The following is a 56,617-nucleotide window of genomic DNA, read 5'->3' on the forward strand; positions in this document are numbered from 1 at the left end:
CGTCATCAACCGGGAGCGGGCCGACATCGCCGCCGACCCGCAGAGCAAAAAGTCCCAGATGGCGGGGCGCAGCAACCCCCGCAGTGTCACGGGCGGCCCGGGAGAAGCGCTGCTCGGCGCCGACGTGTTCATCGGGGTTTCCTCCTCGAAGCTGGACGAGGCGCACCTGAAGCTGATGAACGCCGATTCCATCGTGTTCGCCCTCTCCAACCCGGACCCCGAAGTCCTCCCCGAGGTCGCCGCCAAGTACGCCGCAGTGGTGGCCACCGGCCGGAGTGACTTCCCCAACCAGATCAACAACGTGCTGGCCTTCCCCGGAATCTTCCGCGGCGCGCTGGACGCCGGCGCCCGGCGGATCACGCCTGCCATGAAGCTGGCAGCAGCCCGGGCCATCGCGGAACTCGCCGAGGCTGACCTGTCGGTGGACTACATCGTGCCCAGCCCGCTGGATCCGCGCGTTGCCCCGGCAGTGACGGCCGCCGTAGCCGCCGCCGTGGACGCCGAGTAACCTCCGCAGCCACGACCTGACACAACGTCCGACGGCGGTGCCTCCCCGCGCAGGGGAGGCACCGCCGTCGGGCGTTAAGCTGCCGGGCTAACCGCCGCGCCACCCTAAACTGGGGCTCATGAACTCCGAAACCGTGGTGAGCATCCTGTGCGGCCTGGCGATCCTGGTGGGGGTGGCGGGCACCATCATCCCCATCCTGCCCGGCAGCTTCCTGATCGGGCTCAGCCTGCTGGCGTGGGCCATCTGGGGCGGTGCCGGAACCACGGGCTGGGTGGTCTTCGCCGTGGGAATCGTGTTTGTGCTGGCCGGCATGGCCGCCAGCGCCGTGCTGACCGGACGGAAACTCAGGGAGCACAGCATTCCCAACCGCAGCGTGGTGATCGGCCTGGCGGCGGGCGTGGCCGGCATGTTCGTCATCCCTGTGATGGGGCTTTTTGTGGGCTTTGCCGCGGGCCTGCTTCTCAGCGAATTCCTCCGCACCCGGAACCTCGGCACGGCAACGACCACCAGCTGGGCCGCTCTGAAGGCCACCGGCCTCGGCATGCTGGTGGAGTTTGGGCTGGCGTGCCTGGCGGCCAGCACCTGGGTGATCGGGCTCTGGGTCGCGGCGGCCACGTAGGGCGTGCATATAGGTCCGCCACGTAGCATGGAGAGATGACCGCGGGGGATGCCAGAGGACCGATCTACCGGGACACCCGTGACCTGACGCCGTTCGGGAACGTCCACCTGCAGAGCCCCGTCCGGGAGCTCGCCGGCAGTGTGGGCGGGCTGGTCCGCGGAGTGCTGGGCGGCCGGGATGCCGCGCTGATTGCCGTGGACGGCGAGGTCCCCAGGCTCAAGCGGATGCCTGGAAAAGCGGTCAAAGCCGTGCATGATGCCATCTTCACCAGCAGGGAACCGGAGCGGCTCATCGCCGTGGGGCGCGCTTATTCGGGCTGGGCGGGGCTCTGCTCCGTTATGGCCGGGCTCCTGGCCTACCAGCACGGCGGCTACCTGCGCGCGTCCGAACTCCTCCAGCGCGGCCTGTCCATCAGGAACGACGACGACGCCAACCAGTATGCGGCCACCTATCTCACGCGCGTGGTCACCCGGGTGGAGGTTGCCGAGCGCATCGAGGTCCCCGTGCTGTTCAGCCAGGAATCGGTCTTCCTGGCCCTGTCGCACTCCCTGCGGGAGACGGGCCAGCTGGAAGCCGCGCTGCAGACGGTGGCCGGGCTGCCGCCGTCGTTGCCGTCAGCCTTGGCCCGCTGCGCACTGGCGTTCGCGCTGGGACGCGACAAGGAAGTGGTGATCTGGACCGATGGGCTGCTGAACTCCGACGACCTCTCGGCGGCCCTGCTGCTGCTCCGCGGGCGTGCGCTCCGGCGGCTCGGCGCCCACGCAAAGGCGCACGAGGCCCTGAAGGAGGTGCTCCGCCGTCGGAAAACAGACGTGGTGCTCCGCAGCGACGCCCTCACGGACCGTGCCCTGCTGGTGCTCGACAACGGCCGCAAATCCCTCAACCCGCGGGACTGGCTCCGCGGCCGGCCGGCGGAGTTGGAAACGTTCGAAGTCATCCGCAAGGACATCGACGAGCGCCGGCTGTGGGAGCAGGAGTGGGAAAACCTGGACGGGAAATAGGCTCCGGGTGCGGGCGGCCTTAGGGACTTGCCTTGTGGACTTGCCTTGTGGACTTGCCTTGTGAACCAGGCCGCCCCCGAGTCCAACGGAGGCATGAGCGACGCAGTGCGGTCCTGGATGGAAAAGTACATCGCGGCGTGGACCTCCAACGAACCGGAGGACATCAGGGCGCTGTTCACCGAGGAAGCCGTCTACGCCACCCGGCCGCATGATGCCGACGCATGGCGGGGCCGCGAGCAGATCGTGGACCGCTGGCTGGAGGCGCAGGACGACCCCGGGAACTGGACCTTCGACTGGACGCTGTTGGGGGTGGATAGCAGGCTGGGGACCGACGGCGGGCTGGCCTTTGTGCAGGGTTTCACGGACTACCTTGGCGATAGTCCCAGCTACGACAACCTGTGGGTCATCCGCCTTGAACCGGACGGTCGGGCGTCAGAGTTCACGGAATGGTTCATGGAGCGCAAGGCCTAGGTTTGCTGCGTGAGCCCGGCAACCAGCGGAACCAGCTGCTCTGAGAGGAGCCCCACGCCAAGGGCAACCATGATGATGCCGCTGGCCAGGGTGACTGTCCGCGCGGCGCCGGGCCGGGACTGCAGGAGTTTGCGGGCCAGCAGCGCCACGCAGGTGTAGACGGCCCCGGCCAGCAGGACAAACGTCAGGCCCAGCAGGCCGGACTGGACGGGGACCGGGAGGGAGGCCTCCGGGCTGACGAACTGCGGCACCAGCGCCACGTAGAACAGCAGCCCCTTGGGATTGATGCCGCTGGTGCCCATGCCCTGAAAGAAGGTGCGGAGCTGGTTGGCGGGCTTCCCGACGGCGTCTGCCGTACTGAAGGACGCCCCGCGCCAGGAGCGGAGGGTGCTGATGCCCAGCCACAACAGGTAGCCCGCGCCGGCTACCGTAAGCCAGCCCAGGACACCCGGCAGGCCGGTCAGCAGGGCCGCGAGACCCGCCACCATCAGCAGCGTATGCAGGATGTAGCCGCCGCACAGTCCGGCCACGGCCGGGACGAAGCTGCGCTGCCGCAGACCGGCAGTGATGGAGTACGCCCAGTCCACGCCGGGGGTGCAGGCGAGGGCGACGGCCACCAGCACAAAGGCGAAAAATAACTGGGGATTCATGGCGGGCTCCTGTCCGATTAGGTACAGGACAAACCTATGAAGTTTCGGGCCATAAGTGCTTACCCTTTTCGCTCGAACCGAGCCAGAATTGGTAAGATATTTGCGTGATTGACCACATTGATAGGAATATTTTGCGCCACCTCAAGGAGGATGGCCGAATGACTGCCACCGCGCTGGCCGCGAAGGTCGGGCTCACGGTGGCGCCATGCCACCGGAGGCTCCGGGACCTGGAGACGTCGGGGGTGATCCGCGGCTACAAGGCGGACATCGATCCGGCCGCCGTCGGGCTGGGTTTCGAGGCCATTGTGTTTGTCACTTTGCGCCAGGTGGACCGTTCCACCATGGAGATCTTCGAGAACCGGGTGGCGGACAATCCGAACATCGTGGAGGCGCAGCGGCTCTTCGGATCCCCCGACTACCTGCTGAAGGTCATCGCCGAGGACCTGCCCGGCTACCAGCGCTTCTACGACGCCGAGCTCACGTCACTGCCCGGGGTTGAGCGGCTGACGTCCACGCTGGTGATGAAGAACCTGAAGTCCAATGCCGGTCCGCCGGTGTAGCGCGTGTGCCCTTGAGGTGCGTCCGTCCTGCGTTGCCTCAGTCCGTGGGGCGGACGTGGACGATGATCACCTGGGTGTCCTTGCCGCCGTCGTACCGAAGGTCGTAGTTCACGTCCAGTCCCGTTGACGTACCCGACGTGATGGAGAAGTCGGTCTTTCGTTCCGGGTCCCGCTGGGCACCGGCGATCCAGCGTTCGGCGGAGTCGGCGTCGATCCCGTACCGCGCCACACCGTCCCGGATGAGCTCAAAATACTCGTCAGGAGAGCCAGCGGTGAGGAAGTAGGTGACCTCGCTGAAGTCCGGCCGCTTGTTCGTGGTGTTCAATCGGATGCGGTCCGTTTCCCCAGTGATCTCGCCGCTCGGAGCAACGATGGTGAGCTTGATCTTTCCCGAGTCCCTGGTGTTGATCTCGGGCCCATAGCTGTCTTCCGTGACCCGTACAGCAGCCTTTTCCAGCTTTCCCGAGCTCATGTCCAGCCGTGCGGTCTTGGATTCGCGGATCTGGTCCACGCCGGCAGCGTCGAGGGTGGAAAATTCCGAGGTGCTCATGGTGCTCCCTTGAGAGGTCGGTTCGTGCGTGGTGCCACTGATCTGGCAGCCCGTCAGGGCGAGGCAAGCGGACAGGGCGAGGAGTACGACGGCGGGCCGCCGCCTCTGGCGCCGAGGTGCGGTTGGGCATGTGCTCGTCACTGGTGGACCTCCGCGCCGAAGCCATCCACAAAGCGGTCCATGATGCCGGGGATGTTGTTGGTGGGGCGGTGCTGCTCCACGCGGTCGTTGAAGTCCGAACCGATAATCTGCTCTGCACGTCCCGGATCCGTCGCCAGGAGGTTCTGGTATGCCGGGAGGGTGTCCTGCCGGATGAGCTCCCACCGCTGGTCCGCGTTGGAGATGTTCCCATCCGGGAAGCCGGTGGTGAAGTCGGTGCGGAACTGGGTGGGGTTGTCCCAGTTGGTGAAGGGCACGTTTTCCGGGCCGGGGCTCTCCACGCTGAAGGTGTACGGAAAGACTTCCGGGTAGCTCTTTGCGCCCGGTATGGACGGCTCGCCAGCCAACGTGACCATGTACGTTACGGCCTCTCCGCCAGGATGGATCCGCATGTCGTCGTAATCGTCCGCGATGATTTCGTTCTGCTCGCGGTACAGGAGGGCGGTGTTGCCTTCCTGGATCAGGTCCGGGTCGCCGGAATCGATCTTGGCCCATTCCTCGGCGGTACCGGTATCGATGGCACCCGAGTCCCGCAATCTGTTGATTTCCTCGATGCCGCCGTTCATATAGGCCTCATGCTGGCGGGCCTGGTCCAGGAAGATCTCCTTGTTCATATCCAGCATGCTGGTCTCGTAATAACGGATCTCCTGGTCGGTCATGCCAGCGAGCTGTTCGATCTGGTCGAGGATGGGGAGCGGGATGTCCGAAGCCGGATTGTCCGCGATCTGCTGGGCGAGGTCCCGCAGCATGGCCATGTCCTTGAAACCGCCCGCAAAGGACGGGCCGATCATGTTGGCCATGCCGGCCCACTGCAGGTCCGGGTTGGAGAGGTACGCCTGGCCGTAGAAGTCGTAGACCTTCTTGATTGTCTCCCAGTTGTGTTCGGTGCCTTTGGAGGTGTCCCAGCTCGCGGGGTCGATGCCCATGTCCAGCATTGCCTGGTTGTTCCAGTAGTCGCTGAGGAAATCCGCATATTCCTCGGAGCGTTTGTCGATCAGCCCGGAATCGGCGGCAGCATCCATGGCGGCCTTTGCGGCCTCGGGGTTTTCGAGCGCCCACTGCCTGAATTCCTCGCTGACGAGGTAGTCCTGGCGTTCTTCAGGGGTCATGCCGTTCAGCCGGTCCGTCAGGTCCTGGGCAGCGCCGTTCGCGGAACCGCTGCCACCACTCCCGGAGCCACCGCCTGAGCCGGCACCGTCGCTGGCCTTCTCCTGCTCGTCGGCGTTGGCGAGCACCGACCTGGAGGCCGACTCCAGCCCGGCCGTTGCGGACTTCAGCAGCAACATAAACGATGACGTCCAGTCGCTGCGGAAGCGCTCGCCGTCGGGCCCTTTCCAGGCGCCGGTGCTGATGACACTGCTGAGCTGCTGGCCGAGCAGGCTCAACCTGGTGGCGCCGCCTGCAAGGTCCTTGGCGAGCTGCCGCAGCTGGGCCACGTCGCCGCCGTAAAAGTTCCCCGCCATGTTTCCCCCTGAATGGATTCCCGTGCCAGCCTAGCTGCGATGCGTCCGCGAGGGCGATGGGGAGAGCTCCCCGTGCGGGGTTGTGCGCGTGCCCGGAAAGGCGGAACTCAGTCCAGCAACAGCCCGGTGGTGCGGTACGGGATGACTTCACGCAGGAACATGCTGGTGGACGTCCGGACAATGCCGGGGCAGAGCCGGATCTCCTCGGACACGCGGTAGAGGTCGTCCGGGCTGGTGGCCACCACGCGGATCAGCAGGTCGGTGTCGCCGGCAGGGGCATGGCATTCCAGGACCTCGGGGATTTCTCGCAGGGCCGCGATGGCTTCGTTGAGGTGGCTCTGGTCCAGTTCGGCGCTGACGGCCGCCGCCACACCCCTGCCCAGGGCGGAGGGGAGCACGCGGCTGCTGTTGGGACGGAGGGCGCCCGACGCCGTCATCCGCTCCAGGCGCGACTGGACCGTCCCGCGCGCCAGGCCCAGCCGCTGGGCCAGCACCATGATGGGCACGCGGGGGTCCTCGTCCAGGGCGTTGAGGATGCGTTTGTCCGTGGCGTCCAATTGCTGCAATCTGATCAGTTCCTGTCGGATTTTGTGGCTGTTATTAGTCAGACTGACCAATAAAATGCATGTCGGTTGTGCCAACTGTATGGCGTCTGCTCAAATTGTGGCAACAAGGACTAAGGCTACCGCCGAATCCCGCAGGCTACAGGAGCACCGGCACACCACCCGGCAACTGGACACCGCCTCCCGCAAGGAGGACGCCGCTGATTGACACTTGTTCACAGCACGGTCATTCTGCACACACGGCAAGAGCCCCTGAGCCACCGACGTCGGACCCCCGAAGTCATCGGTAGCTGAGGGGCTCTTGTGCTGTCCGGACTAGGGTTGGTCCATGACCCCTGCCGGCCGCTTTGCCCCCAGCCCCTCCGGCGAACTGCATGTAGGAAACCTCCGCACCGCGATGCTCGCCTGGCTGTTCGCCCGGTCCACGGGACGCGACTTCCTGCTGCGCGTCGAGGACCTTGACCGGGCGCGGGCCGGCGCGGAGGCGGAGCAGCTCCGCGATCTGGAGGCCGTGGGCCTGACGTGGGACGGCGCCGTCGTGCGCCAGACGGACCGCGGCGCCGTCTACGCCGAAGCGATCGGCCGGATGGCTGCTGCGGGCCTTACCTACGAATGCTTCTGCACGCGCCGCGAAATCCAGGACGCGCCGTCCGCGCCGCACGCGCCGCAGGGTGCGTATCCGGGCACCTGCCGGGACCTCGATCCTGCCGAGCTGGAGTTCAAACGCTCCACCCGGCCTGCCGCCATCCGGCTTCGCGCCGAGGCAACGGAATACACCGTAAAGGACCTTCTGCACGGTGATTTCACCGGCGTGGTGGACGATTTTGTCCTTCGCCGCAACGACGGCGTGACTGCCTACAACCTTGCCGTGGTGGTGGATGATGCCGCGCAGGGCGTCGACCAGGTGGTGCGGGGCGATGACCTGCTGCCGTCCACGCCGAGGCAGGCATATCTTGCGTCGCTGTTGAATATTCCTGTCCCGGAATATGCGCATGTGCCGCTGGTGGTGAATTCCGACGGCGCCCGGCTGGCCAAGCGCGACGGCGCCGTGACGCTGGCCGATCTCGCCCGTACCGGCGTTTCCGCAGCTGACGTGCGGAACCTCATCCTGCAGTCCCTGGGGCTGCCGGCCGGGACGCTCGAAAACGCACTCGCAGAGTTCCGCCCGGCCGACCTCCCGCGGGAACCGTGGGTCTGGACCGGCCCGTAAGCAGCGCGCGAACGGACGCTTGCGGCCCCGCCGACGTGAGGTCACTGGCTGCCCTACGCGTAGGCTGGAGCTATGTCGGCACCCGAATTCACTGAAGCACAAATCCCTCAACCGCGATTCACTGTCGAGACGGCGCGAGTCCTGGCCGAGGTGGCCCATAACCGGCAGAAGGACAAGCTCAAGAGGCCCTACCGTGACCACGTGATTGCGGTGGGTGATGCCCTGGCAGATTTCGACGACGATATCCGGATTGCCGGTTACCTTCATGACATTGCCGAGGACACTCCCATCACGCGGCAGGCACTGCTGGACATGGGCGTTTCCGAGCGGGCAGCGGACATCATCGAGCGGGTCACCAACAGGCTGCACGATAACCCCGATGACTATCAGGCCGGGATGCACTTCATTGCCGAGGACCACGACGCGGCACTCGTGAAGATCGCGGACAATGCCCACAACTCCCTGCCCGAACGCGTCAGGGCTCTGGCCGCGAAGTGGCCGGACAAGCCGCCGGTCACCAAGTACCGGGATGCCCGTCCGGTGCTGTATGCCGCCGTCGACGTCGAGGAAGTCCGCAAGATCCTTGCGCGGGTTAATCCCTGGCTGCTGAAGGAATTGGACGACAGGCTCGACGACGAAGACGACACGGATTACGAGAACCTGACGTACGACGACGCTCCAACCGCGGAGCCTGTCCCGGCCCCGGAAACGGCGGCCAGCCGGCCAGATGGAGCCTCTTAGGCTCCTGCTTTCATCTGCTCCAGGGCCGAGTTCATTCGTTCGGTGCCGCGCTTCTCATCAATGACAATCGACACGCCCAGCGCCAGCACAACCACAAGCAGGCAGATCGGCACCGAGACCCCGGCCGTGGCAAGTCCCACGCTGCCAGCCAGCGCGGCCACGACGCCGGCCGCCACGGCAATGACGGTCCGGTCCACGCAGATCATGATGCTGAAGAGCCAGGTCAGGGAGACTTTGAACAGCGCCACGGGGACCGCGATGCTGGCCACGGCCACGGCGGCGCTGATATGGGCCTCATGGTCGACATAGTAGGCCGCCACGTGCAACCCGGCGCCAGTTGCGGCGATGGCAGCGAAGATGGGCATGTGCGCGTAGCCGAAGAAGAATGAGCGGTGGCGCTGGAAATGTAGGGCCGGGCCGGCGGGCAGGATGAAGTAGATCCACCACATGCTGAACGCGAGGGCCGTTCCGCCGAATCCCACCAGCGCCGCGTCGACGCTCCAGCCATGGTGGGCCACAATGGCGCGTAGGGTTTCGATCGCCCCGATCAGGCATTCGCCAAGGGCGATGATGGCGAGTAGTCCGTAGCGCTCGGCTATGTGGTGCGCGTGCCACGGGGTCCGCATGCTGCGCTCCGCGGCGTAGGGTGTGGCCATTTCCAGGATGAACAGGGGCGCAGCCACGAGGAACGTGGTCAGGATGTCCGCCTCAATGATGAGCACCGCGATCCAGCCGAGCTGCACCACGCCAAGGTACGTGGCGTACCGCCGGCACGTTTGCCGGCGTGCCGGATCTTGCCGTGCCGCGCGCAGCCACTGGAAGACCAGGGCCAGGCGCATGATCACGTAGCCGCCCACCATCACGGCGTTGTCCACGTGGTCGCCCTCCACGAGCGAGTGGAACATCGGCTCAATGCCCATGGCCAGGATCAGCACCCCGAGAAGCTGGACCATGGTGACCACGCGGAACACCCAGTCGTCGGTGTCGTAGGCGCTGGCGAACCAGGTGAAATTGATCCAGGCCCAGATCACGGCGAACATCGCGAAGGAGAATCCGAGCAGCCCGGCGCCGAAGTGGGCTTCCGCAATCTGGTGGGCGAACTGGCTGCCGGCAACCCCGAAGGCAATAACAAAGGTCAGGTCGAAAAAGAGTTCCAGCGGGGTCGCGGCCCGGTGCTTCTCATGGGGATCCCGGCCGCCCATGCGGGAGAATGCGTGCCGGAGGGGGTTTGAGGACATGGGTCAAAGATTACCGCCGGGTCAGTGTCCTGATCCAGAGTGCAGATGGCTCCGAGACGAAGGTTTCGGCGGTGCTGCATAAGGCGTCAGCGTGCCGCTCGACTGGGGACCGGCTGCGCTGACAACCAGAGAAAGTCAGCTACCGACAGAGGTGGCCCCGGTTCTTCGAGGGCTGTCCGCAGCTGGGCCCACGCCGGCGAGCGGTCTGCAGGGAACAGACCTTCGGGCAGAGTACTTGAAGGCAGGGTGCTTTCGGGCCGGTTGTCGTCGGACAGTGGACAGTCAGGATCCTGATAACCCAGCACCTGTCTCACCTGAGGTGGCCAGGGGGGTGGTTCCCAGTCGGGGTGTTCGCTTTGGTAGTGGCGGCCGGTGGGTGATGTCCAGCTGGGTGGTTCGTTGGGGGTGGCTGCTTTGGGTGTCCAGCCGGTGGTGTGTCTTAGTCTGTGGTGTTTGTGGCAGGGCTGGCCGAGATTGCTGATGCCGGTGCTACCGCCTTTGGCCCAGGCGAGGATGTGGTCGGCTTCGTTGTCGAGGGAGTGGTTGCTGCAGCCGGGGAACGGGCACTTTCCGTCCCGTAGGCGGAGCCAGTGGCGTTGGGCTTTCGTCACTCGGTAGCTTTTTCGCCCGATCTCCAAGGGTGCGCCGTCGCGGGGATCGATCAGGACCCGGTGGAAGGATTCGGCGCCGTCGGCGATGAGGTGGCGGGCCATGGACGGCGGGATCGGCCCGTACCCGTCCAACATTGCGGGTTCATCGGTGAGGCCCAGCAGCGACATCACCGGGACCGTGATCAGCACCTGCGCCCGCGGCGACGGAACACCGCCACCCACGCCGACTGATTCCCGGCCAGAGCTGAGATCGGTTCCGCCGGTGATGCCGCTTGTTCCGCCGCTGATGCAGTCCGCGTTTCCGCCGAGGAGCCAGGTGGCAACGGTGTCGGCGCGGAGCTGAGTGAGGGTCCGGTCCTCATGGGGGCCTTGGAGGGCGCGGGCGCCGGCGGTGGTACGGTCCCAGATCCCCGCGGCCTGATCCGCGGGCAGGTAGGCGGAGAGCCAGGCCATACCGTCCCGGTCCGGGGCATACTCCACCCGTCTGTCTGCGGCACACCTGGTATGGCGCTTTTCGATGCTGACCGGGTGGTGCCGCTCCCGCCAGGTCCGGGCTTTGTGCCGGAACCGGCCGGGGATGAGCTCACCGGCGCGGCCACGTGCCGGATTCACGACGAAGGGGTCCAGGAAATGTGCCTCCAACCCCTGCGCCCCGGTGGGGTCAAGGTTGGTGGTTTCGTCGACCATGATCCGGGCGTGCTGCCACGAAATCGTCCCGGCCTGCAATGCCGCGAACGTCAGCGGCAAGGCCGTGGTCAGTACATGGGATTCGGCGAGCAGGGCACCGGCACTGCGTTCACTCACCGTCAGGGCGCAAGCGACCTCAGCGACGACGGCCATCTCCTGACCTGTGTGGTCCTGCGGCGACTCGGCCGGACCCGCCAGGGCCTCGGCAGCGGCGCTGTAACCGGCAGCCAGCCAGACCTTCAGGGCGGCACTTTTCGCGTCCAAACGTGAGATCTCGGCCAGCCCGTCCAGGAAACCACCCGCCACCCGGCGCGACGGATCAGCCTCCCAGGGACCGGAGGCTTCGGCACCTTCACGGATCGCAGAAGCCAGCCCTGCGAAGGACGCCGAAAGGGCCTCCGCCGTCGCCACAGCTGCTCTGCTATCCATAATCAAAGCATCCCAGCAGGGTCTGACAATGACCGCGAGGATGAATGCCTATGTGCATAACTCAGCGGCCAGGAGCAACCCGCAAGGACTCGACCTCCAGGGGCGCCGCGGAAGTGTAGAGCCGTTCGTGCGCGGGGGCTTAAGTGTCCGTTCGCGCCCTGGGCCCGGGGTTTAGACCCGCCCCAGTGCGTCGATGTCCTCAAGGAACTGCTCGTGGACCTCCTGGCTCACGGTGGTCCGGGTATCGCCGATCGCGTCGAGGTAGTCCTCGGTGCAAGGCCCCTTCCGGACCGCCTCGCGGACTGAAACGCTGCCCGCGGAAGCCGCGCCGCCGTCGTCGTACACTGCCTTTTCCAGCGCGCGCTGGGAGGCGCTGCGGGCGGCGTACTCAATGTCCGCGGGCGAGAACCCCTCGGTCCGTTCCACCAGGAGCTCCACGTCGGCATCGTCCACGACTGTGGCCGGGATGAAGCGCTGCCACATGGCTTCGCGGGCCTGGCGGTCAGGGAGGCCGATGGGGATGACGTAGTCGAACCGGCCGTGGCGCAGGAAGGCGGTATCCAGCGCGCGGATGAAGTTTGTGGCGCAGACCAGCAGGCGGCCGGGCTGTTCGCGGAACGCCGGGATGATCTTCAGGAGCTCGTTGGTGACGCCCTGAAGGGGCGACGGCGGTTCGCCCGAGCGCTGGGAGGCGATCTCCTCCACCTCGTCGATGAACACCACGCAGTGCTCCAGCTCCGCGATTTCGAGGAACGTTTCGCGCAGGGCGCCGGCGAGGCCCTTGGGATCGGAGGCCAGCCGGGACGGGAAAACCTCCACAAACGGCCACTCGAGCCGGGACGCGATGGCCTTCGCAAACGTGGTCTTGCCGGTGCCGGGAGGGCCAAACAGCACCACGGCGCGGGGCGGCACGACGCCGTATTCATCGGCGAGGTCTGCCTCCGCGAGGGGCAGGACCAGCCGGCGTTCCAGGAGTTCCTTTTCCTTGCGCATCCCGGCCACGTTCTCCCACAGGTCCCTGGCGAGGATCCGGCCGCCCAACTGGCCCAGCGCCCCCAGTTCCTGGCGCTGGACGGGGATGGTCCGCTCGAAATAGCGCAGGTTCTTCTTGAGCGCGAAGCCGCGGCTGAGGAACGCCTCCACCCGGGTTTCCGCTTCCGGCATCAGCGCGGAGAGCTTGTTGAGGCCGTGCGGGGCCATGCGGTTTTCGACGGCGGCGAGCAGCGAGGTGCCGATCCCGCGCCCGCGGTATTCAGGCAGCGTGGCCAGGAAGACGATCCAGCCCTGGTCATGCGCGGCGCGTCCAACGGCGGCGCCCACCACCTGATCGCCCTGCACCGCCACCACCGCGTGGTCCTTTTCGCAGGATGCCAGCACCTCGGAGAGGGCATAGACGGGCTCCACATCAGTGGCCTTGAGCGACTCCCAGAGGTGCAGGATCCCGTCCAGGTCTGCTGAATGGAAATCCCTGATGCGCCAGTTGGTCATGCCGTGTCTCCCGGGTGGTTCGTCATTGAACGGGTCATTAAGCTTCGTCGTTGAACTGCAAAAAGCGCTGTGACGCGCTCTGCTGAGCATAGGCGATCAGCCCTCGGCGAAGGGTTGCGGGAGCGTTGCATTACGGAATGTACGACGGCGGCACCTGGGTTCCGTGTCCACGGAACTTGGGTGCCGCCGTCGGACTCTGCTGCCTGTTCAGACCTTGATTGGAACGGGGTGGACCTCGTCGGCGGGGTGGCCTGCGCGCTCATGGATACGCCGAACAGCGTCCGCAGACGGGGCCTCCGACAGGCAGTAAACCAGGCCCGACTCGGGATCGGCCCAAGCAGATTTGAAGTCAACCTTCTCGTCGCTCTGGATGGCAAGATCGGCGTTATGGGCCTCGCGAAGTGCTTCCTGGGTTATTCCGACCATGTTGCGATGAACATCCATGAATTCCGGCATGACTCTGGTGCTCCTTATCTGGGTTCGACGTTGAAACAGCAGGATGCGGCCGACGTTAGACCTGCGCCGGTCAGGCGTCAAGAGGACTGCGGAAGTGACGACGGCGGCACCTGGGTTCCGTGGAAACAGAACCCAGGTGCCGCCGTCGGACGCCACGGCCGGCTGGCCGGCAGGGCGTTACTTCTTGAAGGCCTCCGCGGGTGGGTTGGCGATGACGGGGGCGGTGCCGGTGAAGCCTTCGCGGGTTTCGGCGATTTCACGGATGCGCTGGCGGCAGGCGTACCAGCCGAACACCATCAGGACGGAGGCGATGGCGGTGACGAGCATGGTGAGCGGTGAGTCGATGAAGACCATGACCAGGACGCTGGCGAGGAAGAGCAGGGAGAGGTAGCCGGTGTAGGGGGCGCCGAACATCCGGAAGGAGGGGCGTTTGAGCCAGCCTTTGTTCGCCCAGCGTTGGAGCTGGATCTGGCAGAGGACGATGGTGGCCCAGGTCATGATGATGCCGACGGAGGCGACGTTGAGGACGATTTCGAAGGCCTGGGCGGGAACGAGGTAGTTCAGGGGGACGCCGAGGAGGGAGACTCCGGCGGTGATGGCGATGCCGCCGTAGGGGACGCCGGCCTTGTTCATGCGGCCGGCGAACTTGGGGGCGGAGCCGTTCACGGACATGGAGCGGAGGATGCGTCCGGTGGAATATAGGCCCGCATTGAGCGAGGAGAGGGCGGCGGTGAGGACGACGAGGTTCATGATGACGTCCACGCCTTGGATGCCGATGGAACCGAAGAACGTCACGAACGGGCTGACGCCCTTTTCGTAGGAGGTGTAGGGCAGCAGGAGGGCGAGGAGGATGACGGAGCCGACGTAGAACACGGCGATGCGGAAGACCACGGAGTTGATGGCCTTGGGCATGATCTTTTCGGGGTTTTCGGTTTCGCCGGCGGCGGTGCCGACGAGTTCGATGGAGGCGTAGGCGAACAGGACGCCCTGCATGAGGATGATCATGGGGAGCAGGCCGTTGGGGAAGATTCCGCCGTTGTCCGAGAGGAGGCTGAGGCCCACGGGCTGGCCGTCGACGGGGGTGCCGAAGATGACGAAGTAGGTGCCGACGATGAGGAAGACCACGAGGGCGGCGACCTTGATGATGGCGAACCAGAATTCGAGTTCGCCGAAGACCTTGACGGAGACGAGGTTCAGGGCGAGGACCACGATCAGGGCGATCAGGGCCCAGGCCCACTGCGGGACGKCYGCCATCCAGGGGATGTAGTTGCCGAAGAAGTTCATGTAGAGCGCGRCGGCGGTGATGTCCACGATGGTGGTGGTGGCCCAGTTGATCCAGTAGAACCAGCCGGAAACGAACGCGGCTTTCTCGCCGAAGAATTCGCGGGCGTAGGAANCGGCGGTGATGTCCACGATGGTGGTGGTGGCCCAGTTGATCCAGTAGAACCAGCCGGAAACGAACGCGGCTTTCTCGCCGAAGAATTCGCGGGCGTAGGAGACAAACGAGCCTGACGAGGGGCGGTGCAGCACGAGTTCGCCGAGGGCGCGGAGGATGAGGAATGCGAAGAAGCCGCAGACGGCGTAGGCGATGACCAGGGACGGGCCGGCGGCGTTCAGGCGGCCGCCGGCGCCGAGGAACAGGCCGGTGCCGATTGCGCCGCCGATCGCGATCATCTGGATCTGCCGCGGTTTGAGGTTCTTGTGATACCCCTTGTCCTCCGCGTGCAGGGCCGCCTCGGTGGCATGCGCCTGGGGCGGGACCGTGTGGTCCGTAATGGGGGAATGTGTCATGGAGTGTCCTTACGGGGCTTCGTTGACGGGTTTGGACAGGAAATCGGTGGCATGGAGAAGCCCGACTGTGCGGCCGCCGCCCAGGACAGTCGCGGTGGCGATGCCAGCGAGCGGCGCGGTGTCCACGCCGAGGGATTCAAGAACGTGGACGGTGGCGGGCATCCGGGCGCGGTCCCCGCCGTCGGAAATCTTGACGGCAATCGCGCGGCCATCCGGCAGGCCGACGAGCTGCACACCTTCAAAACCGTCCTTCGCCACAGAGCCGGGCAGCAGCCGCATCAGTTCCGTGACGTCCCGGCGATCGCCGGCCACCATGTCAGGGTGCTGCCGCATGGCGAGTCCGACGGCGGCTTCCGCAAGGAGTGGGGCGGTCCCTCCGTCGTCGGAGGTGCTGACGACGGTAATCGCGGTGGCGGCCGCCGCGATGGCGCCGAACGCGCGGGCCATGCCGCGGAGAGTGAGGGCGAAGAGGGGCGTCCCGCAGCCGTCCGTGCTGCGGGCGAAGGCCTCCTCGCCGGCCAGCTCGGTGACGGTGGCGGCGATCAGCTGCTGCAGCGGGTGGGACGGATCGAGGTAACCCTTGACCGGCCAGCCGTTGATGACGCACGTGGCGGCCATGGCGGCGTGCTTGCCGGAGCAGTTCTGGGTCAGCTGCGTGGCGCGGAAGCCGGTGCGCAGCCAGTCCTCGCGCTCGCTGGTGCCGTAGGGCAGGTCGGTGCTGTTCTCGAGGTCGCCCACAGCAAGCCCATGCAGGGCGAGGATGCGCTGGGTGCCGCCGCGGTGTTTGGCTCCGCCGGAGTGGCTGGCTGCGGTCAGGGCGAGCAGGTCGGCGGGGAGGTTCAGGCCGGCGCGGACCATGGCCACGGCCTGCAGGGGCTTGAGGGAAGAGCGCGGGTAGAACGGCGCCAGCGGGTCGCCTGCCGTCGCCAGGATCGAGCCGTCGGCTGCGGTGGCGATGGCCGAGCCGAAGTGGACGCTTTCCACGAGGCCGTCGCGGGTGGCGACCACCAGGGGTGCGTGCCGGGGGAGCGTCCCTGCTTCGGCGGTGCCGGGGGCAGCAGTCTGGGCAGCGGAAAGGGCAGGGGCTGGCATGGAGTCCTAGGGCTACTTGTTAAGGATGGAATCGAGGGCAACGCCCACAGCGCGCAGGTGTTCGGCCATAGCCTGGCTTGCCGCTTCGGCGGAGCCGGCCTCGATGGCGGCGAGGATCTGCTGGTGCTCGATGTCCGACGCGTGCTGGCGGTCGGCCACCATGTTCAGGGTTTCCGACTGGTGGGCTTGCGCGTCCCTGATCTCCGCGATGACACTTTCGAACACCTTGTTGCCGCTGGTGCGGGCGATGGCGGCGTGGAAGCTGGAGTCCAGGGCAACCCAGGATTCCGGGTCCGTTTCCGTGGTCATGGCGGCGACGATGTGCCGCAGCGCCTCGAGTTCCTCGTCCGTCCTGCGCTGGGCGGCCAGTCCTGCTGCCGGAACCTCGATGTGCGGGCGGGCCTCGGTAAGGTCCCGCGCGGAATACTGCCCGAGGGTCAGGTCATTGGCCACTTTGTTGGCGACCACAAACGTGCCCTTGCCGGTCTTGGTGACGGTCAGGCCCAGGGCGGTGCAGGAGCGGAGTGCCTCGCGGATGACCGAGCGGCTGACGCCGTACTGCTGGGCAAGGGTGGCCTCGGAGCTGAGTTTGCCGCCCACCGGTACCTGACCGGATTCGATGTCGGTACGGATGGCGTTGAACACCGCCTCGGAAGCGCTGAGCCGGGCCAGGGGCTGGGCTCCGGGGGACTGCTCGCGGATGGACTCCGCAGGCTGTCCTGCTGTCCGGCTGTCTGACAGGTTCACCCCTCAAATATGGCACGGGTCACACCGGATGTCAATCCGGCGCCGACCCGGGGCTCCCCTGACGCAACGTTGATTCCAGCCAGGCTGACTTCAGGGCAACGGCCCGCGGGAGCGATCAGCTTGTCCAGCCCTCAGGGCGCAACAGGGGCTGCCGGATATGCTGTGCGTGGGTAGGCTCATCCGGCCGCCTGGATGCGCGGCGGCGAAGGCCGCGAACCTTTTGGTGGGGGCTTAATGGAACAGGCAGTCAAGGGCAACGATCCAGCAACGGATTTTTACCAGGAGATGGTCGAAGCGGCTCCTGACGCGTTACTGAGGGTCAGCGCTGAGGGTTTCATCGTCTTCGCCAACAACCAGGCGGAAAAGCTCTTCGGTTACCGGCGCGATGAGTTGCTGGACAGGCACTACGGAATGCTCCTGCCCGAGCGGTTCGAAGCCCAAATTGCAGGCACAAGTGATGATTTCACGTCCGGGCAGCGGATGCTCCGGATCGGTACAGGCCTGGGTCTGTTTGGCCTGCGCTGCGACGGGACCGAGTTCCCCATCGAAATCAGCGCCGCCGCCCTCGGTGACCGTCCGGGCGCGGACATCGTTGCCTCCGTCCGGGACGTGAGCGAACGCCGCCGCACGGACAGCGAGCTGCGGGATGCCCTTTCGCTGCTCGGCGCTACCCTGGAATCCACCGCCGACGGCATCCTGGTGGTGACTGCGGACGGGAAGATTGCCGGTTCCAATGAACGGTTCGCCGCGTTGTGGGGCATCCCGGCAGACCTGCTGGATTCCCACGATGACAGCAAAGTAATCGGCTTCGTCTTGGATCAGCTCTCCGATCCGGGCAGCTTCATGCGCAAGGTCCAGGAGCTGTACGCCGATCCGGGAGCTGAGAGCCTGGACGTGCTGGAGTTCCGTGATGGCCGGACGTTTGAACGCTACTCCCGGCCCCAGCGGGTGGGGGATGACATCGTCGGCCGGGTCTGGAGCTTCCGTGACATCACGGCACGCCGGCGTGCAGAGGACCACGCCCGTGAAGCGATTGCACAGCTGGAGGGTCTTGGCGCCATTGTGAATTCCTCGGCCGACGCGATCATCGGCATCACCCCGGATGGTGTGATCACCAGCTGGAACCGCGGCGCCGAAAAGCTGTACGGGTACGGCGCGGACGAGGTGACAGGCCGGGACGTCCAGTTCCTGATCCCGGATCATCTCCGCCGGAGCGAGGAGGCCTTGCTCGCTGATGTCCGGGAGCGCGGGGTCGCGCGGAGTTTTGAGGCGGAGCGCGTCCGCAAAGACGGGACGACGGTCCCCGTTTCCGTGACCATCTCTCCCATCCGGGCCGAAGGCGGCGGCGTACGCGGAATGGCGAAGATCGTTCGCGACATTACCGGACAGCGGCGGGCAGCGGCAGAGCTTCTCGCCGCGCGGGAGGCAGCGCTCGAATCGAGCCGGTTGAAGTCCGAATTCCTGGCGACAATGAGCCATGAGATCCGGACACCGATGAACGGCGTTATCGGCCTGACCGCTTTGTTGCTGGAGACGCCGCTGGATGAGACGCAGCGCCGGTACGCCGAAGGGGTCAGGGGGGCGGGCGCGTTGCTGCTGGCCCTGATCAACGACATCCTGGATCTGTCCAAGCTGGAGGCCGGGAAGGTTGATTTGGACATTGCCGCCTTTGATCCCCGGCTTCTGGTGGAGGAAGTGGCGGGCCTGCTGAGCGAGTCTGCCCGCGTCAAAGGTCTGGAGCTCATCGCCTTCTGCCGCCCGGACGTGCCGGCCCTGCTGTCCGGAGACGCCGGACGCATCCGGCAGGTCCTGCTCAATCTTGCCTCCAACGCCGTAAAGTTCACGCCGGCCGGGGAGGTGTCCGTCCGCGTGCAGCCGGTTGACCAGCATCCCCGCGGGCCTGCGGTGCGGTTTGATGTCCGTGACACCGGGATCGGAATTGAGCCAGAACAACATCGGCGCCTGTTCGAGTCCTTTTCCCAGGCCGATTCCTCCACCACGCGCCGGTACGGCGGGACCGGGCTGGGGCTGGCGATCTCGCGGCGACTGACTGAGGTGATGGGTGGTGAAATCGGGCTGACCAGCGCTCCAGGGGAGGGCAGCACATTCTGGTTTGTGCTCCCGCTGCAGCCCGCCGCGGCTTCCGTGGGCAGCGAGGAGGCGGCGGTCCGCTCCCCCGATCTGCTGACCGGAGTCAGGGTCCTGATTGTGGATGACAACGCTACGAACAGGCTGGTGCTGGAAACCCAGCTCAGGGCGTGGAACATGGACGCGGACACCGTCGGGGATGCGCGTACAGCCCTGGACCGCTGCCGGCAAGCGGTCATCGCCGGACGGCCTTTCGAAGTCGTCGTACTGGATATGTGTATGCCGGAGATGGACGGACTGGAGCTGGCACGGGCCATCCGTGCCGACCGAGTTCTGGCTCCCGCCTCGCTGATCATGCTGACGTCATCGCCGCAGCTGGATCCGGCGGAGCTGGCAGCTGCGGGTGTCCGTGAATGGCTGATGAAACCGGTGCGAAGCTCTGAACTTTACGACCGTCTTCTTCGGCTGAGTGGAGGGGCGCAGACGGCCGAAGGGCTTGCGGCCCGTCGTATGCCCGAGGTGCAGAGCCTGCCTTCGCGGGGGCGCATCCTGGTGGTGGAGGACAACGAGGTGAACCAGCTTGTTGCCCGGGAAATGGTGAAGAGACTGGGCTACCTCGTCGACGTTGTGCCCGACGGCGCCGAAGCCGTTTCGGCTGTTGCGGCAGCCCCTTACGCGGCCGTACTTATGGACTGCCACATGCCTGTGATGGACGGATTTGAGGCCACCAGGACCATCCGCAAGAGCGACGGGACAAAACATCTGCCCATCATTGCCATGACTGCGAGCGCCCTGGACGAAGACCGTGAGCGATGCCTCGCTGCCGGCATGGACGATTACCTCACCAAACCGGTTGACCCCGCCGCCCTGGAGGCAGCCCTCGACCGCTGGGTTCCGCCGGCACCGGGTGGGGCGGCGTAACCGCCGGCCCTGGACCCGTCGCCGCTGGACGTTCTGCGTCGGCTGGGATCCGGCGGACGGCCAGAGTCTGCTGCCCGCAGCCTCCGCCGCCTTCCGTGACGAAGTTCCCATCGGCTTCGCTGCTGGTACCCAAAGGGCTTGCGGGCCCTGGCCCGAGGACGTTGAATCCCCGGGCCAGGGTCCACCGCCGTCAGGTTCGGAGTTGCGGAATGCGGGCGAAGCTCAGGGGACCGGTTGACGGGACCGCGCCGTCGCGGGTACGAGGGCGTAGAAGGGGGTGCAGCCGGCCCTTGTCCCGGGGGAAATGTTGGAGCGGACCAGCGAAGCGGCCTCAAGTGCCGCCAGGTGGTAGCGGACGTTTTCCCTGGAGGAATTGATGGCGCAGCTGATGTCGGACACCTTGCTCGCTCCGTTACGGGCGAGATGCTCGATGATCCTCGACCGGACGTCGCGGCGACGGTCCGCGTCTTCGGGGAACGTGAATGAATGAATCATGTTTCGCATGCCTTTCAGGGCGTGACTCGATCAGTGCATTGCTGGAGCGGGGGCCCGGGCTTCTTCTGCGTCCGCAGCCGGGAGCCCCGTGGCGTCGGGCATGGCGTCGTCGTGTTTCCTTCCGATGACGGCGGTGGCGATAGCATTTCCGAGGATGTTGGTGGCGGTGCGCCCCATGTCCAGCAGTTGGTCCACTACCAGCAGGACCGCGATACCGGCGGCCGGGACCCCGAAGCCGGGGATGACGGCGGCCACCACCACAAGCGAACCCCGTGGCACGCCGGCCATGCCTTTGCTGCTGAGCAGGAGCATTGCCGTCATGGCGATCTGCTGGCCCAGGTCCATATCGATACCGTAGGCGTTGATGAGGAAGACCGAAGCGAAGGTCATGTACATCATGGAACCGTCAACGTTGAACGAGTACCCCAGCGGCAGCACGAAGCCGGTGGTGCGCTTTTCGATGCCGAACTTGGTCAGGCCTTCGATGAGTTTGGGCAGCGCCGCTTCGCTGCTGGACGTGGCGAACGCTATGACCATGGGTTCGCGGACCATTCGCACCAGGCGGAAGGCCGCCCGGCCGAGGAACGCCATGGCGACGGCGATCATGATGACCCACAGGGCCGAGAGCGATACATAGAATCCGCCGATGAATGAGGCGTAGGTGGCGAACGCGTCGAGGCCCTTCGCGGTGAATGCCGAGGCGATTCCGGCGAAAACGCCCACCGGGGCTGCCAGCATCACATAGCCGGTGACCTTCAACATGACCTTCATCAGTTCGTCGATCGCGTCAGCGATGGAGGAGTGGCCCTTTTTCCGGAGGTTCAGCAGGGCGATGCCGAAAAGCGCGCCGAACACCAGGATCTGGAGCGGGTTGTTCGTGGTCAGGGCCGAGAAGACGCTGGTGGGGATGATGTTGGTGATAAAAGCCTGGAAGTCGAGCGGCTTGGACTCCAGCCCGGCATCACCGGTGGGCACGAGGTGAAGGCCTGAGCCCACGTTGAGCAGGTGGGCCATGATGAAGCCAAAGGCGCCCACCAGGACTGAGGCGGAGAGGAACCAGATCATCGAACGGCCGAAGAGCTTTCCCACACCCGCTGATTTCGCAGCTCCGGCGATGCCGGAGACCAGGGTGGCGAAGATCAGCGGGGCAATGATCATCTTGATCAGGTTCAGGAACATGTGTGTCACCGTGTCGAAGACGGCAACGAAGGCGTCCCGCACATCCGCGGGGAGAAGCCAGTGGAACACCAGGCCGCTGATGATTCCCATCAGGAGCGAGGCCAGGATCCATTTCGTTGATTTGTTTTTCAAAGTCAGTCCTTTGATAGATGCCGAGATTCAGCCCTCTGGAAGGGCCCTCGTCTTTGAGCCTTGAGCCCCGGCGGGATTTTGGGCACAACGATGTGCCCCGTATCAGGATGGTGATCGGAGGGACGTGCGGGTGGAACTACTTACTGAGGTTCGCCAGGCGTTCAGGACTGAGGAGTTCCTGGAGCTGGGTGGCGGTGAGCAGGCCGTGTTCGAGCACGAGTTCGGCCACACCCTTGCCGGTGGCGAGAGCCTCCTGGGCGATGGCGGTGGCGGTGGCGTAGCCAAGGTGTGGATTAAGGGCGGTGACCAGGCCGATTGACTGTTCCACGGTGAGCCGGAGGTGCTCGGTGTTGGCGGTGATGCCCCGGACGCAGCGTGCCGTGAGGGTGCGGCAGGCTGCTTCGAGGTGGGAGATGCTCTTGTGGAGGCTGTGGACAATGATGGGTTCGAAAGCGTTGAGCTGGAGTTGGCCGGCTTCGGCGGCCATGGTGATGGTGACGTCGTTGCCGATGACCTCGTAGGCCACCTGGCTGACCACTTCCGGGATGACCGGGTTGATCTTGCCGGGCATGATGGAGGAGCCGGACTGGACGGCCGGCAGGTTGATCTCGCCGAAGCCGGCGCGGGGGCCGGAGGAGAGCAGGCGGAGGTCGTTGCAGATCTTGGAGAGCTTCACGGCCACGCGCTTGAGCACTCCGGACAGGTGCACAAACGCGCCCACGTCCTGGGTGGCTTCGATGAGGTCGACGGCGGTGACCAGGGGGAGCCCGGTGACCTCGGCCAGGTGCCGGCAGGCTGCCTCGGTGTAGCCGGCGGGGGCGTTCAGGCCGGTACCGATGGCTGTGGCGCCGAGGTTGATCTCGTGGATGAGCAGTTCCGCCTCGGCCAGGCGCAGCCGGTCCTCGCCGATGGTGATGGCGTAAGTGCCGAACTCCTGGCCCAGCGTCATGGGGACGGCGTCCTGCAGCTGCGTGCGGCCCATCTTCACCACGGTACGGAATTCCAGTGCTTTGGCGGCGAAGGCCTCTTCGAGTTCGGCGAGTGCGTCCAGCAGTTCCCGGCCAGCGAAGATGGTGCCCAGCTTCACCGCGGTGGGGTACACGTCGTTGGTGGACTGGCTGAGGTTCACGTGGTCGTTGGGGTGCAGGCGGGCGTAGTCGCCTTTGGCGTGGCCGAGGATTTCGAGGGCACGGTTGGCGATGACCTCGTTCGCGTTCATGTTCGACGACGTCCCGGCGCCGCCCTGGATCACGTCCACCACAAACTGGTCGCTGAGCTGTCCGTTCATCACGTCGGTGCACGCCTGCTCGATCGCCTGGCCGCGTTCGGCGTCAAGCAGACCCAGCTCGCGGTTGGTGCGGGCAGCGGCCAGCTTCACGGCGGCCAGTCCCCGGACCAGGTGCATGTTGGAGGACAGCGGCTGCCCCGTGATGGGGAAGTTTTCGACGGCGCGGAGCGTGTGGACGCCCCAGTAGGCGTTGCCTGGGACATCGCGGTCACCCAGGAGGTCGTGCTCGGACCGGGTTTCGGGTACGGCATCAATGGCGGTCTGGCTGGTGGTCATGCTGGTCCTCACAGGGCTTCGTTGACGGGCTTGGACGGAATACGTTCAGCGTGTGCGGGAGGCACGTTTGAACTGCGCCGCAGAATAGGCGTGCGGCGAACAGTTGGGCAAGATAACCAGCACACTCAGGAGGAGGGCGGGCAGGACGGGGGACTTAGGGGCCGGTGGACTAAGGGATGATGCCGGACGGCGTCTTTCCACCGGGGACAACTGTGCTCAAGGCGCATTCCACGCCATGCAAGTGCTGGGTCATCGCTTCGCGTGCACCTTCTACCGAGCCGCTTTCGATGGCTTCGAAGATGCGGGCATGTTCTTCACCGGACTCGGCTCGCCGGTCCGCCACGAGGTTGAGCGTGTTCGACTGGTTCGCCATTGCATCGACAATGTCGGACAAAAACTGTTCAAAGACGCCGTTTCCGCTGCACCGCGCGATCGTGGCGTGGAACTCGGTGTTCAGGAGCACCCACTGCTGCAGGTCATCCGCGCGGGACATCTCCTGGAGAATTTCCCGAAGTGCCTCCACATCTTCGTTGCTGCGGCGCTCGGCGGCAAGGCCTGCTGCAGGAACTTCGATGTGCGGCCGCGCCTCTACCAGGGCGCGGGCGGAATATTTGCCGAGCTTCAGGTCGGGGGCCACCCTGTCCGAGATGACGAACGTGCCCTTGCCGGTGTGCGTGGCGGTGAGCCCGAGTGCCGTGCATGAACGCAAGGCTTCCCGGACCATGGTGCGGCTCACGCCGTACTGCTTGGCCAGGGACGTCTCCGAGTCAAGACGGGTACCGACGGGAATCTTGCCGCCTTCGATGGCGCCCCGCAGGGAGGCAAAGACGGCTTCGGCGGCGCCCACCCGCACTATGCGATCTTGTCTAGCTGTCCAGCTGTCCAACAGGTCCATATTACGACTATGGCACTTGTCACTGAGTGGTGTCAAGAACGCGGATCATGTGGCAACTGGTTCGAGCCCGTGCCGCTCGAACCTGACGCTTAACGCGGGGCGTCAATTGGGTGCGTGCTTTTAATTGTTATCGATGCCCCGATGAAAGTCTGAAGCGTTGAAGCCGACGAATAATCCGGGCCCGCATCGGGTCTAATACGCGGCGTGTCCCAAGAGCGCCTGGGACCCGCTGCCTTCCGCCTATCTCAGCAGGGGCTCCAGGCCCCCCGCCCGGTGCATAGCAGCGTGGACCCGTGTACTTGGTAGCCGGTGGTACATAAGGGGCGGGAGCAGGCGGAATGTACGGTTGGGTGCCGGCGGTATGTAGGGTGCGGGTGAAGGCAACCTTCGTAGGCGCTCGACCTCGGCCTGACGGGCCGCTTCTGCTACGGCTGCCTCGTCGGCCGCCTGCCGCCGCGCGCTCCTCTGCGGCCTTCTTTTCTGCTGCAGCCTGCGCTTCGGCGGCCAGGCGGCCCTCGTGTGCCTTCTTCTCTGCCGCGGCGAGTGTGTCCTGCAAGGCCTTCGTTTCGTCCCGCTTCTTCGCTGCCGCGGCGACCTTGTTGTCCAGTGTCGAAAGGTATGCCGCCGCGACGGTGGCCGTCAGGCCGGCCCAGTAGATTGCCCTCTGTGTATCCTTGCTGGCAGCAAGAACAGTTCTGAGGGCCTTTGCGCCAGTTGGGTGACAAGTACTGCCGCCGCTACGCCTGCAGCAGCTGAGGTGGTTGCGGGCTCAGCTGCTGTTGCGGTTTCAAGCGCCTTGGTCGTTTTCGCAACTTAGGCAGGTACAGTGCAGTCGACCTGATCGGAAAACAGGCCACTCTTGGCCGACATGGCTTCCGCGTAGGCTGCTTCGACCGGCGGCAGGAACTTACGGTTTTCGCCGTACTGTACGGGGATCCCCAGCCCTTCCCGCGCGATCTCGGCATTCACCAGGGAGCCGTCCGGAGCGAAGACTCCGGCGAGGGTCCGGCCGTATTGGTCGTGCCGTTCCTTATCGGATTCAAGCTTGACCCGGGTGCCTTTCGGCAGCAGCCCCTCGAGGTATTCCGTGGCCCTGAGGCCAAGGCATTCAACCGGCAGGTTGGGGTCCTTCGTTTCAGGCGTGTCGATGTTGAGCAGCCGGATGGTGTGGTCGCCGTTGTTGATTGAGACCACCAACGTGTCGCCATCGACGATACGGACTACCGTTCCGGCATCGGAATTGGCTGCTGCGGCCACAACTAACGAGCCTGCCACCAGGGCGGCCGCGGCGACTAAGGCAATGATTAGTTTGTCGCAGTTATGGTTTTACGCCCCTGCTCACCTAATAACTCTCCGGTACGAACGTGCCGGTATGCCCTTTACATGGGCAACCACGAAGTCTTAAGCTGGCTAGGAGCCAGTTTCGGAACGATCGTACCTATTGGAGTGCCCATGGCCGACGCATTTGGGGATCAGTTGCTTTCAGAGGTCCGCTCGCGCCGCATATCGCTGGGCCTGACCCAACAGGACCTCGCCGACCTGGCCGGGGTCTCCGAACGTTTCGTCAGGTTCGTAGAGCAGGGCAAGCCAAGTGTCCAGCTGGATTCCCTGCTGGCCGTCCTGGACGCGGTGGGCCTGGAGCTCCGGCTCGCCACAAGAACGAGCAAAAATGCACGTGCGCTCGAAGGCCACGTCAGCGGTCACGAAACACAGCCATGAAGCACCGCATCGCAGACATCTACAAGGCCGGAGTGCTCGCCGCGCGGCTTGAACGGCACGACGGCGGCACCCGGTTCAGCTACGTGCCGGCGTACCTCGCGTCCGGGGGACCCGCCGTCGCCAGTTCCCTGCCGCTCACCGGCGCACCCGTCGATTCCGCGGCGGGGGCGGCGCCGCCCTACTTCACCGGCCTCCTGCCCGAGGGCCGTCGGCTCAACGCGCTGCGGCGCTCCATCAAGACCAGCGCCGACGACGACCTGTCCCTGCTGATCGCCGCCGGCGGGAATCCGGTGGGCGACGTCCAGATCGTAGGCCACGGCGAGGCGCTGGATCCGGACGAGCACGCTGTCCAGCTGGATCCCAAGCTGCCGGTTGATTTCGACAAGTTGCTCGGCGATCCGGACCTTATTGACCCCGTGGCGCTCGCCGGTGTGCAGGACAAGCTGTCTGCCGGCATGATCTCGCTCCCTGTGGCCAGCGCCGGCAAGCGGTTCATCCTTAAGCTCAACGCCCCCGAATTCCCGCATGTGGTGGAGAACGAGCTGGTGATGTTTCGGTACGCCGCCAAGCTCCGGATCCCGGTCAGCAACGTAAGGCTGATCCGCGACGTCGCGGGCCGGCCGGGTCTGCTGGTGGAGCGTTTCGACCGGATCCCGCTTCCCGGAGACGGGCCCGATGACGTCCGGCGGCTGGCGGTGGAGGACGGGGCCCAGGTCCTGAAGCTCTACCCTGCGGACAAATACAACGTGGCTTATGGGCAGGTCTGCCATGCGCTGGCCGACTACTGCTCGGCGCCGCTCCCGGCACTCCGAAACCTGGCCATTCAGGGGGCGTTTGCGTGGCTGAGCGGCAACGGGGACCTGCACGCCAAGAACGTTTCCATGGTCCAGCAGCCGCATGGCGAGTGGACCATCGCCCCGGTCTACGACATCCCCTCCACAGTGGTCTACGGGGACAAGACCCTGGCATTGACCCTGAACGGAAAGCGCAGCGGAATCTCGCGCCGCCACTTTCTGGGCTGGGCCGCGGGCTTGGGGCTGAGTGACCGGACGGCCGCCCAGGTGCTGGAGCTTGCCCTTAAAGCGTCAGGTCCGCTGATCCCCGACCTGGAGGCAGGAACCGCGTTCGCAGGGCTCGGAGGTCCGGAGAAGCACGACGACGGCCGCTCGCCGTTCCCTGACATGGTCACCAGGGCGTGGGTGAAGGAGCTCAAGCACCGCAGGCGCCTGCTGGAAGCCTGAGGCACCCGCGGTGACTTCCGCCGTCGTACGTCCGCGACATGGCACTTGGCGGCAGTGTCCGGCTCCTGAACTGCCGCGAACTGCCATCTCGCGAGTGGCTAGAGGTGCTGGATGCCTGCCCGCTGCATGGCGTCCTTGTAGACGTCCACGCTTTTGGCGAGGAGATCCTCCTGTTTTGCTTCAGAAACAGCAAAGGCCCGCCCGCCGAGCGCGCTGGCCTTGTAGATCTTGATGCCGCTGTTCTTCAGGGAAGAATGGTAGGTCTTCTCGAAAAGGGTGAGGAACGTGGAAGCGTCCGTGCCGTGTGCGATGACTGCGGAGACACGGCGGTTGATCTTGAGGAACTGCCGGAAGGGCCGCAGACCGTCAGTCTTCTCCTGGACGTTCAGCGCCGACGGAAGCTCCGGATCCCGCACCCACGGGTACGCATTCCACGGCATCACATAGCGCGGATCAAGCTCGGCAAGTTCGTAAATCTGGGTGGCACGGCGGGCGGCTTCGTCGTCGTTGAAATGGGAGACGAAGCCCGATTCGGTGCCCTTGCCGGGACTGACGTGGAGGCTGACGATCCGGCATTCGTCCTCGTCGTGCACGGGGTCGATGTAGGGGACGACGGACCCTGGCTTCTTTTCCATCAGTTCATCGCAGAGCTGCGTTACCGCCGCGATGTTTGGTTCCTGTAGCAGGGCCTTTTTTTCGTCCCAGTCAATCGTCACGATCTCTCCCTCAGCAGCACGGCGTCCAGAAACAGGCGTCTAAGCCCACTCTACGCTTTTGGACCTATAGGTGCGCAGTGCAAAGTTAGCTCCGGACCGGTGCCGGGCCGGGTAACGTCGTCATGATGAACAGGAAAACGCTCAAGTCCGACGGCTTTGCCGGCTTCCGGAGCTTCGACAGCCTTGAGATCATCAGGGTTCCGCAGGGCACCGGGGTGTTCGCCGTCCTCCGGCCGAATGAGTTCGAGCCGCATTTCCTGAAGATCAGCACCGCCGGGACCTTTAAGAAAAAGAATCCCACCCTGCCGGCGGACGCCATATGGGCTGAATGGGTGGACGGCGCGGACATTCTCTATATTGGCAAAGCCGGGCCGGGGAGCAAGGGCAACCGGGGTCTCCGGAATCAGATCAAGGAGTTCCTGGATTTTGGGCGGGGCAGGCCGCCGGGCCATTGGGACGGCCGCCTCATCTGGCAGCTGACCCACACCGATGAACTCATCATGGCGTGGAAAGAGCTCCCTGCCGAGGAAGTGAGCCAGGCTGAGGCCGCGTACCACGCTGCCTTCCTCGCGGACCACGGCAAGCTGCCGTTCGCGAATCTCGTGCAGGCCAAAGTGCGGAACTAAGCCAGGCCGCCGTCGTACGTGAAGCGGCCGGCCACCAGCGTTGCCGCAACCGGCATGGCGGCGAATTTCGGGTCCGGCGAGGTCAGCGGATCGGCGTCGAGCACCACCAGGTCCGCCGGGTCCCCGACCCGAATCCGGCTGCGGCCCCTGGCTGAAGCGGTAAGTGCCTGCCCCCGGCTGATGCATTCCTGGGGATGCCATGGCCCGCGGGCATCCTGCCGGGACCTGGTGGTGGCCGCCGACATCGCGGCCCACGGATCCAGCGGCGCAACCGGTGCGTCAGAACCCAGCGCCAACGTGGCTCCGGCGTCGAGGAGGGATCTCAGCGGAAACGCCCGCTGCGTGCGGCCGCCCCAGTTGGACTCCGCGGCGTCCCGGTCATCCAGTGCATGCACCGGCTGCACGCTGGCCGTAACTCCCAAAGGTCCAAAGCGGGCCAGATCCTCCGTCCGGACAAACTGCGCGTGCTCAATCCGGCCGCCGATCCCGGCGCGCTCGAAGGCATCCAGTGCCGCCTGGTTGGCGCCATCCCCGATGGCATGGACCGCCGGGACAAAGCCGTATTCCCGCGCCTGCCGAAGCAGCGACACCAAGTCGTCAAAGCTGACAGTCAGCAGCCCGTAGCCGCCGTCGGGGTACGGGTCCACACAAAACGCCGTCCGTGTATTCAGCGAACCGTCGATGAGCACCTTCAGCGGACCGGCCCGCAGGAGCCCCTTGCCGCCGTCGAGCTCCATGCCTGTGCGCATGCCGTCGTTGTGGGCCCGCTCCAGGTCCTCGGGGTAGACGCCGGCCTCCACCCTCAGGCTGTTGAATCCACCGGCGATGCGGCGCAGCCAGGCGTCGCGGTTCCAGGTCATCTCGAAATCGACTATGCCCACGATGCCACGGGCGGATGCCGCCCGGGCCGCATCGCGGACCCAGCCGTCAACCACCAAATCCGGAAGTTTGCCCAGCTCACGGGTCAGCGCAAAGGCAGGTTCCTCCCGGAGCAGGCCGCCGGCATCAACCTTCACCCCGTAGCGCCGGGCGGCAGCGCTGTTCAGCCAGACACAATGCAGGTCGTGGCTGATCAGGGCGGTGGCCTGGCTGCCGGTGGCGGCGTCGAGCATTTCCAGAGTGGGGACGTCCGCCCACAGGGCGTCGCGGAAGCCCACCCCCACCGTGGTGACCGAAGGATCGGCGTCGCGAACAGAAAGTCCGACGTCGGCGGCAGCGTCGTGCGCGGATGCGGCGGCGGACAGGTCCGGCCTGTTTGAGTGCAGTGCCCACTGGGTCATGTGGACGTGCTCGTCCCAGAGCCCTGGAATAACGTAGCGCCCATCCAGGCTGAGCACGCGGGCGCCGCCAGGGATTCCCTCGCCGGCGCTGATCCGCGTCACCACGCCATCAACGATGTAAAGGTCCGAGACGGTGTCCTCGCCGGGCTGTCGGACGGAGGTCAGGACGATGTTGTTCACAGTTCCAATTCTGCTAGCTCGGTCGCGGAGCAGGACTCTGACCCGACGGGAACATTGATGAAGGGTTTCGCAGCAGTTCCCACGTACCGAGGCTGCCGGCCTCGAGGGCCTAGGTTGCGGGGCCCTTGAGCCGTTCCATCTCGCGGCGGTCCTTCTTGGTGGGACGTCCCGCGCCACGGTCGCGCTGCGGGAGGCCCAGTGCCGGCGCCACCGGCCTTGGCGGCGTGTGGTCGGTGAAGCAGTGCGAAGCCACCTCTGCGCCGACGCGTTTGGCGATCAGGCGGCGGACTTCGAGGGTGCGTTCGAAGCCGGACATCCGCACGGTGACGGTGTCGCCCGTGACCAGAGTAGCCGAGGCTTTGGCCGGGCTTCCGTTCAGCCGCACGTGCCCGGCCCGGCACGACGCGGTGGCGGCAGAGCGTGTCTTGTAGGCGCGGATCGCCCACAGCCACGCATCAATGCGGACGCTGGCGGGGGAGGACGGAAGGATGGTCATGGCTGGCACCGAGTATACGGCGTCGGTCTCCTACGGTCCCTCCCGGAAAATACACAGCCGCGAGCGGCAGGCTGCCCGGGCTGTTCTAAGTCCGCTGCCCTACGCCACAAGGTTCGCAGCAGCGGTGTCCATGTGTTCGCGGATTGTGTTCCGGGCCAGCGAGGCGTCTCCGGTCTCGATGGCGGTGACGATGTCGTAATGACGGTCCACGCTCATGTTCTTCACACCTTTGTCCCTGCCCGCGAACATGATGGACATCCGGATGGACCCTTCCAGCGACTCCCAGGAATGCAGCAGGGTTTCGTTGCCGGTCAGGCGGCACAGGGTCCGATGGAATTCCAGATCCGATTCGATGCGTTCCTGCAGGCTGGCCTTCTCTGCGGCGGCCATGGCTTCAATGGCGGCCCGCAGCGAGGTGATGACGTGCTCCCGGTCCGGGAGTTCGCACAGGGTGCGGGCCGCAAGGGATTCAAGTGCTGCCCGGACGGAGTAGATGTCGCGGATTTCCTTCTCATCCAGGTGCCGGACGGAAAGCCGGCCCCGGGGCCCGGGGGAGAGGAGGCCTTCCTGTTCGAGTTGGCGCAGCGCTTCCCGCAACGTGCCGCGGCTGATCTGGAGCATTTCCGACAGCTCGGTTTCCACCAGGTGCCGCCCCGGCTCCAGCTCGCCGCTGGTGATGGCGGCGCGCAGTGCCGAGAGGGCCTGCTCGCGAAGGCTCTTCTTTTGCAGTCCCAGCAGCGATGCTGTTGCTCCGGCCATCGTGATACTTCCTCAATGTCAGGGGTCAACTGTTTACAGTCGATGTGTTAACTGTCGATGGTACGCCAGAAGCGCGGCCCCGGCCGGGACGGCTCCGCGCTTCCGGCGAAACGCTTCTACTTCAGTTCGGCGAGGACTTTCGCGACGATTTTTTCGACGGTGAGTCCGTAGCGGTCGTGGAGGGTGGGCAGGGCGCCGGCGTCGAGGAACTCATCCGGCAGCGCCACCGGCACTACCCTCTTGCCGAGCCCCACGGTGACGACGGCGGAGGCGACGGTCTCGAAGAGGCCGCCGGTCACGCTGTGGTTTTCCAGGGTCACGGCGAGGCGATCGGTGTTGATTTCGGCCAGGACGGTGGCGGCGTCGAACGGTTTGATGGTGGGTGTGTGGACGACGGCGACGTCCACGTTGTGTGCCGCGAGGGCTTTCGCTGCCTGCAGGGCGCGCATGGTCATCAGCCCGGAGGAGATGAAGACAACGTCGTTGCCGCCGCGCAAAACCTTGGCTTTGCCGAGCTCGAAGGTGTAGTCGTATTCGTCCAGGACCGTGGGCACGTTGCCGCGGAGCAGGCGCAGGTAGGTGGGTCCGTCGCTGGCGGCGAGTTGGGGGACGGCCTGTTCGATGTCGATCGAGTCGCAGGGGTCCACGATCGTCAGGTTGGGCATGCCGCGGAAGATGGCCATGTCCTCGGTGGCCTGGTGGCTGGGTCCGTAGCCGGTGGTAAGGCCCGGGAGCCCCCCGACGATGTTGACGTTCAGGTTGGGTTCGGCGCTGTCGAGGCAGAGGAAATCGTAGGCGCGGCGTGCGGCGAACACGGAGTACGTGGACGCGAACGGGATCAGGCCCGTCTCGGCTAGGCCCGCGGCGGCACCGAAGAGCAGCTGTTCGGCCATTCCCATTTGGAAGAACCGTTCGGGGTAGGCCTGGGCGAAGATGTGCATGTCGGTGTATTTGCCGAGGTCCGCGGTAAGGCCCACAATTTTGTCGTTCTCCTGCGCGGCTTTGACGAGCGCATGCCCGAAAGGTGCGGAGGCAGTTTTCTGGCCGGGGTCGGCGAAGGACGCGATCATTGCCGACGTCTTCAGCTTGGGGGCAGCGCCTGTGGTGGCGGTGGCGGTGCTCATCGGGCGTCCTTTCCTTCGTATCCTGCAGTCAGCTGTTCGCGGCAGGTCTGCCATTCGTGTTCTTCGATGCGCATAAAGTGCGCCTTTTCGCGCTCCTCCAGCAGCGGGACGCCGCGGCCCACCTTCGTGTCACAAAGGATCACGGAGGGACGTCCGACGGCAGCGGCCTGGGCGGCTGCGTTGTCGAACGCTGCGAGCAGCGAGCCGACGTCGTTCCCGTCCACACGCTGGGTGTACCAGCCGAATGCTTCCCATTTTTCGGTCACGGGCTCGGTGCGGAGGACTGTGTCGGTTTTGCCGTCGGCCTGCAGGGCGTTGATGTCCACCATGGCGGTGAGGTTCCCGAGCTGGTGGTGGTGGGCGCCCATGGCGGCCTCCCAGGTGGAGCCTTCGTCGAGTTCGCCGTCGGAGAGGAAGTTGTAGACCCTGGCGTTGGAGTCCTGGTAGCGCAGGCCCAGGGCCATGCCGACGGCGATGGGCAGGCCGTGGCCCAGGGATCCGCCGGAGATTTCCATGCCGGGGGTGTAGGTGGACATTCCGGACATCGGCAGCCGGGAGTCGTCCGAGCCGTATGTTTCGAGTTCGGCTACGGGGATGGTGCCGGCTTCGGCCAATGCCGCGTAGTGCCCGATCGCATAATGCCCGGTGGAGAGCAGGAACCGGTCCCGGGCGTCCCATTCCGGGTCATCGGCGCGGAAGCGGAGCTGGTCGGAGTACGCGGTGGCCAGCATGTCTGCCGCGCCGAGGGCCTGGCCCACATAGCCCTGGCCCTGCACCTCGCCCATGTTCAAAGCGTGATGCCGGATCCGGTACGCAGCGGCGCCGACGCGCTCAAGGCGTTCCGCAGCCGTTTCCTGGATCATGCGTTCCTTCTGGGGGAGTTCGTGTGAGTGCAGTTCCTGAGTCGCAGTCATCAGACGCTCACTGACTGCGGCGTGCTTTTGGTGGCCTCATCTGCCAGCTGCCGTTCGCGCTTGCCCCAGGTCTCCCGGGTGACAAGGGCCGCCCACAGGCCGATGGCTGCGTAGAAGCTGAAGAGGACGGCAGGACCCATCCAGCCCAGGGAAACGAACAGGAGCGTGGTGACAAAGGGCGTGAATCCCGAGACCATGGCGGAGATCTGGTAGGCCAGCGAGGCGCCGGAGGAGCGGGTCTTGGCCTGGAACAGTTCGGGGAACCATGGGCCCTGGGCGCCGGCAAGGGAGTTCTGGCAGACGGCGTAGGAGATCACAATGGTGGCGATCACGAAGATGAACATTCCGGTGTTCACCAGCAGGAACATGGGGATGCCGAACAGCACGGCGAAGGCTGTGGACCAGATGTACAGGGGGCGGCGGCCGATCCTGTCCGTGAGCCTTGCCCAGGCCATGGTGGCAAAGATGCCGATGAAAGACGCGATGCAGAGTGCCACGAGGGTCTGGGTCTTGTCTGCCAACTGCTGGGTGTGCAGGTAGGAAATCATGTAGGTGATGGAAACGGCGTACCCGGCGGTCTCGGCAATGCGGAGGCCGATGCCCCGGACGATGCTGCGCCAGTCCGTCTTGATGACCTCGATGATCGGGGACTTGACGATGGAGCCGCTCTCCTTGACCTCGTCGAAGACTGGTGATTCCGGGACCTTCGAACGGATGATCAGGCCGACGGCCACCAGCACAATGCTGGCCAGGAACGGGACGCGCCAGGCGAGTTCGCCGCCCAGGTTCACGCTGACCAGGAAGACAAGGTTCGCCAGGAGCAGGCCCACGGGGAAGCCGGCCTGGACGATGCCGGTGTACTTGCCCTTGGACTTCCAGGGCGCGTGCTCGTAGCTCATCAGGATGGCGCCGCCCCATTCAGCGCCGAAGGCCAGGCCCTGGACCACGCGGACGAAGACCAGCAGGGCTGGGGCCAGCAGGCCAACCTGCTCGTAGGTGGGCAGGAGCCCGATGAGGAACGTGGCCACACCCATGAGGATCAGGGAGGCCACCAGGACAGGTTTGCGGCCCACCTTGTCGCCAAGGTGCCCGCCGATGATGCCGCCGATCGGGCGGGCGGCGAAACCGACGCCAAGCGTGGCGAAGGCTGCCAGCGTGCCCGTCACCGGGTCGCCGGTGGGGAAGAACGCCGCGCCGAAGTACAGTGCAGCCGCGGTGCCGAAGCCGATGAAGTCATACGTCTCGATGACGGCGCCAACGCCGGACCCGATTGCGACGCGCTTTGCGTCCTTTGTGCCATGCACGTGGCCGCGCATTTTCAGAGCTTCATTGCTCATAGCTGTTTTCCCTTTCGAAGAGCAGGAACGCTTCCGCGCCACCGCTGTCGACTGTTAACAAATGATATGCCAGTGTGACCCGGGTCATGCTTCATTGTCAACAGTCAATGTTGGAGGTTGACTGTTGACAATGAATTAATTTACAGTGATTCACATCACCACCCGCTCGTTCAGAGGATCAACGACGATGTTCAACTCACGACTCGGCTGCTCGTCCATCAGCTTCAGGCATCAGGACCTGCGGGCCGCCCTGCGTACCATCAGCGGCCTGGGCTTCGAAGAGATCGACCTCGGCGCCCTCCCGGGGGTGTGCGACCACGTCCCGTACAACCTCGATGACGCGGCCGTCACCGCTGTGACTGCGGAAGTTGCCGCTTCCGGGCTGCGGGTCCGTTCCGTCAACGGAGATATCGGCGACCTCAACGCAGTGCTCGACGCCCGCCAGCATGCTGCCCGCGAACGGCACCTGGAGGCGCTGCTCACCCTCACGGCCAACACCGGCGCGAAAGCGCTGGTCCTCCCCTGCGGAGCGCTGAGCCACGAACCGGTCCGGAGCCTTGACGAGGACCTGGACGAAATTGCGGCCCAACTCATCCACGCCGGGCAGCGTGCAGCGGAGTTCGGCGTCGAACTCTGGACCGAATCCCTCCACTTCCTGCGGTTCTGCTGGAACCTTGAACGCGCGGAACTGCTTGCCCGGCGGCTGGCGGGTACCGGCGTCGGAATTGTCATGGACTTCAGCCACATCGTCGCCGCCGGCGAAGATCCGCTGGAGTACCTCGAACGCCACCAGGGCCGGATTTCCCACGTCCATCTCCGTGATGCGGTGCCGGGCAACATCAACCTCAGCATCGGCAACGGCAACGCGGACTTCGCCGCGGGGCTGCGTGCGCTGGCGGCCGGCGGCTACACGGGCCATTTCTCCCTCGAGCTCGAAACCCGCGACGTCACGCACGACGAACGTCCCGCTGTCGCCGCCAAAGCGGCCAGCTACATCACCGACCTTCTCTGACCATCGATTGCTCCGTAGACGCCCTTTGGGACCCTCAAAACGGCGCTTATGGAGCAATCGATTCCACCAACAGGCACATCACCCACCCAAGGAGCATCATGACCACCACCATCCAACGCACCGCCGTCCTCACCGGGGCAACCTCGGACCGCGGCATCGGCATCACCACCGCCCGCCGCTACGCCAGCCAAGGCTGGGCGGTGGTGATCCTGGACCTCGACGGCGAGAAGTCCGCCAAGGTCGCCGCCGACATCGGCAACGAGTTCAACGTGCCTGCCTTCGGCCACGAGATCGACGTCGCCAACGAAGGCTCCGTCAACACCGCCTACGCAGCAGTCAAGGCGGAGATTACTGCTGGCATCCTGCCCCCGGTCGGAGCCCTCGCCAACATCGCCGGCATCACCTCCCCGGTCCCGTTCCTGGAGACCACGCTGGACCTCTGGCACAAGGTGATGGATGTCAACGCCACCGGAACCTACCTGGTCACCAAGGCGTTCCTGCCGGACATGATCGCCAACGGCTGGGGCCGGATCGTCAACATGTCCTCGGTCTCCGCACAGCGCGGCGGCGGCGTGTTCGGCAAGGTCCCCTACTCAGCAGCCAAGGCCGCGATCCTGGGCCTCACCAAGGCGTTGGCCCGGGAAATCGGCGCCACCGGCGTCACCGTTAACGCCATCACTCCCGGCGCCGTGGACACCAACATCCGCGTGGGCAGCACGGACGAGCAGGAAGCCGCCATCAACGCCGGCATTCCGCTGGGCCGTAACGCCACCACCGAAGAGATCGCGGCCGTCATCACGTTCCTGTCCTCCGAGGAATCCGCGTACCTCACCGGAACCACCATCGACATCAACGGCGGAAGCCACATCCACTAACAGCGCTCCACCCAGAAGACTAAGTCCACGTCAGAGAGCCCACTATGACCAAGATTTTCAACAATCCCTCCGAATTCGCAGAAGAGGCCCTTGCCGGATTCTGCGACGTCCATTCCGGGCTGGTTCGCCAGGTCCCCGGCGGCGCCGTGCGGCGCCACCGCCCCGCCTCGCCCAAGGTGGCGGTCCTCGCCGGCGGCGGTTCCGGACACTACCCGGCGTTCGCCGGGCTGATCGGCACCGGACTGGCCGACGGCGCCGTGGTGGGCAACATCTTCACGTCGCCTTCGGCGCAGCAGGCCTACGCCGTGGCCAAGTCCGCTGATTCGGGCGCCGGCGTTGTCTTCACCTACGGCAACTACGCCGGGGACGTGATGAACTTCGGCATGGCCAGCGAACGCCTCGCCGCCGAAGGGATCCAGGTTGAAAACGTCCTGGTCACGGACGACATCGCCAGCGCGCCGCCGTCGGAATCCGACAAACGCCGCGGCATCGCCGGTGACTTCACGGTTTTCAAGATCATGGGCGCCGCAGCTGAAGCGGGCGCTGACCTGGCCGACGTCGTCCGCCTGGGCCGGAAGGCCAACAGCCTGACGCGGACCATCGGCAGTGCTTTCCATGGCTGCACGTTCCCCGGCGCCGACACGCCGCTGTTTACGCTCCAGGACAAGCAGATGGGCCTCGGCCTGGGAATCCACGGCGAGCCCGGCCTGTTCGACACCGATTTGCCGTCCGCCAAGGAACTCGGCCAGGAATTTGTGTCCCGGCTGCTGGCCGAAACCCCGCCCGGTGCCGGTGACCGGCTTGCAGTGATCCTCAACGGGCTGGGGTCCACAAAGCACGAGGAGCTCTTTGTCCTCTGGCTGACCGTGGCCCCGCTCCTCCGCGACGCCGGCTACACCCTGGTGATGCCCGAGGTGGGGGAGCTCGTCACCAGCCTCGACATGTCCGGCGTCTCCCTCACCATCACCTGGCTGGACGAGGAGCTGGAACCGCTCTGGACGGCGCCCGCGGAAACCCCTGCCTACCGCCGGGGAACTGCCGTCGTCCAGTCAGGGGACGCCTCCGGCCAGGAAACGTCCGACGCCGGGACCGCCGACGTGCCATTCGAGGCCGACGCCGACTCCCGCACCTACGCTGTCCAGTGCGTGGCTGCGCTCGAAGCCGTCCGCCGATCGCTGCATGCGGCCGAGTCGCGGCTGGGCGACCTCGATGCCGTTGCCGGCGACGGCGACCACGGCCGAGGAATGGTCCGCGGGATCGACGCCGCCGCCACAGCAGGTGCCGCGGCGGGTACCCGGGGTGCCGGGGCGGGCTCGGTCCTGATCGCCGCCGGTGACGCCTGGGCAGACAAGGCCGGCGGCACCTCCGGGGTTCTATGGGGCGCGGGGCTGCGGGCGTTGGGCGAATCGCTGGGGAACCAGCGGATCCCTGGCGCCGAGGAGCTGGCGGCCGGCATGAGCGCCTTCGCTGCCAGAATCACTGACCTGGGGAAGGCCGGACCGGGCGACAAGACCATGGTGGATGCGCTCCTGCCGTTCACGGAAGCCTTCACCCGGCTGGTGCAGGAGGGTGCAGAACCGCGTCAGGCTTGGGCTTCCGCGGCCCATGACGCGGTGGCTGCGGCCGAGGCCACGGCCGCACTCCGCCCGCTGAAGGGACGGGCGCGGCCACTGGCGGAGAAGAGCCTGGGCACGCCAGACCCCGGAGCCACATCCCTCGCCATGATTTTCACGGTCATGGGGCCGTTTCTGGCGGATTCTGGCCAGTCCGGCTCCAGCCAATCACCCATCACATCCAACCAGACCGCAAGGGCGCTTTCATGACCACGGATCCAGCAACCCCCACAGCAACGCCGGGACTGCGCCTGGTCCTGGGCGCCGATGAGGCCGGCGTCGACTACAAAAACCGCATCCTGGCCGACCTGCAGGCCGATCCGAGGATCAGTGAAATCATCGACATCGGGGTCAACCGGAGCGACGCACCGGAGGACTTCGTCAGGCCCTACCCGTACGTGGGCATCGCGGCGGGAGAGCTGATCCGCGACGGGCATGCCGACCGTGCCATTCTGTTCTGCGGCACGGGAATCGGCGTGGCCATAGCCGCCAACAAGGTGGACGGAATCCGCGCCACCACGGCCCACGATTCCTTCTCGGTGGAGCGGTCCGTCCTGTCCAACGGCTGCCAGGTCCTCACCATGGGGCAGCGGGTTGTGGGCGTGGAACTGGCCAGCAGGCTGGCCGGCGAATGGATCGGCTACACATTTGATCCGAGCTCTGCTTCGGCGGACAAGGTCAAGGTGCTCACGGACTTCGAGGGATGCTGAGCCTTCAGGAGCACAGGCCCAGCCCGGAGTTTTTGTCCAGATAATGGGGCCATCCCGTGCGTTTCCGGCCATTATCTGGACAAGAACTCCAGGAGAGGGGCTCCTAGGCTTCGCGCGTGGCGGGGGACTTGGTCTGCGCCGGATCGCGTTCCGCGAGAGGGCCGATGACGTCGTCGATCTTCTTCATGGTCTCCGGCTCCAGTGTCACGCCAGCCGCGGCCACAGTGTCCGCGAGCTGCCCAGGGCGGGACGCGCCCACGATGGCGGAGGCAACGTTCGGGTTCTGCAGCACCCAGGCAACCGCGAGTTGGGGCATGGAGAGCCCTGCTTCCGCTGCGATCGGCTTGAGGTCCTGGACGCCGGCGAGGACGTCGTCACGCATCCAGCGCTCGATCATCCGGGCGCCGCCCTTGTCATCAGTGGCGCGGCTGCCCGCAGGTGCTGGCTGGCCGGGCAGGTACTTGCCGCTCAGCACGCCCTGCGCCATGGGGGACCAGACAATCTGGGACATGCCCAGTTCTTCGGACGCCGGCACCACCTCGGACTCAATGACGCGCCACAGCATGGAGTACTGGGGCTGGTTGGAGATCAGCTGGAAACCCAGTTCCTTGGACAGTTCGTGGCCGTCGCGGAGCTGGTCGGCGGTCCATTCGCTGACGCCGATGTACAGCGCCTTGCCCTGCCTCACAATGTCCGCGAACGCCTGCATGGTCTCTTCCAGCGGCGTCTCGAAGTCGTAGCGGTGGGCCTGGTAGAGGTCCACATAGTCCGTCTGGAGCCGGCTGAGTGAGCCGTTGATCGACTCCATGATGTGCTTGCGGGAGAGTCCCACATCGTTTTTGCCCTTGGGGCCGGTGGGGCCGTAGACCTTGGTGAAGATTTCCAGCGACTCGCGGCGTTCGCCCTTCAGCGCCTCGCCGAGGACGGTTTCCGCAGCGGTGTTCGCGTAGACATCCGCCGTGTCGAACGTGCTGATGCCGGCGTCGAGCGCTGCCCGTACGCACTGGGTGGCGACGTCGTTCTCCACCTGCGAGCCGTGCGTCAGCCAGTTGCCGAACGTGATTTCCGAGACTTTAAGGCCGCTGTTTCCGAGGTATCTGAATTCCATGGTTTCCACGCTAGCGGAGATAGTTATTGAGGGAAAGGGCTTTCCGCAACGTACGACGGCGGTGCGGCGGCCCCGCGATCAGCGGCGGCGGAGTTCCGCGTACTCCAGGGAAGGCACTATCGCCCCGGCGTCGCGCTCCACGAAGTTGGTCCCGGGCGGCACCAGTTCGTCGATCGCATCCAGCACGGACTCGCCCAGAAGTGTGTCCGCTGCCGTGAGATACGCCTTGAGATGGTCTTCGGTGCGCGGGCCGATGATCACACTGCTGACGGCGGGATGGTTCAGCGCGAACCCGATGGACAGTTCCACGAGCGAGATCTCCAGCTTGTCGGCCAGCCGGGCCAGCGCGTCCGCAGCAAGCAGCTTCCGTTCGCTGGAAGGCCCCGAAATGTCGTAGCGTCCCGGAAGTGAATGGACTCGGGTTGGCGGTTTGCCGGCATCGAGGACAAACTCGCCGGACAACCAGCCCCCGGCCAGCGGACCGTAGGCGAGTACACCCAGGCCGTACTGCTGCGCAATGGGCAGGACATCGCGTTCGTTGCCGCGGACCAGCATCGAATAGGGGACCTGGTTGGCTACGGGCGGGATCAGGTGGTTGGTGGTGGCCAGCCACTGGGCCTCCACGAGCTGCGCCGGGGTGAACACCGAGGTGCCGTAGTAGAGGATCTTTCCCTGCCGGATGAGGTCGTTCAGGGCGGTGATGGTCTCGAGCACGTCGGTGTTGTAGTCCGGCCGGTGCGCCTGGTACAGATCGATCCGGTCCGTCTGCAGCCGGCGAAGGCTGCCCTCCACCGCCTGCATGATCCAGCGCCGGGAGTTCCCCGAGTGGGCCGGGTTGGCGCTCATCTGCCCGTGGAACTTGGTGGCCAGGAAGACGTCGTCGCGGCGGCCGCGGAGCGCGCGGCCCACCACCTGTTCGGACTCCCCCTGGGAGTACACGTCGGCGGTGTCCACCGCGGTGATGCCGGAGTCGAGGGCGCTCTGGATGATGCGGATGCTTTCATCCGCGCCGGTGGGGGCGCCGCCTGCCTGGGGGCCGCCGGCCGCGCCGCCCGGCCCTTCGCCAAAGTTCATGGTGCCCAGTGTGAGCGGGCTGACGGGCGTGCCGGACCGCCCGAACACACGAAGTTCGCTGAGGCTCATTCCCCGGCTCCTCACAGTCGATTTTCCACGCGGATTGCTGTGGATCGTCACGACGCTACACAAATTCGACGCTGTGCTGCAGGACAGCGCCATGGTGCTTCGCTTTTCTTAGCACGGGGTAACGCGGGCCGGGGCAGTGACGGTTTGTGACGGCCCGGGAGCCGCACGGTCCTCAGCTCCGGTCGGCAGGCAGCTTTGCCTTGAGGACGTTCGCGTGGCCGGACAACGACACCAGCGAGCCGGTGTCCAGCAGGGACAGGGGCGCGGGGGCGGGCGGCTTCGTGAAGGAGCGGGCGGCCCCAAGGCCGGCGCTCTCACGGCTGGGGTCGCGGTCGGAATTGTCCCGCGCAGGGTTGTCCTGGTGCAGCGCCGACTCCACCAACGGAGCCACCGCTTCCACCTTCGCTGCGGGAACGGAGGGGCCGGGAAGATCGCGGACCGAGATCTTGATTTCGGGGGCGGCGGCCCGGGCGCGCGCCATGGCCCGGGCATCCGCTTCGGCCACCGCGGCAGCCCAGTCCTCGGCGAGCACCGGGGGTTCCTTGCGGGCGGCGGTGAGCAGCGGGTGGTGCTCCACCGCATCGTGGAAGCGGGGCCGGAGTCCGGACGGTTTCAGGAAGGTGCGGCCGTCCCGCAGGACCTTGCGCCAGTCGCGCAGAGCAATCTTGCCGCCAGTGGAGGCGGCAGCGCCGTCGTCGTGCGTTTCAACGGGGGCGCCCGACGGCGGCACGGACTCCCCGGTCAGGCGGACCAGGGGGAGGGTTTCGTTTTTGGGGAGCCGTCCCAAGAGGGCCATGACGGTCAGCACAAACAGCCGCCCGACGCCGGCAAGCAGCAGGGTGATGACAACCAGCAGGAACAGGCCCAGGAACATCAGGAGCGCCAGGCCGAGCGTGCCGAAAAAAGTCAGGTTGAGAGCGATCGTCGTTGAATCTCCCACGTCATCTCTCCTCTCTGCCGGCGGCGGAGTCCGTCCCGGCACTCAACACCACGGGCAACAGCCCTCCTCCACCTTACGGACTATTTTTCGGTCCTGCCGCTCCCGGGCGGGGTTCGTCCGAGGTTGTTTCGAAGCTGTTACCGGATATGACCACACCGGCTGCGGCCTATAGTCGGAAGGGACCCACGAGGCCGCCGGAAAGCGGTCCGGACAACCGCGACAGGAGCACCATGCCCGAGAATCCGAGCACCGCCGGCCCGTGCGTTTGCCTGTCCGGCGAGACCTACGCGGACTGCTGCGGGCGCTTCCACAATGGCGGGGCCGAAGCAGCCACGGCGGAGCAGCTGATGCGCTCCCGCTACAGCGCATTTGTCCTGCTGGACGCCGAATACCTCCGGAAAACCTGGCACCCGGTTACCGCGCCTTCGGATCTGGAGCTGGACCCGGCCATGGAGTGGCGCCGGCTGGATATCCTCTCCACGAGCCGCGGCGGCCCTCTGGATACGGAAGGGACCGTGGAGTTCAAGGCCCACTTCCGGCACGACGGCGAACGCGGCGTCCACCACGAGACCAGCCGCTTTGTCCGGGAGAACCGCCGCTGGTACTACGTCGACGCCGTGATGCTCGCCTAGGCCCCGCTGTACGTTTCGTCCGGGGTGAAGCCGGCGCGGTCCACCTTGCGGTGGAAGTGCATGCCCGCCAGGCCGCCTAGGACGGCACCCACCAGCGCAACCAGGGCCACCACAACGGCGGCAATGATGCTGGTGAGCGTCAGTTCGCCTTCGTTGATGGGGATCCGGGGGAAGCTGTTCAGGTTGGCCAGGACGTTGAACTGCTGGCCGGCGATGATGCCCAGCAGGGCAATCACAACCGCGGCGATCAGCGCCCAGATCCATACCATAAACCCCTGCCGGGCACCGTTGAACCGTGCCATCCGGCCGGCAACGTAGCCGCCGGAGTAGTAGGAGACGAACAGGATCACCAGCAGGACGATGATGCCCACCAGCCCCACGGCGCCGTTCGTCGTCACTTGGTTGACGGCCTCGTTCACGTCGGTGTTGTTCGCCAGGCCCACCGCGGTTCCGGCTGCGGCCACAAACGCTGTGAGCAGGACGGCCATGCCGGTGGCAGCGAGCCAGCCGAAAAAGGCCGAGCCCACTTTGATGCCGCCGAACTGTTCCTTCTCCCTGGCTACGGCCGTCTGCTGGTCGGTCAGGCGCGGATCCGTAAGGCGGGGATCCAGCACCGAAGCGTCGGCCACCGGCGCTTGGCCTGCCGGGGCATAGCCCTGCTCGGCATAGGGCGCCGGCGTCTGATCGAAGGCGCGCGTGGGCTCGCCACTGGCGAAGGAGTGATCACGAGCAGTTTCATTCCGTAGATTCTTGTTCCGCGTCGTCGGCGGAACTCTGTCCTCTGGATCCCTTTGGTTGCTCATGGGTCAACTCAACCACTGGTGACCAGCGATAACAAGGATGCTTATGAGTTGCTAGCGGTACTGCCGGTGCAGGTTTTCCTTGGTGGACGCCCCCGGCGTGGCATCGGCGATCCACGGGCCGGTGCCCTCCGACGGATCCAGTACGCCCGCCTCAAGCCAGGTGTATTCCCCGGCCAGGACCTTGCGCGAGAGGATATGGTCGCCGTCGTCCGTGTTCCGCCACAGCTGGTCAAAGTACTCGTCAATCCGGACGCGGGCCTGCTCGCAATATGCCTCTGCCAGTTCGTAGGCGCTGGCGGCATGTTCCGGCGTGGTGCGAAGGATCATTTCGGCCCGTGAACAGCATGCGGCCATGGCGAACAGCTCGGCGCCGATGTCCACAACCCGGCCCAGGAACGCCTGCTTGTACTCCAGCTTCGCCTGCCAGCGCCCCATGCCGTAGAACGTCTGGCGGGCCAGCCGGCGCGAGGACCGCTCCACGAAGCGCAGCTGCTTGGCCAGCCTGCCGAAGTCGCTGTACGACCGGGGATCCATTCCGGCGCCGGCCACCAGTTTGGGCAGCCAGCGGGCATAAAAACCTGAAGCCCCGACGGCGGCCCTCGCCTTGTCCTGGAGGCTCGCGTCCACGGACGCAAGGTCGCCCGCGGCGGCCAGGTGGGCGTCCACGGCTTCCCGGGCGATGAGGAGTTTCATGATCTCCGAGGAGCCCTCGAAGATCCGGTTGATCCGGAGGTCGCGCAGCTGCTGCTCGGCCGGAACCGCGCGTTCTCCCCGGGCTTCCAAGGACTCCGCCGTCTCGAAGCCACGGCCGCCGCGGATCTGGACCAGTTCGTCGGCGATCCGGTAGCTGATCTCGGAGGACCACAGCTTGGCCAGGGCAGCCTCGATCCGCACGTCCTTCTGCCCGGCGTCGGCGAGTTCCGCGGACAGTTCGAAGACGGCGTCCAGGGCGAAGGCGGACGCGGCGATGAAGGCGATCTTCTTGCCCACGGCCTCGTGCTTGCCCACCGGCTGGCCCCACTGCGTGCGGGCGTTGGACCATTCCCGGGCGATCTTCAGGCTCCAGCGGCCGGACGCGACGCACAACGCCGGCAGGGAAAGCCGGCCCGTGTTCAGCGTGGTGAGGGCGATCTTCAGGCCCTGGCCCTCGCGGCCCAGCCTGTTTGCCGCAGGCACCCGCACCTGGTGGAAGCGGGTGACGCCGTTTTCGATCCCACGCAGCCCCATAAACGTGTTGCGGTTCTCCACGGTGATGCCGGGGGAGTCCATTTCCACCACAAAGGCGCTGATGCCGCCCTTATGTTCGGTGCCGTCCGCATCGGTGTGGGCCGGCACCACGGCCATCACCACCACCAGCTCGGCGATCACACCGTTGGTGGTCCAAAGTTTCACGCCGTCCAGGACGTAACTCCCGCCGTCGTCCGTGGGAACGGCGGTGCTGCCCATCCGGGCGGGATCGCTGCCCACGTCCGGTTCCGTCAGGAGGAAAGCCGTGATGGCGCCGGCGGCGCAGCGCGGCAGGTACTCGCGTTTCTGGTCCGGCGTGCCAAAGACCTTCACGGGCTCGGGGACGCCGATGGACTGGTGCGCGGAGATCAGGGCGCCAATGCTCGGGTGGACGCTGCCGAGCAGCGCCAGGGCCCGGCCGTAGTAGACCAGGGACAAGCCGAGTCCGCCGTACTCCTGCGGGATTTTCATACCAAAGACGCCCAGGCCCGCCAGGCCCTGGAGGTACTCGTCCGGGATCCGCGCATCGCGTTCGATCACGCGCCCGGACATGGTGCGGGCGTACGTGGTGAGGCGCTCCATGAAGGCCTCACCGCGTTCCACGTCATCGGCGTTCGCTTTCGGCCAGGGGTGGATGAGGCTGAGGTCGAAATTCCCCAGGTAGAGTCCCTTGGCGAAGCTGGGCCGGTCCCAGTCGAGTTCGCGGGAGGCCTCAGCAAGTGCCCGGGCGTCCGCCGCGGTGGCTTCGGGCCCGATATTGGCCGAGGCGACGGGGACTTCCGCGTCAGGGGCATCCGTGGCAGGAACGTCGGTGGCAGGTGGGTTCGTGGCGGGACTGTCAGTGGCGAAGCTCATGGGTATCTCCTCTGACCGGGATGGCCGGTTCAAGCCATGGATCCGCCGGGTTGGAGAACCCTTCAGCTGTCTCTCAACATTACCCGCGGGTAGCTTCCAGTGCTAGGGGATGGCTGGCCCTGGAAGTCCCCCGGGGATCCGGTGGAGGCGTGGTGGACCAGCCTGTCCCAGCCGTGGTTGATCCCGTGGACCACCGTCAGCAGCGTCGTGTAGGCGAGGAACCAGGCGAGCTTGCCCACGCCAACCATGACCAGGGCCAGGAAGCCCGCTGTCAGGACGAAACCCACCAGAACCAGGGCAAACACCAGGGTTCCGATGAACACCATGGTGGCCGTCTCCACTGCACTTAAGTCGAACTGCATTGTTCCCCCTGCTGCGCCGTTGCTTCGGTTGAGATCAGTAGCATGAGCGTAGGGGGTGCTTAGGCGTCCCAGCCAGACCTGCCCCGCCGTCACGGCGGGTTGATGCGGGATCGCAATGCTACCGGGACGTAGGTCACGGAGCGGTCGCGGAAGTCACTGTCCGCGCTTGCCTTTAGTCGTCGTCGAACTCCGGGGCGGCCTGGTTCAGGACCGCGAAGTCGGCGCCGAGCCCCACTTCAACCTGGGAACCGTTGTCCAGCCTGACTTCAACCTCGTACGCAACGTTCCCGTCATTTTCCCGCTCCACCTCGATGACACTGCCCTGGCCCACCTTGGCCAATGCGGCGTTCGCGGCCTGGTCCCGGTCCGCAGTGTTAAGTGGTGCCGGATTGGATTCCTCGTCCCGTTCGGTCCCCGGGACGGTGGACACCGGCACCGACCGGTCGACGTTGACCCCGATCTTGCTCAAGGGCTGATCTCCGCTGGTCCGCGTGCTCGCAGCGACCGCCACTGTCGCGCCACCCAGAATCACGGCCGCAGCCGCCAGGCCGGTGATCAGTGCAGCTTTTTCACCCATGACAAACTCCTCTCAGGTGATCTGAACAGTGTGGTCCCGCGGCCAGCAAGGTACAACGATTATTCGGTCGCGGGGCCTGCGTTAACCTTGTAGTTGGCAGTTTTCGCTATCCGCGCTGCCCAACCATCCCCCAGCAGCTGAAGGAGAGTGCGTGCCCCCCTCCGCCAGGTCATCCGCTGACGCGATCAGTGCCCGGCTCCGGGACCTCGAAATCCTCACAAAGGGACCCGCCTGGGCCCTGACGCGCTCGGCGCCCTGGGTGATCGCGGTGCTGCAGGCATCCTTTACCCGCACCCGTCCGCAGCTTCCGCTCGAGGAGTTCCACGCCGACGTCGACTCCTTCCTTGAGCAGCTCCGGCGCCAGGAGTCCGGGCCGGGTGGTGCCGTCATCGGCACGTCGTCCGGCAGGAACTACGCGGACGAGTGGACACGAAAGCACTTCCTGACGCGCCGGAACCAGTCGGGGCAGATCGTTTACGAGGTGACCGAGCCGGCCGCCCGCGTGCTCGCCTTCCTGGACAGCCTCTCCAGCGAGCGGTCCACGCTGAACGGTTCCCGGCTGGGCACGCTCCTGGGCGACGTGGAGAAGCTGGCCAATGAGACCAATCCGGACCAGAGTGCCCGGCTGGAATCCTTGGAGGACGAGATCGGGGAACGGCAGCAGCTGATCCGGGACATCAGCTCCGGCGACTTTGACGGCCTGCTGGACGACGACGAAGCGGTGGAAGCCGCCGGGAACATCCTGGACCTGGCCGCCAGCCTGCCCGCCGACTACAAAAAGATGCGCGACCGCATCGAGGAACTGGTGGGCGAGCTGCGCAACCAGATCATCGAGGAGTCGCTGAGCAAGGGTGCCACCATGGCGCAGGTGCTCGACGCCGACAAGCGGCTGCGGCAGAGCCCCGAGGGCAGGACCTTCCGCTCCTTCACAGCGTTCCTGGAAGACCCGCAGCAGCAGGTCCGGTTCCGCTCGGCGATCGGCGAAGTCCTCAGCCGGCAGTTCGCCGACGACCTTTCGCCGGAGGACCGGGAAACGCTCAAGAACCTGGTGGCCGAGCTCCGCCACCAGCACAGCCAGATCCAGCGGATTTACGGCAAGCTCAGCGAAAGCCTGAACACCTACGTCCAGAGCGACGACTTCCGCCAGTCCGTCCGTCTCCGGAAGGTCCTGCGGGAGGCCGAGCAGGCCATCAGGTCCTTGCCGTATGAACGCGAACGGCCGGGACTGGTCCGCGGTCCGGTGCTGTTCAACGCCGGGTTCGAATCGCTGGCCATGGTCAAGCTCTACGACCCTGACGAGTTCGCCGTCCCGCCCAAGCTGGCTGACCCCATCGCCTTCAGCGACTCAGACCGCGTGCGCTCGCCGAGGACGGGCAAAGCACGTCCCGACGCTATCCGGGCCGCCGTGGCCGGCGCGTCCACCCTGGCCGAGGCCTGGGTCCAGCTGCCGCCGGAGGAACAGCACATCAACTCCATCCGCGCACTCCTCTCGCACGCCCTCCAGGAAGGCGCGGCCTTTGACCGCGACGCCTGGGATGGCCTGGACTACGAACAGATCGACGGCACCACCCGCACGGCGTACCTGCCGGTGGTCACCCTCAAGAAGGATTGACGATGACTGAAGAATTTACGACGGCGGCACCACTGGTGGTCGAGCCTGGGGCCACGCCTGCAGGGTTCCCTGGCCGAGCTAGCGAGGTTAGGGGGCAGATGGGGAGCGAGACCGAGACCCCCGGGATTTCGATGAGCTCAATCACCCGGGGCGCCGGAGTCACGCCCCGGGACACGTTTGTGGACGGCGCGGCCCTGTTTCCCGGCGACACCGGCGTTCTCCCGATGAAGGTGCGTCAGGCGCTGGTCAAGCTGCTCAAGGGCCCGTACGTCGACGGCGGCCGCGACGAGAAACTGTGGACCACGCTGCTGGACAACCAGATCATCCTGCGCAGCCGCCTGTCCGAGCTGTTCCTGACCCTGCAGCTGGACCACGAGCGCAAGATCGCCGTCCTTCGCCCGGTGGATCCTGAGGCCATCGGCGGCAGCAGCCGGTCGAGCATTCTGCGCCAACAGCGTGCGCTGAGCCGGGTGGAGACCATCGTGCTGCTCCGCCTGCGGATGCTGCTGGACCGCCACGTCACCGCCCAGACCGATGCCACCATCACCCGTGAGGAAATCGCCGACCTCGTGGCCCACTACCAGCCCGCCGGCCAGCAGGACGCGCTGCGGGATTCGGACGTGGTCACCCGGGCCATCACCAAGCTCCTGGCCCGCCAACTGCTCCTCACCACCGGCCTGGACGACGTCTACACCATCTCCAACGCTCTCCCGCTTGCCCTCCCCTTCGAAAACATCGGCGACATCCCCGCCCAAATCGAAGCCCTGGTAGCAGCCACCGCAGACCCCACAGGCACAGAAGCACTGATAGAGCTCGACGGCGACAGTTCCGCAGATGACGACGGTGGAGACGGCGACGGCGCGGTTGCCTCGACCACCGAAACGGAGGAAGCCAAGTGAGCATCGCAACCATGCTGCCGATGGGCGAGCTCACGAACCCCGGCCAGATGCGCCTCGCCTTGGTGCAGGTGGTCAACTGGGGCACGTTCCACGGGGCGCACACGATGCACGTGGACCGGAACGGAACCCTGCTGACGGGCAACTCGGGCGTGGGCAAGTCCACGCTGTTTGACGCCATGCTGCGCGTATTCGATGCCCGGCCGCGCTCCAACGAGGCCGCGGCCCAGCGTGCCGGCGGTGCTGTGGAGGACAAGAGGACCACCTTCACGTACATGCGCGGCAAGGTGGGCGACAAGGCCGTTGGCGAAGGCTCGGCCAGTGCGTTCCAGCGACCCGGTGCCACCTGGTCCGCCGTCGCCCTGACGTTTGATAACGCCGCGGGCACCCGCATCACGGTGTCCGCACTGTTCGACCTGCCCAAAAACGGCACGGAGTCCAGCGTTGGGCGTTTCTACGTGATCGACAGCAAGCCGCTGGACCTGCCGGCCATCGAGGACATCGCGGACAAGCGCTTCACCAAGGCTGCGCTGGAGACCATCTTCCCGGACGCCCAGATCTTCGATGTCCACAAGGCCTTCGCGGAGCGTTTCCGCCGGCTCCTCGGCATCAGTTCGGACCAGGCTCTGCCCCTGCTGCGCGTGATCCAGGCCGGCAAGGGCCTGGGCGGCAGCGTCAATACCTTCTTCCGCGACCAGGTCCTGGACGCCCCCGCTACCCTCGCCGCGGCCGATGACGTGGTGGAGGAATTCAGCAACCTCATGTCCATCCGGCAGCGGCTGGAGGACGTGCGGCAGCAGCGGGACCAGCTGGCCCCCGTGCCCGGCCTGAACAAGGAATACGCGCAGTCGCTCCTGGACGCGAACCGGCTCCGTGAGCTGTCGGGCGAGGAGTTCGAAGCCTATAAGCAGCAGCTCGCCGTCACAGTGCACCAGAAAACACTGGCCCGGTTCAAGGAGCTGGCCCAGGCGAAAGCCAAGGAGCTGGGCGCGGAACGCTCGGTCCGCGACGGGCTGGCCAAGGAACTGCGCCAGCTGGAGACCGATTACAACAACCAGGGCGGCAACGCGATCTCCGCGATCGAGCAGTCGCTGGACAACGCCAAGGTGGGTCTGCGGCTCCGCGAACAGGTGGAGGAAGCGGCCCGCAAGGCCCTTTCCGACGCCGGCCTGCAGCTGGAGTGGACCGCTGAAGGTTGGGAACAGGCCCACGAGCAGGCTGCCGTCAGGTCGGCCGAGCTCAAGGACGACTCCCAGGCCCTGCAGGAGCTCCGCTTCGAAGCCTTCGACGGCCACGCCACCAAAAAGCGTGAGCTGGCGGCGGCCCAGCAGGAGCTGCTGTCGCTGAAGACGCGCAAGTCCCTGCTGCCGCCGTCGAGCATTGAAAACCGGGCGGCAATCGCTGCGGCCACCGGCGTTCCTGAGGACCGGATGCCGTTCGGCGGCGAGCTGATGGACCTCGCCGAAGGGGAGGAACAGTGGCGGCCCGCCGCGGAGCGCGCGCTCCGGAACCTCGCCACCACGTTGCTGGTCCCCGGCGAACATTTCGCCGCAGTCACCCGCTACCTGAACGACAACAAAGTCCGTGGCGCCCTGCGCGCGGTGGACGTGTCCAAGCCGCTCGCGGGCGGCGCGCTGGCCGTGGAGGACGTGCGCGACGGCGACTTCCTCACCAAGCTGGATATCCTCGCCAGCGGCGCGGTGGCGGACGCCGGGGAATGGATCCGGGAGCGGATCGCCCTCGATTTCGCCTACCCGTGCGTCGAGGACCCCGACGAGCTGGCCACCCTGGACAAGGGCCTGAGCCTGGGAGGTGTGGTCAAACGCAATCGGCACACGGTGGAGAAGGACGACCGTTTCACCAGCCGCCAGGACTACGTGCTCGGGTTCGACAACGCCGCCAAGCTGGAACTCGTGGCCGCCCAGGTGGAGGACCTGCAGCAGGAGCTCGCCAAGGCCGCCGAGCTGGCCCAGAGCCGTGAAGAGTCGCATCAGGGCATGAGCCGGCAGCTCGATGCCCTCCGACGAATCGCGGAGGACCACCGGCCCTGGGAACAGGTGTCCGCTGCCGTCGCCGCCGATGAACTCACCCGGATTGAACAGCGGCTCAAGGATGCCCTCGCGGCCCAGGCCGACCTGGAACCGCTGCGGGCCAACATCGAAACGGCGCGGCAGAAACACCAGGCCAGCACTGAAGCCGCAGCAGTCCTGCAGAGCGAATACAAGGCTCTGGACCGGCAAATGAGCGCCGCCGATTCGCTGCTGGAAGCCGCGCGTGCCCGCCTGGAGCAGACGCCGCCGTCGGACGCCACCGTCACTGCGCTGGAACCGTACTTCACCGACTTCGGCGACGTCAGCGAGATGCATGAGCTGGACAACCTGGCCAACCGCGTCCGGACGGCGCTGCTCGGGGAGCTGCACGCCGCCGAGACGCGCGGGCAGTCAACCTCCGAGCGGCTGACCCGGATCTTCGAGGGCTTTGTGCGCGAGTGGGGCTCCGCGATCTCCGCGGACCACGGCACCTCCATCGGTGCGGCAGGGGAGTTCGAAGGCCGCTACCACGCCATCATCAGCGACGGCCTGCCCGCCCAGGAGTCCGAGTTCCGGCAATTCTTCAACCAGCGCACGCACGAATCGTTCAGCACGCTGCTACACCTGCTGGACGAGGAGCGGCGGTCCATCACCAGCCGCATCCTGCCGCTCAACGGCATCCTGTCCGAGGTCAACTTCCATGAGGGCAGCTTCCTGGAACTGGACATCAAGCAGACCCTGCCGGCCACGGCCAAGCAATTCAAGGACGCTATCCAGAACGCGCTGAAGGCCCGGCACACTCGGCCCGCCCGCGCCGGATCCGGCCCGGAAAGCGGGGGAGGCGACGACGCCGAGCTCACCGCCCGGTACAAGACCCTCGAAACGCTCGTAAAGCGGCTCGGCTCGCCCACCCCGGAAGACCGGCGCTGGCGCGCCGAAGTGCTGGATGTCCGCGGGCACCTGTTCATCCAGTGCAAGGAGCACCGTGAGGTGACCGGTTCGCCGTCAGGCGGCAAGAGCGCCAGGAAGTCCGGCGGCAAGCGGACCGACGTTTACATGCACGCGGACACCGGCTCCATGTCCGGCGGCGAGCGGCAGCGTTTCACCGCGTTCATCATGGCAGCGGCGCTGAGCTACCAGCTGGGCATCGCCGAGCAGGGGTTCACCACGTACGGCACCGTGATGATGGACGAGGCGTTTGTGCTGGCGTCGGAGGAGTTCGCCGGCGCCGGGATCAAGGCGCTGCACGAGTTCGGATTCCAGCTGCTGCTGGCCGCCCCGGAGAACGTGATCGACCTGTCCCGGCACCTGGGCTCCGTGACGGAGATCCTGCGGGACAAGCGCACCAACCGGTCCGGCGTGCTCACCGCCCCGGTGATCCGGCCCAGTCCCGGCGCGGAAGGTCAGTGGCGGTCCGAGGCGAACCCGGTGGACATCGTGCTCCGCTGACCCGGACGCTCTCTCACTTAATTCGGGTTTTTTACCAACGCTCTCTCACTTTGTTGAGGAAAGTGAGAGAGCGTTGGTGTTTTTCTGCGTTAAGTGAGAGAGCGTCGGGGTGGCGGGCTGTGTGCTTCGTCACGTAGGGCAATTAAGCTACGCAAACCTTGCGTAATGCAGCGGAGGGTAGGCTAGCCTTACTTAGGTTCGCTTCATTCACCTAAGGAGTTCCGTGACTTCCCCCTTCTTCTCCGGCCCGAGTGCCACCCGCCGCACGCTGTTCAAGTCAGCCGGCAAGGCAACGGCCGTTCTGGCCGCAGCGGCACTCACCCTCTCCGCTTGCGCCACGGGACCCGCGTCCTCCTCATCGGACGCCACTTCGTCCAGCTCCAGCAGCTCGCAGTTCCCGGTCACCATCAAGCACGTCTTCGGTGAAGCCACCGTCAAGGAACAGCCCAAGCGCGTCGTCACCGTCTCCTGGGTCAACGACGACGTTGCGATCGCCCTCGGAGTGGTCCCGGTGGGCGTCCCCAAGAACGAGTGGGGCGGCAACGAGCAGGGCTCCACGCCCTGGAAGGACGCGGCGCTGAAGGATCTCGGCGCGAGCTTCGGTTCCGACAAGGCTCCGGTCCAGTTCTCCGAGGCCGACGGCATCAACTTCACCGAGATCGCCAAGCTCACCCCGGACGTCATCCTGGCCGCCTACTCCGGCCTGACCGAAGAGGACTACAAGAAGCTCAGCGAGATCGCCCCCGTGGTGGCGCACCCCGAGGTTGCCTACGGAACTTCGTGGCAGGATTCAACCTCCATCATCGGCAAGGCCCTGGGCAAGGAGGCTGAGGCTACCAAGCTCATCGCCGATACCGAGGCCACCGTCAAGACGGAAGCTGCCAAGTACCCGCAGATCGCCGGCAAGAGCTTCGTCTACGGTTACACCGATCCCTCGGACCTCACTGCCACGGGCTTCTACACCGCCAATGACAACCGTCCGAAGTTCCTCTCAGCTATCGGGATGAAGCTGGCCCCGGTCGCCGAGAAGGCTTCAGCCGGCTCCAAGGACTTCTTCGTGCCGTGGGCCGCCGAGAAAGCCAACGAACTTGAGGCCGATATCTTCCTGAGCTCGGTTGAGGATACCGCCACCGCCGCGGCCGTCAAGAGCGACCCCCTGCTGGGCCAGATTCCGGCCGTCAAGAACGGCGCGTTCGTTGCCGACGCGGACAAGAGCCTGGTCCTGGCAATCTCGGCCTCCTCGCCGCTGAGCCTGCCGTGGGCGCTGGACACGTTCCTCCCGCAGCTCGCCACCGCCGCGGATGCAGTGAAGTAAGCACCGTTCCATGACGGAAAGTACGACGGCGGCACCCGCCGGACAGCGCGAACGGACAGTTGCGGCCTCGATCGGGTCGCAACGAGGGCCCCAAGTGTCCGTTCGCGCCGGTCGATTGGCCAGCGCCCGTCGATTGGCCCGCACCGGCGGGAAGGCCAGAACCAGGCAGGTTGCCTGGCTGCTGGCCGCCGTCGTCGTACTTTCTTTGTTGGCCGCCGCTTCCCTGGCCATAGGCGCCCGGGGCCTTTCCCTGACCACCGTGTGGCAGGCGCTCGCCCAGTTCGATCCCGCCAACGGGGACCACGCCGTGGTCCACGCACGCATCCCGCGCACCGTCCTCGGCATCCTCGTTGGCGGCGCCCTGGGCCTGGCTGGCGCCGCCATGCAGGGCGTTGCCCGCAACCCGCTGGCAGACCCAGGCATCATGGGCGTCAATGCCGGCGCCGCGCTGGCCGTGGTCACCGGCATCTACCTTTTCGGCGTCACCTCCCTGAGCGGCTACATCTGGTTCGCTTTTATTGGCGCCGGAGCCGCCGCCGTCGTCGTCTACGTCGTCGCGTCCATGGGCAGGGAGGGTGCGACGCCGGTCAAGCTCGCCCTCGCCGGCGCCGCGCTCAGCGCCGGGCTCTATTCCCTGATGAGCGTCATTCTCGTCTCCAGCCAGGACACCCTGGACCGCTTCCGGTTCTGGCAGGTGGGCGGAATCTCCGGCCGCGACTGGGCGGTGGTGCTCCCGGGCCTCCCGTTCCTGGCCGTCGGGGCACTCATAATTCTGGGCACCGGCCGCATCCTCAACAGCCTCGCGTTGGGTGATGACATCGCCCGCGGCCTGGGCCAGCGTGTGGGCCTGAGCCGGGGAGTCACCGCCCTGGGCATCGTGCTGCTGTGCGGCTCCGCGACGGCCTTGGCAGGGCCCATCGGCTTTGTTGGCCTGGTCATTCCGCACGCGGTCCGCTCACTCACCGGCCCCGACTACCGCTGGATCCTGCCGTTCTCCCTGGTCCTCGCGCCGGCACTTTTGCTCGGCGCGGACATCATCGGCCGCGTTGTGCTGCTTCCCGGCGAGGTCCCGGCCGGCATTATGACCGCACTCGTGGGTGCGCCCGTCTTCGTCTGGCTCATCCGCCGTGGCAAGGGGGCCGGACTGTGACCACGCTCGAACCCCCCGCCGAGATGGCACTTGAGGGCAATCGCACGCGCAAACATTGGCGTGAACTGCCATCTCGCGTGCTGACCCCGACCTTTTTCCTCGCCTTCGGCGTCGTGGTTATGTTCGCCATCCATGTGCTCCTGGGCAGCTACACCGTGACCATCCCGGACTTTTTCAAGATCCTCATCGGACACCTGACCGGCGGCGAAAGAATCCCGGGCGCAAGCTTCATTGTTATGGAGAACAAGCTGCCCCGGGCCGTCATCGGCGTGATGATCGGCGCCGCGTTCGGCCTCTCCGGCGGCCTGTTCCAGACCATGCTCCGCAACCCGCTGGCCAGCCCCGACGTGATCGGCATCAGCTACGGGGCCAGCGCGGCCGCGGTCACCGCCATCGTGATCTTCGGCGCCACCGGTCCCGCCGTGACCGGGGCGGCACTTGGCGGCGCGCTGGGCATCGCAGCGCTGATTTACGCCATCTCCCGCGGTCCGTCATTGGGCTCCGGCGGCGGCAACCGGGGGAACGCCGCGGGTAACCGGCTGATCCTGGCCGGTGTGGGCATCGCCGCCGCCCTGCATGCGGTGGTCAACTTCATGATGACCCGCGCAGACATCCGCACGGCAGCCGACGCACTCGTCTGGCTCAACGGCTCCCTCAACCCCGCCAACTGGGACCGGGCGGGCATGCTCTCACTGGCGCTGCTGGTCCTGGTCCCCGCCGTCATTGCCCTGGCCGGGCCGCTGCGCATCCTGGAACTCGGCGACGACGCCGCGGCCGGGCTGGGCATCCGCGTAGGGTTCATCCGCCTCGCCGTGGTGGTCACCGCCGTCGCACTCGCCGCAGTGGCGACGGCGGCCGCCGGGCCGGTCTCGTTCGTCGCCTTCCTGGCCGGCCCGATCGCCCGGCGCTTCACCCGCAAAGCCAGCCTCCCGGCGTCGGCCCTGGTGGGTGCGCTGATTGTCCTCACGGCCGATTACGTCGCGGCCAACCTCGCCCCCCTGCTGCTGGACGGCACCGTGCTGCCGGTCGGTGTTATCACCGGCGCGCTCGGTGCCCCGTTCCTGCTGTGGCTTCTGGTCACGGCCAACCGAAAGGATGCCTGACATGGCCGTTCTCAGCGCCCAGGACCTCACCCTCAAATACGACCAGCGCTGCGTGGTGGACCGCCTCACGGCGGAAATCCCCGAGGGCAGGGTGACCATGATTGTGGGTGCCAACGCCTGCGGCAAGTCCACGCTCCTCCGCGGCCTGTCCCGGCTCCTCAAACCCGCCTCCGGCACGGTGACCCTGGACGGCAAGGACATCCACGCCCGGCCGGCCCGTGAACTGGCGCGCACCCTTGGGCTCCTCCCGCAGCACCCCACCGCGCCGGACGGCATCGCTGTCCGCGACCTCGTGGGCCGTGGGCGGTATCCGCACCAGGGCTTCTTCCGCAGCTGGAGCACCGAGGACGACGCCGCCGTGCAGCGCGCGCTCGAAGCGACAGAAACGCTGGAACTCGCTGAGCGGAACGTCGATGAACTCTCCGGCGGCCAGCGCCAGCGCGTCTGGATCGCCATGGCGCTGGCCCAAGAAACCGACGTGCTCCTGCTGGACGAACCCACCACC

At 66.0% G+C, this 56,617-nt stretch carries 53 protein-coding genes and 1 pseudogene (2 of these 54 cut by a window edge); 23 read left to right on the forward strand and 31 right to left on the reverse strand.

The window, feature by feature from the left end:
• From ASG77_RS05095 to ASG77_RS05110, 4 genes are all read left to right on the forward strand, one after another.
• Positions 1-508, forward strand: the end of a protein-coding gene (locus tag ASG77_RS05095; protein WP_056341956.1) for an NAD(P)-dependent malic enzyme. The gene continues 692 nt to the left of window position 1, outside the view; the window shows 508 of its 1,200 coding nt (coding positions 693-1,200); the start codon falls outside the window, past its left edge; the stop codon is at positions 506-508.
• A gap of 118 nt (positions 509-626) precedes the next feature.
• Positions 627-1,127, forward strand: coding sequence for a DUF456 domain-containing protein (locus ASG77_RS05100; RefSeq protein WP_056341959.1), 501 nt, complete (start codon positions 627-629; stop codon positions 1,125-1,127).
• A gap of 35 nt (positions 1,128-1,162) precedes the next feature.
• Positions 1,163-2,128: a hypothetical protein gene (locus ASG77_RS05105; RefSeq protein WP_056341962.1), complete on the forward strand. Its 966-nt coding sequence runs from the start codon at positions 1,163-1,165 to the stop codon at positions 2,126-2,128.
• A gap of 93 nt (positions 2,129-2,221) precedes the next feature.
• Entirely contained in the window at positions 2,222-2,599 is a 378-nt protein-coding gene (locus tag ASG77_RS05110; protein WP_056342153.1) for a nuclear transport factor 2 family protein, read from the forward strand.
• Here ASG77_RS05110 and ASG77_RS05115 read toward each other — a convergent pair.
• A complete protein-coding gene (locus ASG77_RS05115; RefSeq protein WP_056341965.1) occupies positions 2,596-3,249 on the reverse strand; it encodes a LysE family translocator in 654 nt (217 codons plus the stop codon). The two genes, ASG77_RS05110 and ASG77_RS05115, sit on opposite strands and share 4 nt — an antisense overlap.
• A 104-nt stretch (positions 3,250-3,353) precedes the next feature.
• Here ASG77_RS05115 and ASG77_RS05120 point away from each other — a divergent pair, with 104 nt between their 5' ends.
• Positions 3,354-3,809, forward strand: coding sequence for an Lrp/AsnC family transcriptional regulator (locus ASG77_RS05120; RefSeq protein ID WP_082575850.1), 456 nt, complete (start codon positions 3,354-3,356; stop codon positions 3,807-3,809).
• A gap of 37 nt (positions 3,810-3,846) precedes the next feature.
• On the opposite strand, the gene ASG77_RS05125 is transcribed toward ASG77_RS05120, so the two are convergent.
• The 3 genes from ASG77_RS05125 to ASG77_RS05135 form a co-directional block, all read right to left on the reverse strand.
• The gene (locus ASG77_RS05125; RefSeq protein ID WP_056341971.1) at positions 3,847-4,500 is read right to left on the reverse strand and encodes a hypothetical protein; all 654 of its coding nucleotides are present in this window, start codon (positions 4,498-4,500) and stop codon (positions 3,847-3,849) included.
• Positions 4,497-5,981 carry a WXG100 family type VII secretion target gene (locus ASG77_RS05130; RefSeq protein WP_056341974.1) on the reverse strand — a complete coding sequence of 495 codons (1,485 nt, stop codon included), beginning with the start codon at positions 5,979-5,981 and terminating at the stop codon, positions 4,497-4,499. The genes ASG77_RS05125 and ASG77_RS05130 overlap by 4 nt, the downstream gene beginning before the upstream one ends.
• A 107-nt stretch (positions 5,982-6,088) precedes the next feature.
• The gene (locus tag ASG77_RS05135; RefSeq protein WP_200950662.1) at positions 6,089-6,547 is read right to left on the reverse strand and encodes an Lrp/AsnC family transcriptional regulator; all 459 of its coding nucleotides are present in this window, start codon (positions 6,545-6,547) and stop codon (positions 6,089-6,091) included.
• A gap of 325 nt (positions 6,548-6,872) precedes the next feature.
• Between ASG77_RS05135 and gluQRS the strand changes: the two genes are divergently transcribed.
• Entirely contained in the window at positions 6,873-7,754 is an 882-nt protein-coding gene (gene gluQRS / locus ASG77_RS05140) for a tRNA glutamyl-Q(34) synthetase GluQRS (protein WP_056341977.1), read from the forward strand.
• Between the two features lie 72 nt (positions 7,755-7,826).
• On the forward strand, positions 7,827-8,495 hold the full coding sequence (locus ASG77_RS05145) for a bifunctional (p)ppGpp synthetase/guanosine-3',5'-bis(diphosphate) 3'-pyrophosphohydrolase (protein ID WP_056341979.1): 669 nt from the start codon (positions 7,827-7,829) through the stop codon (positions 8,493-8,495).
• On the opposite strand, the gene ASG77_RS05150 is transcribed toward ASG77_RS05145, so the two are convergent.
• The 8 genes and pseudogenes from ASG77_RS05150 to ASG77_RS05180 all read right to left on the reverse strand — a co-directional run bounded on the left by ASG77_RS05150 (position 8,492) and on the right by ASG77_RS05180 (position 17,034).
• A complete protein-coding gene (locus ASG77_RS05150) occupies positions 8,492-9,733 on the reverse strand; it encodes a low temperature requirement protein A (RefSeq protein WP_056341982.1) in 1,242 nt (413 codons plus the stop codon). The genes ASG77_RS05145 and ASG77_RS05150 overlap by 4 nt on opposite strands.
• An 86-nt stretch (positions 9,734-9,819) precedes the next feature.
• On the reverse strand, positions 9,820-11,460 hold the full coding sequence (locus ASG77_RS05155; protein WP_082575851.1) for an HNH endonuclease signature motif containing protein: 1,641 nt from the start codon (positions 11,458-11,460) through the stop codon (positions 9,820-9,822).
• Positions 11,461-11,631: 171 nt separating this feature from the next.
• On the reverse strand, positions 11,632-12,948 hold the full coding sequence (locus ASG77_RS05160; RefSeq protein WP_056341987.1) for an ATP-binding protein: 1,317 nt from the start codon (positions 12,946-12,948) through the stop codon (positions 11,632-11,634).
• A gap of 207 nt (positions 12,949-13,155) precedes the next feature.
• Entirely contained in the window at positions 13,156-13,404 is a 249-nt protein-coding gene (locus ASG77_RS05165; RefSeq protein ID WP_056341990.1) for an SCO4226 family nickel-binding protein, read from the reverse strand.
• A gap of 177 nt (positions 13,405-13,581) precedes the next feature.
• Positions 13,582-14,800 (reverse strand): amino acid permease (locus tag ASG77_RS05170; RefSeq protein ID WP_235564330.1); only part of this gene is annotated, 1,219 nt, incomplete at its 5' end.
• A gap of 1 nt (position 14,801) precedes the next feature.
• Positions 14,802-15,195: pseudogene (locus tag ASG77_RS22455) on the reverse strand (amino acid permease); the annotation flags it as partial.
• Between the two features lie 9 nt (positions 15,196-15,204).
• Positions 15,205-16,287 (reverse strand): asparaginase, encoded by a 1,083-nt coding sequence (locus ASG77_RS05175; RefSeq protein ID WP_056341996.1) that lies wholly within the window; start codon positions 16,285-16,287, stop codon positions 15,205-15,207.
• A 12-nt stretch (positions 16,288-16,299) separates the two neighbouring features.
• The gene (locus ASG77_RS05180; protein WP_056341999.1) at positions 16,300-17,034 is read right to left on the reverse strand and encodes a FadR/GntR family transcriptional regulator; all 735 of its coding nucleotides are present in this window, start codon (positions 17,032-17,034) and stop codon (positions 16,300-16,302) included.
• A 234-nt stretch (positions 17,035-17,268) separates the two neighbouring features.
• Between ASG77_RS05180 and ASG77_RS05185 the strand changes: the two genes are divergently transcribed.
• Positions 17,269-20,043: a PAS domain S-box protein gene (locus ASG77_RS05185; protein WP_056342000.1), complete on the forward strand. Its 2,775-nt coding sequence runs from the start codon at positions 17,269-17,271 to the stop codon at positions 20,041-20,043.
• 222 nt (positions 20,044-20,265) lie between these two features.
• Here ASG77_RS05185 and ASG77_RS05190 read toward each other — a convergent pair whose 3' ends face one another.
• The 5 genes from ASG77_RS05190 to ASG77_RS05210 all read right to left on the reverse strand — a co-directional run bounded on the left by ASG77_RS05190 (position 20,266) and on the right by ASG77_RS05210 (position 25,565).
• Positions 20,266-20,538 carry a winged helix-turn-helix domain-containing protein gene (locus ASG77_RS05190; protein WP_056342003.1) on the reverse strand — a complete coding sequence of 91 codons (273 nt, stop codon included), beginning with the start codon at positions 20,536-20,538 and terminating at the stop codon, positions 20,266-20,268.
• Positions 20,539-20,568: 30 nt separating this feature from the next.
• Positions 20,569-21,849, reverse strand: coding sequence for a dicarboxylate/amino acid:cation symporter (locus tag ASG77_RS05195; RefSeq protein ID WP_056342006.1), 1,281 nt, complete (start codon positions 21,847-21,849; stop codon positions 20,569-20,571).
• A 136-nt stretch (positions 21,850-21,985) separates the two neighbouring features.
• A complete protein-coding gene (locus ASG77_RS05200; RefSeq protein WP_056342007.1) occupies positions 21,986-23,413 on the reverse strand; it encodes an aspartate ammonia-lyase in 1,428 nt (475 codons plus the stop codon).
• Positions 23,414-23,582: 169 nt separating this feature from the next.
• Positions 23,583-24,308, reverse strand: coding sequence for a FadR/GntR family transcriptional regulator (locus tag ASG77_RS05205; RefSeq protein ID WP_056342010.1), 726 nt, complete (start codon positions 24,306-24,308; stop codon positions 23,583-23,585).
• Positions 24,309-25,121: 813 nt separating this feature from the next.
• On the reverse strand, positions 25,122-25,565 hold the full coding sequence (locus ASG77_RS05210; RefSeq protein WP_056342014.1) for a thermonuclease family protein: 444 nt from the start codon (positions 25,563-25,565) through the stop codon (positions 25,122-25,124).
• 195 nt (positions 25,566-25,760) lie between these two features.
• On the opposite strand from ASG77_RS05210, the gene ASG77_RS05215 reads away from it, so the two are divergent.
• Together ASG77_RS05215 and ASG77_RS05220 are read left to right on the forward strand one after the other, a co-directional pair.
• Positions 25,761-26,027 (forward strand): helix-turn-helix transcriptional regulator, encoded by a 267-nt coding sequence (locus ASG77_RS05215; RefSeq protein WP_056342017.1) that lies wholly within the window; start codon positions 25,761-25,763, stop codon positions 26,025-26,027.
• A complete protein-coding gene (locus ASG77_RS05220) occupies positions 26,024-27,268 on the forward strand; it encodes a type II toxin-antitoxin system HipA family toxin (RefSeq protein WP_056342020.1) in 1,245 nt (414 codons plus the stop codon). The genes ASG77_RS05215 and ASG77_RS05220 overlap by 4 nt, the downstream gene beginning before the upstream one ends.
• A gap of 98 nt (positions 27,269-27,366) precedes the next feature.
• On the opposite strand, the gene ASG77_RS05225 is transcribed toward ASG77_RS05220, so the two are convergent.
• A complete protein-coding gene (locus ASG77_RS05225) occupies positions 27,367-27,984 on the reverse strand; it encodes a uracil-DNA glycosylase (RefSeq protein WP_056342023.1) in 618 nt (205 codons plus the stop codon).
• 125 nt (positions 27,985-28,109) lie between these two features.
• Between ASG77_RS05225 and ASG77_RS05230 the strand changes: the two genes are divergently transcribed.
• Positions 28,110-28,610, forward strand: a complete 501-nt coding sequence (locus tag ASG77_RS05230) for a hypothetical protein (protein ID WP_235564331.1) — start codon at positions 28,110-28,112, stop codon at positions 28,608-28,610.
• On the opposite strand, the gene ASG77_RS05235 is transcribed toward ASG77_RS05230, so the two are convergent.
• From ASG77_RS05235 to ASG77_RS05260, 6 genes are all read right to left on the reverse strand, one after another.
• On the reverse strand, positions 28,607-30,070 hold the full coding sequence (locus ASG77_RS05235; RefSeq protein ID WP_056342028.1) for an amidohydrolase: 1,464 nt from the start codon (positions 30,068-30,070) through the stop codon (positions 28,607-28,609). The two genes, ASG77_RS05230 and ASG77_RS05235, sit on opposite strands and share 4 nt — an antisense overlap.
• A gap of 109 nt (positions 30,071-30,179) precedes the next feature.
• Positions 30,180-30,566: an RNA-binding S4 domain-containing protein gene (locus tag ASG77_RS05240; RefSeq protein WP_056342031.1), complete on the reverse strand. Its 387-nt coding sequence runs from the start codon at positions 30,564-30,566 to the stop codon at positions 30,180-30,182.
• A 99-nt stretch (positions 30,567-30,665) separates the two neighbouring features.
• Positions 30,666-31,325: a GntR family transcriptional regulator gene (locus ASG77_RS05245; protein ID WP_056342034.1), complete on the reverse strand. Its 660-nt coding sequence runs from the start codon at positions 31,323-31,325 to the stop codon at positions 30,666-30,668.
• 116 nt (positions 31,326-31,441) lie between these two features.
• Positions 31,442-32,449, reverse strand: a complete 1,008-nt coding sequence (locus tag ASG77_RS05250) for a transketolase family protein (protein ID WP_056342037.1) — start codon at positions 32,447-32,449, stop codon at positions 31,442-31,444.
• Positions 32,446-33,312: a transketolase gene (locus ASG77_RS05255; RefSeq protein ID WP_056342040.1), complete on the reverse strand. Its 867-nt coding sequence runs from the start codon at positions 33,310-33,312 to the stop codon at positions 32,446-32,448. The genes ASG77_RS05250 and ASG77_RS05255 overlap by 4 nt, the downstream gene beginning before the upstream one ends.
• Positions 33,313-33,362: 50 nt before the next feature.
• A complete protein-coding gene (locus ASG77_RS05260; RefSeq protein ID WP_056342043.1) occupies positions 33,363-34,700 on the reverse strand; it encodes an MFS transporter in 1,338 nt (445 codons plus the stop codon).
• 187 nt (positions 34,701-34,887) lie between these two features.
• Between ASG77_RS05260 and ASG77_RS05265 the strand changes: the two genes are divergently transcribed.
• The 4 genes from ASG77_RS05265 (at position 34,888) to ASG77_RS05280 (ending at position 38,910) form a co-directional block, all read left to right on the forward strand.
• Entirely contained in the window at positions 34,888-35,712 is an 825-nt protein-coding gene (locus tag ASG77_RS05265; RefSeq protein ID WP_056342046.1) for a sugar phosphate isomerase/epimerase family protein, read from the forward strand.
• Positions 35,713-35,810: 98 nt separating this feature from the next.
• Positions 35,811-36,587 carry an SDR family NAD(P)-dependent oxidoreductase gene (locus tag ASG77_RS05270; RefSeq protein ID WP_056342049.1) on the forward strand — a complete coding sequence of 259 codons (777 nt, stop codon included), beginning with the start codon at positions 35,811-35,813 and terminating at the stop codon, positions 36,585-36,587.
• A 44-nt stretch (positions 36,588-36,631) separates the two neighbouring features.
• Positions 36,632-38,410: a dihydroxyacetone kinase family protein gene (locus tag ASG77_RS05275; protein WP_056342052.1), complete on the forward strand. Its 1,779-nt coding sequence runs from the start codon at positions 36,632-36,634 to the stop codon at positions 38,408-38,410.
• Positions 38,407-38,910, forward strand: a complete 504-nt coding sequence (locus tag ASG77_RS05280) for an RpiB/LacA/LacB family sugar-phosphate isomerase (RefSeq protein ID WP_200950663.1) — start codon at positions 38,407-38,409, stop codon at positions 38,908-38,910. Before ASG77_RS05275 ends, ASG77_RS05280 begins: the two co-directional genes overlap by 4 nt.
• 103 nt (positions 38,911-39,013) lie before the next feature.
• On the opposite strand, the gene ASG77_RS05285 is transcribed toward ASG77_RS05280, so the two are convergent.
• The 3 genes from ASG77_RS05285 to ASG77_RS05295 form a co-directional block, all read right to left on the reverse strand.
• Entirely contained in the window at positions 39,014-40,018 is a 1,005-nt protein-coding gene (locus tag ASG77_RS05285; RefSeq protein ID WP_056342056.1) for an aldo/keto reductase family protein, read from the reverse strand.
• A gap of 78 nt (positions 40,019-40,096) precedes the next feature.
• The gene (locus tag ASG77_RS05290) at positions 40,097-41,161 is read right to left on the reverse strand and encodes an aldo/keto reductase (RefSeq protein WP_056342059.1); all 1,065 of its coding nucleotides are present in this window, start codon (positions 41,159-41,161) and stop codon (positions 40,097-40,099) included.
• Between the two features lie 172 nt (positions 41,162-41,333).
• A complete protein-coding gene (locus tag ASG77_RS05295) occupies positions 41,334-42,101 on the reverse strand; it encodes a hypothetical protein (protein WP_056342063.1) in 768 nt (255 codons plus the stop codon).
• A 230-nt stretch (positions 42,102-42,331) separates the two neighbouring features.
• Between ASG77_RS05295 and ASG77_RS05300 the strand changes: the two genes are divergently transcribed.
• Positions 42,332-42,733 (forward strand): YchJ family protein, encoded by a 402-nt coding sequence (locus ASG77_RS05300; protein ID WP_056342066.1) that lies wholly within the window; start codon positions 42,332-42,334, stop codon positions 42,731-42,733.
• Here the strand turns inward: ASG77_RS05300 and ASG77_RS05305 are convergent.
• From ASG77_RS05305 to ASG77_RS05320, 4 genes are all read right to left on the reverse strand, one after another.
• On the reverse strand, positions 42,730-43,536 hold the full coding sequence (locus tag ASG77_RS05305; RefSeq protein WP_056342069.1) for a hypothetical protein: 807 nt from the start codon (positions 43,534-43,536) through the stop codon (positions 42,730-42,732). The two genes, ASG77_RS05300 and ASG77_RS05305, sit on opposite strands and share 4 nt — an antisense overlap.
• Before the next feature lie 51 nt (positions 43,537-43,587).
• Complete coding sequence (locus ASG77_RS05310) at positions 43,588-45,618, reverse strand: acyl-CoA dehydrogenase family protein (protein ID WP_056342072.1); 2,031 nt, start codon at positions 45,616-45,618, stop codon at positions 43,588-43,590.
• A gap of 62 nt (positions 45,619-45,680) precedes the next feature.
• Positions 45,681-45,980 carry a hypothetical protein gene (locus tag ASG77_RS05315; protein ID WP_056342075.1) on the reverse strand — a complete coding sequence of 100 codons (300 nt, stop codon included), beginning with the start codon at positions 45,978-45,980 and terminating at the stop codon, positions 45,681-45,683.
• A gap of 172 nt (positions 45,981-46,152) precedes the next feature.
• Entirely contained in the window at positions 46,153-46,557 is a 405-nt protein-coding gene (locus ASG77_RS05320; protein WP_056342078.1) for a PepSY domain-containing protein, read from the reverse strand.
• A gap of 151 nt (positions 46,558-46,708) precedes the next feature.
• On the opposite strand from ASG77_RS05320, the gene ASG77_RS05325 reads away from it, so the two are divergent.
• From ASG77_RS05325 to ASG77_RS05355, 7 genes are all read left to right on the forward strand, one after another.
• On the forward strand, positions 46,709-48,169 hold the full coding sequence (locus tag ASG77_RS05325) for a DUF3375 family protein (RefSeq protein WP_056342081.1): 1,461 nt from the start codon (positions 46,709-46,711) through the stop codon (positions 48,167-48,169).
• A gap of 98 nt (positions 48,170-48,267) precedes the next feature.
• On the forward strand, positions 48,268-49,068 hold the full coding sequence (locus tag ASG77_RS05330) for a DUF4194 domain-containing protein (RefSeq protein WP_056342084.1): 801 nt from the start codon (positions 48,268-48,270) through the stop codon (positions 49,066-49,068).
• Positions 49,065-52,544, forward strand: a complete 3,480-nt coding sequence (locus ASG77_RS05335; RefSeq protein ID WP_056342087.1) for an ATP-binding protein — start codon at positions 49,065-49,067, stop codon at positions 52,542-52,544. The genes ASG77_RS05330 and ASG77_RS05335 overlap by 4 nt, the downstream gene beginning before the upstream one ends.
• Positions 52,545-52,767: 223 nt before the next feature.
• On the forward strand, positions 52,768-53,859 hold the full coding sequence (locus ASG77_RS05340; RefSeq protein ID WP_056342090.1) for an iron-siderophore ABC transporter substrate-binding protein: 1,092 nt from the start codon (positions 52,768-52,770) through the stop codon (positions 53,857-53,859).
• Between the two features lie 10 nt (positions 53,860-53,869).
• Complete coding sequence (locus tag ASG77_RS05345; RefSeq protein WP_082575855.1) at positions 53,870-55,009, forward strand: FecCD family ABC transporter permease; 1,140 nt, start codon at positions 53,870-53,872, stop codon at positions 55,007-55,009.
• A gap of 23 nt (positions 55,010-55,032) precedes the next feature.
• Positions 55,033-56,112, forward strand: a complete 1,080-nt coding sequence (locus ASG77_RS05350) for an iron chelate uptake ABC transporter family permease subunit (RefSeq protein ID WP_200950667.1) — start codon at positions 55,033-55,035, stop codon at positions 56,110-56,112.
• Position 56,113: 1 nt separating this feature from the next.
• Positions 56,114-56,617: the 5' portion of an ABC transporter ATP-binding protein gene (locus tag ASG77_RS05355; protein ID WP_056342099.1), read on the forward strand. Its footprint extends 312 nt past the window's final position; the window shows 504 of its 816 coding nt (coding positions 1-504); it begins with the start codon at positions 56,114-56,116; its stop codon lies beyond the right edge, outside the window.

It is taken from the genome of Arthrobacter sp. Soil762 (assembly GCF_001428335.1).
Lineage (GTDB): Bacteria > Actinomycetota > Actinomycetes > Actinomycetales > Micrococcaceae > Arthrobacter.

Excerpts from the sequence above, each read along its gene's own strand:
- ASG77_RS05350 (WP_200950667.1), top strand. The coding sequence starts at position 55,033 with ATGGCACTTGAGGGCAATCGCACGCGCAAACATTGGCGTGAACTGCCA.
- ASG77_RS05105 (WP_056341962.1), top strand. The coding sequence starts at position 1,163 with ATGACCGCGGGGGATGCCAGAGGACCGATCTACCGGGACACCCGTGAC.
- ASG77_RS05165 (WP_056341990.1), bottom strand. The coding sequence starts at position 13,404 with ATGCCGGAATTCATGGATGTTCATCGCAACATGGTCGGAATAACCCAG.
- ASG77_RS05220 (WP_056342020.1), top strand. The coding sequence starts at position 26,024 with ATGAAGCACCGCATCGCAGACATCTACAAGGCCGGAGTGCTCGCCGCG.
- ASG77_RS05265 (WP_056342046.1), top strand. The coding sequence starts at position 34,888 with ATGTTCAACTCACGACTCGGCTGCTCGTCCATCAGCTTCAGGCATCAG.
- ASG77_RS05100 (WP_056341959.1), top strand. The coding sequence starts at position 627 with ATGAACTCCGAAACCGTGGTGAGCATCCTGTGCGGCCTGGCGATCCTG.
- ASG77_RS05320 (WP_056342078.1), bottom strand. The coding sequence starts at position 46,557 with ATGGGTGAAAAAGCTGCACTGATCACCGGCCTGGCGGCTGCGGCCGTG.
- ASG77_RS05115 (WP_056341965.1), bottom strand. The coding sequence starts at position 3,249 with ATGAATCCCCAGTTATTTTTCGCCTTTGTGCTGGTGGCCGTCGCCCTC.
- ASG77_RS05205 (WP_056342010.1), bottom strand. The coding sequence starts at position 24,308 with ATGGACCTGTTGGACAGCTGGACAGCTAGACAAGATCGCATAGTGCGG.
- ASG77_RS05275 (WP_056342052.1), top strand. The coding sequence starts at position 36,632 with ATGACCAAGATTTTCAACAATCCCTCCGAATTCGCAGAAGAGGCCCTT.
- ASG77_RS05315 (WP_056342075.1), bottom strand. The coding sequence starts at position 45,980 with ATGCAGTTCGACTTAAGTGCAGTGGAGACGGCCACCATGGTGTTCATC.
- ASG77_RS05280 (WP_200950663.1), top strand. The coding sequence starts at position 38,407 with ATGACCACGGATCCAGCAACCCCCACAGCAACGCCGGGACTGCGCCTG.
- ASG77_RS05260 (WP_056342043.1), bottom strand. The coding sequence starts at position 34,700 with ATGAGCAATGAAGCTCTGAAAATGCGCGGCCACGTGCATGGCACAAAG.
- ASG77_RS05190 (WP_056342003.1), bottom strand. The coding sequence starts at position 20,538 with ATGATTCATTCATTCACGTTCCCCGAAGACGCGGACCGTCGCCGCGAC.
- ASG77_RS05240 (WP_056342031.1), bottom strand. The coding sequence starts at position 30,566 with ATGACCATCCTTCCGTCCTCCCCCGCCAGCGTCCGCATTGATGCGTGG.
- ASG77_RS05270 (WP_056342049.1), top strand. The coding sequence starts at position 35,811 with ATGACCACCACCATCCAACGCACCGCCGTCCTCACCGGGGCAACCTCG.
- ASG77_RS05345 (WP_082575855.1), top strand. The coding sequence starts at position 53,870 with ATGACGGAAAGTACGACGGCGGCACCCGCCGGACAGCGCGAACGGACA.
- ASG77_RS05130 (WP_056341974.1), bottom strand. The coding sequence starts at position 5,981 with ATGGCGGGGAACTTTTACGGCGGCGACGTGGCCCAGCTGCGGCAGCTC.
- ASG77_RS05305 (WP_056342069.1), bottom strand. The coding sequence starts at position 43,536 with ATGAGCAACCAAAGGGATCCAGAGGACAGAGTTCCGCCGACGACGCGG.
- ASG77_RS05110 (WP_056342153.1), top strand. The coding sequence starts at position 2,222 with ATGAGCGACGCAGTGCGGTCCTGGATGGAAAAGTACATCGCGGCGTGG.
- ASG77_RS05185 (WP_056342000.1), top strand. The coding sequence starts at position 17,269 with ATGGAACAGGCAGTCAAGGGCAACGATCCAGCAACGGATTTTTACCAG.
- ASG77_RS05310 (WP_056342072.1), bottom strand. The coding sequence starts at position 45,618 with ATGAGCTTCGCCACTGACAGTCCCGCCACGAACCCACCTGCCACCGAC.
- ASG77_RS05215 (WP_056342017.1), top strand. The coding sequence starts at position 25,761 with ATGGCCGACGCATTTGGGGATCAGTTGCTTTCAGAGGTCCGCTCGCGC.
- ASG77_RS05255 (WP_056342040.1), bottom strand. The coding sequence starts at position 33,312 with ATGATCCAGGAAACGGCTGCGGAACGCCTTGAGCGCGTCGGCGCCGCT.
- ASG77_RS05290 (WP_056342059.1), bottom strand. The coding sequence starts at position 41,161 with ATGAGCCTCAGCGAACTTCGTGTGTTCGGGCGGTCCGGCACGCCCGTC.
- ASG77_RS05250 (WP_056342037.1), bottom strand. The coding sequence starts at position 32,449 with ATGAGCACCGCCACCGCCACCACAGGCGCTGCCCCCAAGCTGAAGACG.
- ASG77_RS05300 (WP_056342066.1), top strand. The coding sequence starts at position 42,332 with ATGCCCGAGAATCCGAGCACCGCCGGCCCGTGCGTTTGCCTGTCCGGC.
- ASG77_RS05230 (WP_235564331.1), top strand. The coding sequence starts at position 28,110 with ATGAACAGGAAAACGCTCAAGTCCGACGGCTTTGCCGGCTTCCGGAGC.
- ASG77_RS05150 (WP_056341982.1), bottom strand. The coding sequence starts at position 9,733 with ATGTCCTCAAACCCCCTCCGGCACGCATTCTCCCGCATGGGCGGCCGG.
- ASG77_RS05245 (WP_056342034.1), bottom strand. The coding sequence starts at position 31,325 with ATGGCCGGAGCAACAGCATCGCTGCTGGGACTGCAAAAGAAGAGCCTT.
- ASG77_RS05285 (WP_056342056.1), bottom strand. The coding sequence starts at position 40,018 with ATGGAATTCAGATACCTCGGAAACAGCGGCCTTAAAGTCTCGGAAATC.
- ASG77_RS05160 (WP_056341987.1), bottom strand. The coding sequence starts at position 12,948 with ATGACCAACTGGCGCATCAGGGATTTCCATTCAGCAGACCTGGACGGG.
- gluQRS (WP_056341977.1), top strand. The coding sequence starts at position 6,873 with ATGACCCCTGCCGGCCGCTTTGCCCCCAGCCCCTCCGGCGAACTGCAT.
- ASG77_RS05175 (WP_056341996.1), bottom strand. The coding sequence starts at position 16,287 with ATGCCAGCCCCTGCCCTTTCCGCTGCCCAGACTGCTGCCCCCGGCACC.
- ASG77_RS05145 (WP_056341979.1), top strand. The coding sequence starts at position 7,827 with ATGTCGGCACCCGAATTCACTGAAGCACAAATCCCTCAACCGCGATTC.
- ASG77_RS05155 (WP_082575851.1), bottom strand. The coding sequence starts at position 11,460 with ATGGATAGCAGAGCAGCTGTGGCGACGGCGGAGGCCCTTTCGGCGTCC.
- ASG77_RS05330 (WP_056342084.1), top strand. The coding sequence starts at position 48,268 with ATGGGGAGCGAGACCGAGACCCCCGGGATTTCGATGAGCTCAATCACC.
- ASG77_RS05200 (WP_056342007.1), bottom strand. The coding sequence starts at position 23,413 with ATGACCACCAGCCAGACCGCCATTGATGCCGTACCCGAAACCCGGTCC.